54 protein-coding genes and 2 tRNA genes (2 of these 56 cut by a window edge) are annotated in these 57,671 nt (G+C 39.9%); 18 read left to right on the top strand and 38 right to left on the bottom strand.

Annotated elements, in window-relative coordinates; all coding sequences use genetic code 11:
* Positions 1-1,089, top strand: partial view of a hypothetical protein gene (locus FMM05_RS07050; protein ID WP_143372636.1) — the 3' portion only. 384 nt of this gene lie to the left of the window's left edge; the window shows 1,089 of its 1,473 coding nt (coding positions 385-1,473); the start codon falls outside the window, past its left edge; the stop codon is at positions 1,087-1,089.
* Between the two features lie 259 nt (positions 1,090-1,348).
* Here FMM05_RS07050 and FMM05_RS07045 read toward each other — a convergent pair whose 3' ends face one another.
* From FMM05_RS07045 to FMM05_RS07025, 5 genes are all read right to left on the bottom strand, one after another.
* On the bottom strand, positions 1,349-1,906 hold the full coding sequence (locus FMM05_RS07045; RefSeq protein WP_143372635.1) for a hypothetical protein: 558 nt from the start codon (positions 1,904-1,906) through the stop codon (positions 1,349-1,351).
* Positions 1,907-1,927: 21 nt separating this feature from the next.
* Positions 1,928-2,944 carry a relaxase/mobilization nuclease domain-containing protein gene (locus FMM05_RS07040; protein ID WP_143372634.1) on the bottom strand — a complete coding sequence of 339 codons (1,017 nt, stop codon included), beginning with the start codon at positions 2,942-2,944 and terminating at the stop codon, positions 1,928-1,930.
* Positions 2,941-3,321, bottom strand: coding sequence for a plasmid mobilization protein (locus FMM05_RS07035; protein ID WP_143372633.1), 381 nt, complete (start codon positions 3,319-3,321; stop codon positions 2,941-2,943). Before FMM05_RS07035 ends, FMM05_RS07040 begins: the two co-directional genes overlap by 4 nt.
* A 123-nt stretch (positions 3,322-3,444) precedes the next feature.
* Positions 3,445-4,380 carry a toprim domain-containing protein gene (locus tag FMM05_RS07030; protein WP_143372632.1) on the bottom strand — a complete coding sequence of 312 codons (936 nt, stop codon included), beginning with the start codon at positions 4,378-4,380 and terminating at the stop codon, positions 3,445-3,447.
* A gap of 102 nt (positions 4,381-4,482) precedes the next feature.
* Positions 4,483-4,758: a helix-turn-helix domain-containing protein gene (locus FMM05_RS07025; RefSeq protein WP_143372631.1), complete on the bottom strand. Its 276-nt coding sequence runs from the start codon at positions 4,756-4,758 to the stop codon at positions 4,483-4,485.
* Positions 4,759-5,315: 557 nt separating this feature from the next.
* Between FMM05_RS07025 and FMM05_RS07020 the strand changes: the two genes are divergently transcribed.
* Positions 5,316-5,918 (top strand): DUF6088 family protein, encoded by a 603-nt coding sequence (locus tag FMM05_RS07020; protein WP_143372630.1) that lies wholly within the window; start codon positions 5,316-5,318, stop codon positions 5,916-5,918.
* The gene (locus FMM05_RS07015; protein ID WP_235894371.1) at positions 5,876-6,913 is read left to right on the top strand and encodes a nucleotidyl transferase AbiEii/AbiGii toxin family protein; all 1,038 of its coding nucleotides are present in this window, start codon (positions 5,876-5,878) and stop codon (positions 6,911-6,913) included. Before FMM05_RS07020 ends, FMM05_RS07015 begins: the two co-directional genes overlap by 43 nt.
* A 196-nt stretch (positions 6,914-7,109) precedes the next feature.
* Here the strand turns inward: FMM05_RS07015 and FMM05_RS07010 are convergent, their stop codons facing one another.
* From FMM05_RS07010 to FMM05_RS06990, 5 genes are all read right to left on the bottom strand, one after another.
* The gene (locus FMM05_RS07010; RefSeq protein WP_143372628.1) at positions 7,110-7,445 is read right to left on the bottom strand and encodes a DUF6883 domain-containing protein; all 336 of its coding nucleotides are present in this window, start codon (positions 7,443-7,445) and stop codon (positions 7,110-7,112) included.
* A 1-nt stretch (position 7,446) separates the two neighbouring features.
* Positions 7,447-10,170 carry a DUF4926 domain-containing protein gene (locus FMM05_RS07005; RefSeq protein WP_143372627.1) on the bottom strand — a complete coding sequence of 908 codons (2,724 nt, stop codon included), beginning with the start codon at positions 10,168-10,170 and terminating at the stop codon, positions 7,447-7,449.
* Positions 10,163-11,698 carry an Eco57I restriction-modification methylase domain-containing protein gene (locus tag FMM05_RS07000; protein WP_143372626.1) on the bottom strand — a complete coding sequence of 512 codons (1,536 nt, stop codon included), beginning with the start codon at positions 11,696-11,698 and terminating at the stop codon, positions 10,163-10,165. Before FMM05_RS07000 ends, FMM05_RS07005 begins: the two co-directional genes overlap by 8 nt.
* Positions 11,679-12,347 carry a DNA methyltransferase family protein gene (locus tag FMM05_RS06995; protein ID WP_235894370.1) on the bottom strand — a complete coding sequence of 223 codons (669 nt, stop codon included), beginning with the start codon at positions 12,345-12,347 and terminating at the stop codon, positions 11,679-11,681. The genes FMM05_RS07000 and FMM05_RS06995 overlap by 20 nt, the downstream gene beginning before the upstream one ends.
* A 284-nt stretch (positions 12,348-12,631) precedes the next feature.
* Positions 12,632-14,701, bottom strand: a complete 2,070-nt coding sequence (locus tag FMM05_RS06990; RefSeq protein WP_143372625.1) for a DUF262 domain-containing protein — start codon at positions 14,699-14,701, stop codon at positions 12,632-12,634.
* A 547-nt stretch (positions 14,702-15,248) separates the two neighbouring features.
* On the opposite strand from FMM05_RS06990, the gene FMM05_RS06985 reads away from it, so the two are divergent.
* A complete protein-coding gene (locus tag FMM05_RS06985) occupies positions 15,249-15,830 on the top strand; it encodes a sce7726 family protein (protein WP_143372624.1) in 582 nt (193 codons plus the stop codon).
* Here the strand turns inward: FMM05_RS06985 and FMM05_RS06980 are convergent.
* The 8 genes from FMM05_RS06980 to FMM05_RS06945 form a co-directional block, all read right to left on the bottom strand.
* A complete protein-coding gene (locus FMM05_RS06980) occupies positions 15,787-16,881 on the bottom strand; it encodes a beta family protein (RefSeq protein ID WP_143372623.1) in 1,095 nt (364 codons plus the stop codon). The two genes, FMM05_RS06985 and FMM05_RS06980, sit on opposite strands and share 44 nt — an antisense overlap.
* 10 nt (positions 16,882-16,891) lie before the next feature.
* On the bottom strand, positions 16,892-18,145 hold the full coding sequence (locus tag FMM05_RS06975) for a helix-turn-helix domain-containing protein (protein ID WP_143372622.1): 1,254 nt from the start codon (positions 18,143-18,145) through the stop codon (positions 16,892-16,894).
* 12 nt (positions 18,146-18,157) lie between these two features.
* Positions 18,158-18,610, bottom strand: coding sequence for a DUF6932 family protein (locus FMM05_RS06970; RefSeq protein ID WP_143372621.1), 453 nt, complete (start codon positions 18,608-18,610; stop codon positions 18,158-18,160).
* A gap of 162 nt (positions 18,611-18,772) precedes the next feature.
* Positions 18,773-19,537: a hypothetical protein gene (locus tag FMM05_RS06965; RefSeq protein ID WP_143372620.1), complete on the bottom strand. Its 765-nt coding sequence runs from the start codon at positions 19,535-19,537 to the stop codon at positions 18,773-18,775.
* Between the two features lie 194 nt (positions 19,538-19,731).
* A complete protein-coding gene (locus tag FMM05_RS06960; protein WP_143372619.1) occupies positions 19,732-20,976 on the bottom strand; it encodes a site-specific integrase in 1,245 nt (414 codons plus the stop codon).
* Between the two features lie 300 nt (positions 20,977-21,276).
* Positions 21,277-21,351: transfer RNA gene (locus FMM05_RS06955), tRNA-Pro, on the bottom strand.
* An 8-nt stretch (positions 21,352-21,359) separates the two neighbouring features.
* Positions 21,360-21,443 (bottom strand) — tRNA-Ser (locus FMM05_RS06950).
* Positions 21,444-21,600: 157 nt separating this feature from the next.
* Positions 21,601-22,167 (bottom strand): hypothetical protein, encoded by a 567-nt coding sequence (locus FMM05_RS06945; protein WP_143372618.1) that lies wholly within the window; start codon positions 22,165-22,167, stop codon positions 21,601-21,603.
* 160 nt (positions 22,168-22,327) lie between these two features.
* Between FMM05_RS06945 and FMM05_RS06940 the strand changes: the two genes are divergently transcribed.
* The 4 genes from FMM05_RS06940 to FMM05_RS06925 all read left to right on the top strand — a co-directional run bounded on the left by FMM05_RS06940 (position 22,328) and on the right by FMM05_RS06925 (position 25,960).
* A complete protein-coding gene (locus FMM05_RS06940) occupies positions 22,328-22,921 on the top strand; it encodes a TetR/AcrR family transcriptional regulator (RefSeq protein ID WP_143372617.1) in 594 nt (197 codons plus the stop codon).
* A 3-nt stretch (positions 22,922-22,924) separates the two neighbouring features.
* Positions 22,925-23,143, top strand: a complete 219-nt coding sequence (locus tag FMM05_RS06935) for a hypothetical protein (RefSeq protein WP_143372616.1) — start codon at positions 22,925-22,927, stop codon at positions 23,141-23,143.
* 57 nt (positions 23,144-23,200) lie between these two features.
* Complete coding sequence (locus FMM05_RS06930) at positions 23,201-24,448, top strand: MFS transporter (RefSeq protein ID WP_143372615.1); 1,248 nt, start codon at positions 23,201-23,203, stop codon at positions 24,446-24,448.
* A gap of 72 nt (positions 24,449-24,520) precedes the next feature.
* Positions 24,521-25,960 carry a PQQ-dependent sugar dehydrogenase gene (locus tag FMM05_RS06925; protein WP_143372614.1) on the top strand — a complete coding sequence of 480 codons (1,440 nt, stop codon included), beginning with the start codon at positions 24,521-24,523 and terminating at the stop codon, positions 25,958-25,960.
* Between the two features lie 36 nt (positions 25,961-25,996).
* On the opposite strand, the gene FMM05_RS06920 is transcribed toward FMM05_RS06925, so the two are convergent.
* On the bottom strand, positions 25,997-27,169 hold the full coding sequence (locus FMM05_RS06920; protein WP_143372613.1) for a THUMP-like domain-containing protein: 1,173 nt from the start codon (positions 27,167-27,169) through the stop codon (positions 25,997-25,999).
* A 2-nt stretch (positions 27,170-27,171) separates the two neighbouring features.
* Positions 27,172-28,254 (bottom strand): AI-2E family transporter, encoded by a 1,083-nt coding sequence (locus FMM05_RS06915; RefSeq protein ID WP_143372612.1) that lies wholly within the window; start codon positions 28,252-28,254, stop codon positions 27,172-27,174.
* A 186-nt stretch (positions 28,255-28,440) separates the two neighbouring features.
* Between FMM05_RS06915 and FMM05_RS06910 the strand changes: the two genes are divergently transcribed.
* Positions 28,441-30,177: a thiamine pyrophosphate-dependent enzyme gene (locus FMM05_RS06910; RefSeq protein ID WP_143372611.1), complete on the top strand. Its 1,737-nt coding sequence runs from the start codon at positions 28,441-28,443 to the stop codon at positions 30,175-30,177.
* A 439-nt stretch (positions 30,178-30,616) separates the two neighbouring features.
* Here FMM05_RS06910 and FMM05_RS06905 read toward each other — a convergent pair whose 3' ends face one another.
* Complete coding sequence (locus FMM05_RS06905; RefSeq protein ID WP_143372610.1) at positions 30,617-31,255, bottom strand: DUF4159 domain-containing protein; 639 nt, start codon at positions 31,253-31,255, stop codon at positions 30,617-30,619.
* Between the two features lie 163 nt (positions 31,256-31,418).
* Between FMM05_RS06905 and FMM05_RS06900 the strand changes: the two genes are divergently transcribed.
* Positions 31,419-31,961, top strand: a complete 543-nt coding sequence (locus tag FMM05_RS06900; RefSeq protein WP_143372609.1) for a hypothetical protein — start codon at positions 31,419-31,421, stop codon at positions 31,959-31,961.
* Between the two features lie 166 nt (positions 31,962-32,127).
* On the opposite strand, the gene FMM05_RS06895 is transcribed toward FMM05_RS06900, so the two are convergent.
* The 4 genes from FMM05_RS06895 to FMM05_RS06880 form a co-directional block, all read right to left on the bottom strand.
* Positions 32,128-34,311 (bottom strand): bifunctional alpha,alpha-trehalose-phosphate synthase (UDP-forming)/trehalose-phosphatase, encoded by a 2,184-nt coding sequence (locus tag FMM05_RS06895; RefSeq protein ID WP_143372608.1) that lies wholly within the window; start codon positions 34,309-34,311, stop codon positions 32,128-32,130.
* Between the two features lie 251 nt (positions 34,312-34,562).
* Positions 34,563-35,087: a DUF4269 domain-containing protein gene (locus tag FMM05_RS06890; RefSeq protein WP_235894369.1), complete on the bottom strand. Its 525-nt coding sequence runs from the start codon at positions 35,085-35,087 to the stop codon at positions 34,563-34,565.
* Between the two features lie 13 nt (positions 35,088-35,100).
* Positions 35,101-35,559, bottom strand: a complete 459-nt coding sequence (locus tag FMM05_RS06885; RefSeq protein WP_143372607.1) for a DUF1456 family protein — start codon at positions 35,557-35,559, stop codon at positions 35,101-35,103.
* 34 nt (positions 35,560-35,593) lie between these two features.
* Complete coding sequence (locus tag FMM05_RS06880) at positions 35,594-36,412, bottom strand: alpha/beta hydrolase (protein WP_143372606.1); 819 nt, start codon at positions 36,410-36,412, stop codon at positions 35,594-35,596.
* A gap of 56 nt (positions 36,413-36,468) precedes the next feature.
* Here FMM05_RS06880 and FMM05_RS06875 point away from each other — a divergent pair, with 56 nt between their 5' ends.
* Positions 36,469-36,870 (top strand): TerB family tellurite resistance protein, encoded by a 402-nt coding sequence (locus tag FMM05_RS06875; RefSeq protein WP_143372605.1) that lies wholly within the window; start codon positions 36,469-36,471, stop codon positions 36,868-36,870.
* On the opposite strand, the gene FMM05_RS06870 is transcribed toward FMM05_RS06875, so the two are convergent.
* Positions 36,871-37,626 carry an alpha/beta hydrolase gene (locus FMM05_RS06870; RefSeq protein WP_143372604.1) on the bottom strand — a complete coding sequence of 252 codons (756 nt, stop codon included), beginning with the start codon at positions 37,624-37,626 and terminating at the stop codon, positions 36,871-36,873.
* A gap of 147 nt (positions 37,627-37,773) precedes the next feature.
* On the opposite strand from FMM05_RS06870, the gene FMM05_RS06865 reads away from it, so the two are divergent.
* Positions 37,774-38,145, top strand: a complete 372-nt coding sequence (locus FMM05_RS06865) for a hypothetical protein (RefSeq protein WP_143372603.1) — start codon at positions 37,774-37,776, stop codon at positions 38,143-38,145.
* A 147-nt stretch (positions 38,146-38,292) separates the two neighbouring features.
* Entirely contained in the window at positions 38,293-38,847 is a 555-nt protein-coding gene (locus FMM05_RS06860; protein ID WP_143372602.1) for a TlpA family protein disulfide reductase, read from the top strand.
* 111 nt (positions 38,848-38,958) lie between these two features.
* On the opposite strand, the gene FMM05_RS06855 is transcribed toward FMM05_RS06860, so the two are convergent.
* Together FMM05_RS06855 and FMM05_RS06850 are read right to left on the bottom strand one after the other, a co-directional pair.
* Positions 38,959-39,477, bottom strand: a complete 519-nt coding sequence (locus FMM05_RS06855) for a TPM domain-containing protein (protein WP_143372601.1) — start codon at positions 39,475-39,477, stop codon at positions 38,959-38,961.
* Positions 39,478-39,562: 85 nt separating this feature from the next.
* Positions 39,563-39,940, bottom strand: a complete 378-nt coding sequence (locus FMM05_RS06850; protein ID WP_143372600.1) for a VOC family protein — start codon at positions 39,938-39,940, stop codon at positions 39,563-39,565.
* A 137-nt stretch (positions 39,941-40,077) separates the two neighbouring features.
* Here FMM05_RS06850 and FMM05_RS06845 point away from each other — a divergent pair, with 137 nt between their 5' ends.
* Positions 40,078-41,430 (top strand): GAF domain-containing sensor histidine kinase, encoded by a 1,353-nt coding sequence (locus FMM05_RS06845; protein ID WP_143372599.1) that lies wholly within the window; start codon positions 40,078-40,080, stop codon positions 41,428-41,430.
* Positions 41,431-41,438: 8 nt separating this feature from the next.
* Here the strand turns inward: FMM05_RS06845 and FMM05_RS06840 are convergent, their stop codons facing one another.
* The 7 genes from FMM05_RS06840 to FMM05_RS06810 form a co-directional block, all read right to left on the bottom strand.
* Positions 41,439-41,882 carry a hypothetical protein gene (locus FMM05_RS06840; protein ID WP_143372598.1) on the bottom strand — a complete coding sequence of 148 codons (444 nt, stop codon included), beginning with the start codon at positions 41,880-41,882 and terminating at the stop codon, positions 41,439-41,441.
* A 229-nt stretch (positions 41,883-42,111) separates the two neighbouring features.
* Positions 42,112-42,540 carry a DUF6896 domain-containing protein gene (locus FMM05_RS06835; RefSeq protein ID WP_143372597.1) on the bottom strand — a complete coding sequence of 143 codons (429 nt, stop codon included), beginning with the start codon at positions 42,538-42,540 and terminating at the stop codon, positions 42,112-42,114.
* Positions 42,540-44,525, bottom strand: a complete 1,986-nt coding sequence (gene uvrB / locus FMM05_RS06830) for an excinuclease ABC subunit UvrB (protein WP_143372596.1) — start codon at positions 44,523-44,525, stop codon at positions 42,540-42,542. Before uvrB ends, FMM05_RS06835 begins: the two co-directional genes overlap by 1 nt.
* A 571-nt stretch (positions 44,526-45,096) precedes the next feature.
* Complete coding sequence (locus tag FMM05_RS06825; RefSeq protein ID WP_143372595.1) at positions 45,097-46,464, bottom strand: alginate export family protein; 1,368 nt, start codon at positions 46,462-46,464, stop codon at positions 45,097-45,099.
* The gene (locus tag FMM05_RS06820) at positions 46,461-46,901 is read right to left on the bottom strand and encodes a DoxX family protein (protein ID WP_143372594.1); all 441 of its coding nucleotides are present in this window, start codon (positions 46,899-46,901) and stop codon (positions 46,461-46,463) included. The genes FMM05_RS06825 and FMM05_RS06820 overlap by 4 nt, the downstream gene beginning before the upstream one ends.
* A 2-nt stretch (positions 46,902-46,903) precedes the next feature.
* The gene (locus FMM05_RS06815) at positions 46,904-48,721 is read right to left on the bottom strand and encodes an amidohydrolase (RefSeq protein WP_143372593.1); all 1,818 of its coding nucleotides are present in this window, start codon (positions 48,719-48,721) and stop codon (positions 46,904-46,906) included.
* Between the two features lie 107 nt (positions 48,722-48,828).
* A complete protein-coding gene (locus tag FMM05_RS06810) occupies positions 48,829-49,512 on the bottom strand; it encodes a hydrolase (protein ID WP_143372592.1) in 684 nt (227 codons plus the stop codon).
* Between the two features lie 752 nt (positions 49,513-50,264).
* Between FMM05_RS06810 and cobA the strand changes: the two genes are divergently transcribed.
* From cobA to FMM05_RS06790, 4 genes are all read left to right on the top strand, one after another.
* Positions 50,265-51,080 (top strand): uroporphyrinogen-III C-methyltransferase, encoded by an 816-nt coding sequence (gene cobA, locus FMM05_RS06805; RefSeq protein WP_143372591.1) that lies wholly within the window; start codon positions 50,265-50,267, stop codon positions 51,078-51,080.
* On the top strand, positions 51,070-52,767 hold the full coding sequence (locus FMM05_RS06800; protein WP_185965523.1) for a diflavin oxidoreductase: 1,698 nt from the start codon (positions 51,070-51,072) through the stop codon (positions 52,765-52,767). Before cobA ends, FMM05_RS06800 begins: the two co-directional genes overlap by 11 nt.
* 67 nt (positions 52,768-52,834) lie before the next feature.
* On the top strand, positions 52,835-54,484 hold the full coding sequence (locus FMM05_RS06795; protein WP_143372589.1) for an NADPH-dependent assimilatory sulfite reductase hemoprotein subunit: 1,650 nt from the start codon (positions 52,835-52,837) through the stop codon (positions 54,482-54,484).
* A 90-nt stretch (positions 54,485-54,574) separates the two neighbouring features.
* Positions 54,575-55,303, top strand: a complete 729-nt coding sequence (locus FMM05_RS06790; RefSeq protein ID WP_143372588.1) for a precorrin-2 dehydrogenase/sirohydrochlorin ferrochelatase family protein — start codon at positions 54,575-54,577, stop codon at positions 55,301-55,303.
* A gap of 11 nt (positions 55,304-55,314) precedes the next feature.
* Here FMM05_RS06790 and FMM05_RS06785 read toward each other — a convergent pair whose 3' ends face one another.
* The 3 genes in view from FMM05_RS06785 to FMM05_RS06775 are tightly spaced (at most 47 nt apart) and all read right to left on the bottom strand, a layout consistent with a single transcriptional unit that may run on beyond the window.
* Positions 55,315-55,998 (bottom strand): response regulator transcription factor, encoded by a 684-nt coding sequence (locus FMM05_RS06785; protein WP_143372587.1) that lies wholly within the window; start codon positions 55,996-55,998, stop codon positions 55,315-55,317.
* On the bottom strand, positions 55,991-57,400 hold the full coding sequence (locus FMM05_RS06780; protein WP_143372586.1) for a sensor histidine kinase: 1,410 nt from the start codon (positions 57,398-57,400) through the stop codon (positions 55,991-55,993). The genes FMM05_RS06785 and FMM05_RS06780 overlap by 8 nt, the downstream gene beginning before the upstream one ends.
* A 47-nt stretch (positions 57,401-57,447) precedes the next feature.
* Positions 57,448-57,671: the 3' portion of a hypothetical protein gene (locus FMM05_RS06775; protein ID WP_143372585.1), read on the bottom strand. It continues 178 nt past the right edge of the window; the window shows 224 of its 402 coding nt (coding positions 179-402); its start codon lies beyond the right edge, outside the window; it ends in the stop codon at positions 57,448-57,450.

Genomic DNA, 57,671 nt, shown 5'->3' with positions numbered 1-57,671 from the left:
GTTTTATCGAATTTATCTGCCAGTTTTTTAAAAGAAGAAGATAATGAGCAAAAAACTATTGCGACGTTAATTCAATACTATACAGAAGTTTTTTACAATTTTGGGCAGCAAAATATAGAGAGAGTAATTGAATTTAGAAACAAGCTACTTGAGGAGTTACAAAAGGAAGAATATAAATTTTTATATACAAAAAGTATTTATGAAGTTTTATCATATTCGTTAGATAATATAGATGATCTTTATCAAGCTGTTCATACAAAGTTAGATGAAATATTAGAAAGAGCAAGTCAATATCTTGCCTTTAATATTGAACCACATCTAATAGAATTAGATACACATTACAGTCATTTACTAACTGAAATTTCAGCCAATTTTAGTGAAATAAGAAATTTATGTGTTGAATTATATTCTGTTGTTTCAAGTGATGAGATTTTTAGGTCTTTACAAAGAGGTGTCAAAGTACTAACGGAACAAAATCAACTTTTAGCTTATTTGCATAGCTATGGAAAAATGCACCAGGCAAAAATGATAAGTGCAATTCGCCCGATTGAAGAAAAAGATTTACAAGAGGAACTCGAAGTTTATGATTGGGGTTGTGGCCAAGGATTAGCATCAGTTTGTTTTTTAGAACATCTAATTAATCAAGAAACTCATTACTCTATTAAAAATTTTACATTAATTGAGCCTTCTGAAATAGCAATCAAAAGAGCATCATTACATATTAGAAAATTTACAAAAAAAACGCAAATCATTACTATCAATAAGGATTTAGATTCATTAGAGAGTACCGATTTTGAAAGCAAAGAAAATAACACAAAAATTCATCTATTTTCTAATATTCTTGATGTAGACTTATTTTCAATGTCTGATTTAATCAACTTAATTAAAGATAATTTTAAAGGGAAAAATATTTTTATTTGTGTAAGTCCACATGTTTCAAATTTCAAGACAGAACGTATAGATAGTTTTGTAGATTCATTTAGCAATAATCTAAACTTTAAATTAATTGCAGATATTTCAGAAAGGAATGGAGAATGGGTTGGGACTACATGGTCAAGAGTAATACGGGTATTTAAACTTTCTTTTTAAGATTCCCTAATTATCAATTTGAAACTAAATAAATATTTTTAATAAAAAGCAAAACCTTCCGGATTTGTTTTCTAATTGTTTCAAAAGCATGCTCCTTTAGCTTTAAATTATTTCGCTTGATTCTAAAATGATTTAAGGCCTACTACTATTCCTTTAGTTTTTCACTCAAAACGGCTAAAAAGACAACTAAGTTAGCGTGCCTCACAGTGCGCGCGAATAATTAATTTTTAAATATTTGTTCTGTCTCCCTTTTCGCAATTCATTTCTTTGTATCTTTTTCTGAATTGATATATGCTTTGTCCATCACTTTTTTAATGTCCTTTCCATTGTTATAATACATATATACCCAGGCTTTTTTAATCCGGTCATTTTCTATCTGCTGTATTTCAATTTCTTTTTGGTTATCGCTGTAATGAATGCCCCACTCATACACGCGGGCTATAACAAACATTATAACGAGCATTAAGAACCATCTGCCAAATACGATCTTGTAAAATAGTTTATGATTTTGTTCAGGAAATAATAGTATCTGGAATTTCCTGAGAATATTTTTTGGCTGTGTGCCTATCATATATTTAATATCAAGGAAGCCTTTTTGTAATATGGCCTCTACAGGTTTAGTATCAGTCACAGCCGGAACAGCTTTGTGCATTTCCTGCTCTTTTCGAAATTCATCTATTTTATTTCCAACATTAGTAACGGCAATTATTAGCTCTCCAATGTTCTGGTTGGATATTTTCTGTTCCTGGGTAAATTCTTCTAATACTAATTGCAATGCCTCTTTTTCAATTTGGCTGTTTTTTCCATTCGTTTCCATAACAATGCATTTTAAATGTTATTATCTTATCCTTGGCTTTTTATTCTTCTTTTTCCCTTGTTTCAATAGTTCAGGGTCAATGTAGTCTGATACATATTCAGGATTTAATAACTGGCCTATAAGCCCCGAAATTTGGCTTGCAATGGCTTCAGCAGTATTTTCTTTTGCATAGGATTGTTGGTTATTGTTTTGCTGTTGGCTGTTGAAAGAAGTAAATGACGGTCTGCTGTCATTATCCCTTTTCTTGCTTTCGCTTGCCTTTTTAACTGCAAGCTGCTGTTTCAGGCTTAACACTTTTTCAATCTTAGCCAGTGAAAAACCAACTTCGCTACCTTTTATTTTTACCTTTCTATCGTCTATAAAAGAAATCCCCCTGCTTTTAAGCACTTTGTAACCCAGTTCTTTCATTTGCCTTTCAAATGCTGCATAAGAATTAACCTGCTTTAGTGTCTGTTGGATATCCGACTTCAACTTATCTTTCCTACTGTCATGGCGTGGCAATAGCCTATCCTTTGGCGAGAGGAACGCTCGTGGGCTTAATACCTCCTGCAAGCCGTATTTTTTTTCAAGGCTCCGGCAGAGTTCTGCCATGCGCTTATAGCTGTTACTGTCACTTGCCACCTTTCCATTAAATCCTACACGGTTAGCTGCAATATGGATATGCTGCTCTTTGGTGTCTTTATGCAACACGCAGATATACTGATTGTCTGCTATGCCGAATTCTTTAGCGCATGCCCTGCCAACCTCTGTAAGTTGTTCTTTGGTCAGTGTTTCTCCCGGTGCTAACCTGAGTGACAAATGCAACATCGGTTTCTCAACACGCCTGCTTAATTTTCTTACATCATTAAATTGTTCGGTAAGTTCATGCTTGTTGCCGAAGCATTTATTGTACTCTAATACTTCAGCACGCTCCCTGTGCTGCAAGTGGTCGTGCAATCCAAGTTCAATTTTTTCCTGTTCAGACAATTCCTTTTTGTCTTCAAGGCAGTAACTAATACAGTGGTAAAAAGAACTGCCTATGGATACATGGCCTATCATTTCAAAAAGTTTCTGATTTGGGCGGCAAGGTCTTTTACCTGTCCCGATTGCACCTTTAGCTCAGCTCTTTCAAGTGGATTCAATTCATCGTTGCTGTTTCGCTTTTTAGCGATCTGGTTCAGGTTCGCCGCCATGTGGTTCAACACTCCGGTAAAGCTTAAAATCTCTTTGGGCAGTGCTTTATTTCGGTAGTCTATTTTAGTGGTCAATCCAATTTCACGAAGGTATTCGGAAACGGTAAGGTTCGCGCTTTTGGCTTTGGCTTCAATTGTCTTACGCTCAAAAAGCGTACATTTAATTGCTATCAGCTGGTCTCTTTTAATGGCCTTTTTAGGTCGGCCTCCTCTGTTCTTTTTAGTTTCATCATTCGGTTCCATAGTCTTTCATCATTATAATTTTTTGAATGCGTAGCATGAAAAAAATTCCCTCAACGAATGCGTAGCATGAGTTGAGCCAGCGTTTTGGTTTTACCAAAACATAGCTGGCTACTCACTCAGACGTTATATATACCTCCTGAAATTCTGACTGCGCTTAACTTCGTTTTTTTGACTTAGCCAGTCATTCAGGTCTTTCTTATACTCGTATAAAAAGCTTTTATCGGTATACTTATTCGGGTTACTCTCTAAAGCTTCTTTAGTGCATTTTATGCCTGCGGTGTCCCTGTCTAAATAAAGGTTTACCATATCGTGTTTTTCCATCAGCTCCCGCGACCTATTGAAAAAGGCCAGGGAGTTTAGTATCAGGAAATTTGATGGAGGGTCATCTGCTTTTGGGTTCATTACCTTGTAAGAGAGGTAATCAAAAAAGCCCTCAAAAACGGTTACTGACTTTGCGCCGGTATCTATAAAAGTGATGCCTTTTGGTGAGCTGCTACTTTTAAAATTCTCATTTCGCAGTTCATATCCTCCAGCATTATTTTGAAATCCGATAGCAATATAATTCAGTCCATTCAATGAAAAGTCTACTTCCCTGCAAAGCTGCTTTGCAATCTCCGGTGGGATGCTTCGTCTTTTCATGTAATCGAGCAACGTTTTATTTTCCAGTTCCCGAACATCAACGATAGCCGTTTTACTGACAGGATTTTCTTTTTTTTCACCGGCAGAATTTAAACCCAACGTTTGCCGATTTTCATCCTTCTTTGCCAATCCTATGACTGGCGAGACAGGGTTGCCGTCTAAAAGCTGTAAAAATTCTGCCACCGAACATCGAAAATAATTTATCCCAAAATCAATAATAGTACCTCCCTTACCTACACCGTGGTCATACCATACATTTAGTTTCCGGTTGACTTTAAATGAGGGTGTATTCTCATTACGCAATGGCGACAGATACCAAAAATCATCGCCTCGTATCTTTTCGGGTTCGTATCCTATCGATTTGAGATAGTTAATTAAATCGATTTTTTTTGCCTGGGCAATTGTTATTCTTTCCATCATTTATCTCATTTCATGTGACTTCGTTTTCCGCGTGGAGGTAACCAAATATTGAGTTTTATCTGTCTGCCGTTTTGAGATAAGTTTCCGGTCTTGGAAGTTACTTTATATACTGCTTACCCCATCCATAAGTTTTTGTATATCTTCGTAACGGTAGTACATTAGCCCGCCTATTTTGCTATAAGGGAGGGTGCCATTTACTCGTAGGTTTTGCAACGTCCCTGCTGAGATACCCAGCAGTTTGCGAACCTCATAGCTTTTGAGCCATGATCTTTGTTCTTCTCCTCGCTTTAGGGGAAACATTTGAAACCTGCGGATTTCTTCCAATAGTTCTTTTTTAAATCTTTCAAGATCGTCTCTGGTAATCAACTCTACATTCATCTTACTTCATTTTACATTAAACAATAATATTTAGTTCCCATAGTCTTTATGATTTATGGACGTTTTGATTACAAAGTAAAGGCAGAATGTTATTTGAAGATGACCATTGTATGCGTTTGGTCAGGTTTAGAGAAGTTTTGTATTAAGCAACTGTATAATTAAATCTTCTAGTTTTATCATTATAGTATCAAGCTAAAGATGGAAGGTTACAAAGCCAGCAACTTATACAGCACATCCCGTGATGAACTGAAAATTGGATAAACAAATTATGCATGCGACCAACAACCCAGATGTTAAAGTACCCTTAACTAAAAAAGGGGAAAGACATACAGTCAATTATAAAGTTCAGTGCGCTTATAATAAAAAGAATAGACTAATGCTCTGCTTAGAACGCCTTAAGGCGTTCTAAGCAGAGCATTAGTCTAACGAGGGGTCACGCGCTGCGGTCGCGTGACCCAAAGGTAGCTTTTTTTTAATCAAAAATCAAGGCTAAATATTACATGCAATTTGTCCCATTTTTTTTCTAAATTTGGGACAAAGTAAAACGCTGTTATATCATGGAATCCATTCATAACCAAATAGAGAATAAGATAAAAATGTTGCAAAAAGGCAAAATTATATTTATCTCAGATTTTATAGAATATGGTACGGCAGAAAATGTTAAGAAAGTCTTATTGAGACTTGAAAAACAAAAACTTCTGATAAGATTAGCCCATGGTATATACTTATACCCAAAAATAGACAAAACATTAGGGGTTCTCTATCCCTCTATCGAAGAAATTGCAAAAGCTATAGCTAAACGCGATAAAGCAAGAATTGTATCTACAGGCATTTATGCGTTGCAACAATTAGGTTTATCAACACAAATTCCATTAAATGTAGTTTATCTTACTGATGGTGCTGCCCGTAAAATAAAGGTAGGTAAAAGGACTATCAACCTTAAGAAAACGTCTCCAAAAAATTTAATTATTAAAGATAAAGTCATGAATAATGTGATTCAGGCATTTAAAGAGCTCGGGCAAAATGGGGTTGATAGTATGGCACGTGTAAAAATAAAACGAGCACTATCTAAAGTTCCGGAGGTTACAATACGGGAAGCTATCACAATTGTTCCCACATGGATTCGAAAAGAAATCAACCAAATTATCGAATCAAAATGAACCAGTGGCTACAACTAACAGAAAAACGCAGGCTGGAGATTTTAAACCTTGCGAGTAATCGCACAGGACTTCCGGCACAAGCCATTGAAAAAGATTGGTGGGTTACAATTGTACTCCATGCAATATTTAGTTCTGAATATGCTCCTTACCTCATATTTAAAGGAGGAACTTCCTTAAGTAAAGCTTATAATCTAATTCAGCGTTTTTCCGAAGATATTGATTTGGCGATCGATCGTGATTTTCTAAATTTTAAAGGAGAACTTTCTAAGTCCCAAATTAAAAAGTTACGTAAAGCATCGGGTCAATTTATTGTAGGTCCCTTTAGAAATGCACTAGACCAAAGGTTGCAAGAAATGCAAATACCAAAAGAGCTATATACTCTTAAAACTGACGAGCATGTTGACGACACAAGTGATCCTCATACAATTGAGCTTGAATACAATACTATTGTCGAGCAAGGAGACTACCTTCCTCAAAGGGTATTAATAGAAATTGGGGCTCGCTCTTTAACTGAACCTGCTGAGAATAAAACGATACAATCAATACTGGATGAAACTTTTCCTGAACAACCCTTTACAGAGCAAGTTTTTGACGTTACAGTAGTTGTACCTACAAAAACTTTTTTGGAAAAAGTTTTCTTGCTGCATGAAGAATTCTCCAAGCCTTTTGATAAAATACGTTTTGTACGGCTTAGCCGCCATCTATATGATCTTGAGAAACTAATGGATCATGAATTTGGAATTGAGGCTCTTAATGATATCGAATTATTTGCAACTATTGTAGCACACCGGAGTACATATAATATTGTTAGAGGTATATCATACGAACGACATACACATCAATTATTGAATTTTATTCCTCCTAATGAAGTAATAGAACTTTGGAGGCAAGATTATCAAGAAATGAGAGAAAATATGTTTTATGGGGAAACATTGGAATTTGATCAAATTATTCTACGTCTACGAGAGTTAAACAAACGCTTTAATGATAAATGATGGTTTAAATACAAACCTATACTTGCAAGATTCGTAAGTTAAATTAAGATATGAACAATAATGAACTCATCAAAATATTCTGATTAATATGTAGGGATTGTTAATAACTAATTGATAGATATCTTTGCTAAACTTCGATTGTAAGGTTGTCGGCTTAGCAATATGTATGGCTTTGCATCGTTGCAATTTTAATAAATCATTTGGCAGGATATGCAGTTACTAATTTTGGTTCATCTTGACCATCCTCCACAATCCAAACTGTCACTATACATGGATTTCTTTCATCAGGAGTTGTGATTTCACATTTCAGTTCATATTTAGTACCGAAGTCTGACTTTTTTGTTTTTTCAATATCTCGATCTATGGAATGCTGAATGAGTGAACCTTTGAAAGTGCCTATGTCCGCTAGGTCGAAACCGAAACGTTTAAAAAAGTCTGCTTTATGTTTCCCAATTTCGTGAATTTCATTCAATAGGTATTCAGTAATTTTACTCTCTGCTACAAAAGATTGATTATTGTTAGGGATCTTCATATTACTGCTTTTCTTCTATTTGTTTACTAGATACCGTTTCGACTATACTAGAATCGTTTACTATAAATTCTACTTCATAAGTGTTGCCATTGTCGTAAACATGAACTATTGTACCCACAGAACCTTTTGGTACTCTGGAAATTATAGAGTTTGCAACCACAAGACTATATTCATTTATTGATTTGGGGATGTTTTCAAAACTCTCTTTATAGTCTGTACTGCTTAACACAGTGTCAAACAATCCTATGTCTTCGCCTTCATGCTTACTTATTCCAATATATTCCAGACTGGCATCTTCATAACGCTTAAATTTGTAAACCGCATCGTTCATTAATGCAGAATTGAATACCCCAAGACTCACCAATAATTCAAAGTCTTTTACAGCTAAGCCTGTTACTTTTTTGAAAAGCCCTGGTTCTAATTGTGTGATTACATCCTTAAGACTTCTTTCTCGGTAATCAGTTAGATACATAAAAATAGGTACACGAGTAGCAAACTTGATAAGTTTGTCTTGTATTTGCTTTCTTAAGCTTTTATATTCTTTTTCTTCTGCTGAAAGTTCTTGTTTTTGCTTATTAGTAAGTTCTTTGTCGTTAGCTTCCCTTTTTGCTTTCTTAACTGCCTCAGATTTGTTAATAATAGTTTCAATGTCCTGATTCAAATTTCTAAAACCTTCAATGCTCAACAGAGCTCTCATTGCTTCTTCGTTTGCCATCAACCGGGCAAGAGTGTTATTATCTACGTTTACAAGCAAAGCACTTTCCCAACGTCTGGCTAAAAGGGTTGCTGTGGTGCCACTCATTGCCATATCTAAAATACCTGCGGCATCTACTTGCTTCATTGAACTACCATCATAGGCTAATACAGGCAAGAAATTGATAAATTCAGCGACTTTTACTTCGGGATTCGTTTCGTTTACATTCAGTCTGCAACTGTAATCGGCAATTTGTCGCAATGCTCGGTCAGGGGCAAAGTCAAAAACATAACACTCTTCTTTTAGAATTTCTTCTTTGTTAGGTGATTTGCTGTCGGGGTTTTTAATGACCCAAGGCGTTTGAACTCGGAAAGCTGCTTGAAAATAGGTTTCAGGACTGGAAGAATTACGCAACATAAAAATTCCCGTCCAAGGTTTTACCGATACACCCGTAGTAAGTTTTCCACACGATAGAGTAATAGTTTTTGATTCCAATGGATTGTCGGTCATTGCATCCAAAACGGGTAATAATGCTTCTACACCAATGCCTGCTTTTGTACCTGCGGCCACCACCACTTTATAATCTTTATAAAAAATATTTTGTCTTTTTTCAAGCAGTAACGCCATTGCATAACATGCTGCAACATTTGGCAAAAACCAAAATGTATGGTTTAATACTCTAAGTAATGGGGCATGTGAAAATGGCAAAGGTGGTTTTTTTGCTCCCATTTTTAAATAGTCAACGGTGGTTTCGCTAAATGAACCGCGGATCAAATCCAACCATTTTTGTACTTCATCTTCGTACTTGAAATGGGCTTTTCGTCCTTCGCCTTCGGCTGAAAAGAATATGTTTAAATCAAAACCATCAAATTCACCTTGTAGAGCAATTTGTCGGATAGAATCAGGCAATTGATAAGTGAGCATTACCATTCGGGGTAAGGCTGCATACGGATTATTTTTACCTATCCAATTCTCTTTAGCTCTTTGTTCGTCCAAATAAGTCCAGTTGAAAATCTGTTCTTCTATAAATTCACCCGAACTAATTGCCCGAAATGGAGTGCCTGATAAATATAAATAGTGATGAGTGCTAATTGGAATAATTTTCTCTAAATGTTCTACCTTATCTTCTTCAGAAAAACCTTCTTTTTCAATTTTTTTGTATTCTTCAATTTCTTTTTCCGCTTCTAGATCTTTACCAAATAGGTCTTTGGCATTCTCACGCCAAGCCCCAAAATGGTACTCATCAAAAATGATACAATCCCAAACAGTAGCATGTACCCATTCATTTTTAGCTTTAATACCACCTGTATTAGTATTCTTACCTAAATAATCTTGAAACGAACCAAAACAGACTAAGGGCTTGCTTAAATCTATATCTTGGGCAGATAGTTCATCTGCATGTTTGGAAATAAACTGCCAACCCTCAAAATCTATATGAGATAATAAATCTTCTTTCCAAGCATCTTCTACAGCAGGTTTAAACGTGAGTACTAATACTTTTTTCCACTCCATTTTTTTTGCTAATTGATAACTGGCAAATGTTTTCCCGAAACGCATTTTAGCGTTCCATAAAAAATGTGGAGCTCGATCTTTATTCTCTTTTTTGAAACTCTTGAAATAAGCGATTGATTTATTCACGGCTTCCTCCTGTTCGGGTCGCATACCGAAAGTAAGTACTCGGTTTTCTTCTGTTCTTTGTCCAGTTTTGATTTGGTGAATTGCCCTACGCAAATCATTCAAGGTACATTTATACCATTCACCGCTTTCATTTACTACTTTCCACTCTCTTAATAACCGGTGAACCTCGTGGTCGGTAAAAGAGCTACCATCTCGCTTCATTGCCGATTCTTCAAACACAATTTTATATTGTATAGCAGCCGTTCCTAACTGCTCTTTTACACGCATTTGTACATTACGGTCTGTAAAGCCAATTTTAAGCAATCCCTTGTGCGTAGCGACTCCAACCAGTTCATAAGCATAAATAGTGGGATTGATAAATGGTCGGGGTGGGAAAAATTCCTTTTTACTCATCTAGTTCAATATTTTCATTTGTGCCGATGTTTTTTATTTTTGAATCAATAAAATTCCATTCTTCATCATTTATTCCCCATCTTTTAATCAGCATTTTATCAGTGTATTCGCCTTCATATTTTCCAAGGTCAGGTATAAATTGAAATTTATCTTTTGTTACGTGTTGTGATACAACTGTTTGAAGCAGAAGAAACCTCACAATTTTTGTAAAAAGATATGATTTGAATGAAAGAACTTCCTTTTCCGTTGAAAAGGCACCTGCAACAATAAATGATTCGGTGCAACACTCACCCGGCTTAGCTATCCGTGTATTTCCATCATAATAAAAACCAACAGGTTTAGAAAAATCTGTTTGTCCAGCAATTGGAGCGGGTGGAAGCAATAATTTCCATTTATCTAACACGTTATTATCATCAGAAACATCATTTTTATTTGCGTACTTTAACCCAATCTTTTGAATGAACCAACACGGAATACCGCTATTTTGTGGTATGTAATTAGTTGGCAAACCAAAAGGTTTTCTTGAAGAAACAATACTACTCAATCTTTTTCCCTCATTTTCTTTTTTTTCTGATACTTTACGTATTATAGGTATTGCTTGACTATGTCGAATAAAAATGGAAAATTCGTCCAAGGCTCTTTCAGACTTTACTTGCTTGCCATCGATAAGATTCACTACTTCGCATAGCCCTTTATTGTCTCTATCCCAAAGAAAATAGCAAATGCCACCAGCTACATCAACGCCAGGGAAAACATCATTTGAATTTTCAAAATCAATCAACTTTCTAATTCTGTTGTCAGCTAGCATCTCAGCTCTAAATTCGTCTAAACCCTTACCGCCTGCATACCATCTGGCAGGAATTATCATTGTTAAATACTTTGGATTTAATTTTTTTGCCTGCTCAATAAATTTATGATAAATAGGGCTTGCACTTCTTCCGTGTCCTGCATCACTTAATTGATAAGGTGGATTTCCCACAATAACGTCAAATTTCATGTTGAATATTTTTTCAGGGTTGTTCGTATGAATAAAATTGTAGGCATAACTTTCAAGAGCATCTTCTCGATCATACACTTCTTGGCTTGCTCCGCAATATGTACATCTACCACTTGCCCAAGTGTGTTTTATTAGTTTATAGAGGATATTCCCTTGATCATCCGTAAACGAGTCACAAATAGAATATTTTCCATTCGCAGTTTTAGAGCAATATACGCTTCTGCGTGAGAGTAGTGCTGTTAAGTCCGTAATGGCAATGCCATAAAGCTGTTTGCTAAAAATATGGTTAATGCGCATTTGTCTGTCGGGGATTTGTCTTTCCAAACCTATCATTAGTCGCTTCGCCATTTCACGTAAGAAAACCCCACTTTTAGAAACAGGATCTAAAAATTTGGCTTTTTGATCACTCCATAGTTGGGCAGGGAGTAAGTCTAAAATGTTGTTGACCAAAGAAGGTGGTGTAAATACTTCATCATTGCTCAAATTGGCAAGGCATGAGAGAACATCTGGGTTATAATTTGTTTGTATCACCTTCGCCAAGTTTTAAAAAATGAATAAGTGGAAAATCCTTTACAGGTTCATCAATTGCTGCTGCATTGCCTTCGTCATTGAACATTGAAAACTGGTGTGTCTTCTCCACCAAAAATTTAAACATATAGTCTCGGCGTTTCAGCATAGAGCCATTTACTGCACTCCACTCTGAAAATATAATTGGTTGTTTTGTTTCAGGATTTGTAAAGTCTAAAGCGTCACCCCAAAGTATATTTCTATTCAGTAAAAATTGAACTGAACGAATACAGTCATTATTTACTTTTTTGAATGTTTTAGAATACCATTCTATATAAATTCCAAGCAACCTATCTCGGCATTCCATTGCATTATCTTCCAAAATATCTACGCCGTAAATACTTGAGACCGCAATCACTGAATAGCGTTCCCACTCAATTTGGCTTTTACTATATCTGCTATCAACTATTGTTAATTTGCGTTTCAACACTTCTGTTAAAAAGTTACCATTTCCACAAGCAGGTTCAAGAAAACGTGAATCAATGCGTTCAGCTTCGTGTTTTACCAAATCGAGCATCGCATTTACTTCACTGTCATTCGTAAAAACTTCACCGTGGTCAGTAACTCGCTTTTTTGATTTTACTTGTTTGTCTATATTTATATCTTCTGTCAATTTGATTCAATATTTATTAAAAATTTCAGTCGTCTAAGTTACTTTTTTCCGTCCGATCGTGTGTCAATACGCTGACAAAAGATGACTTTTTGTTTTCAGTTTTGACTCTGTGGTTGTAAACCAATGTGCCACTTGTTGCCGGCTGTATTTGTTACAACGTAGCAGATAGTCTTATAAAGTCCACATGGGAAATATATAAAGCTGTATTTCAGAAGGATTATTACTTCATTTTATAGAGTTTATAGATGAATGTAAGTCACGGTTTGTTAGCTGTTGCTATTTTCTTAGTCAGCATATTTAATGGATAGCTCGTCTTCAAATCCAAAAATTGTCAAGGCTTGTTTTATCCTGTCGAATTTGCCCATATTATCAATATTAGCTTCTATGAAGTACGTCTCACTAATTGGTATTGCTTGTCTTAATGCATTCGTTTCAGGTGTTTTAGTTAAGCTAAGCCTATCGCCAATTTCTGTCGTAAAAAAGGTTTCAGGCTGTAAGTCAAACAGTTGCCTAAATACTTCAGTGTATAATTTTGCTACTTGCGTAACTTCAAGTTTTTGATTGAAGAAAATAGCATATTCTAATTTTTTATGTTTGGGATCATCTGCATCAAATATATTGATCTCATCATTTTTGGATTCAAGCTCCATATCAATTTCAGGGATTTCCCAAATTTTAATAAAGCGTGTGGAAATTGTATTCCCTCGTTCTTCAATTTCAAATTTGTCCCATTTTGTTTTTTCTTTCAAATCTCTATTTAGCCAAAGTCTGCTAAAATTATAACCTTGTTCTTTCTTATCAAAATTCATAACCTTCTTGTCAAGGAAAGGTTTGTTACCTAATCTCCCATTATTACCCGATAGCGTTAGATTTCCTATCGTATTAAGATAGTTTTCTTTGATCAAATTATATTCATCTGCACCTAACATAATTTTCCATTTTGGGTCAGGGTTTTGAGGAAAAATATGTTCAATTGTTATATCAGAATTACCCTCAATAATTACTGGTTCGTTATTTTGAAAATTTTCAAGTCTTTCTAATAAATATGTTCTGTTTTTAGGTTTAATATTATAAACGTCCTTTTCTTTAAGGGCATTTATAATCTCTGTATTCCGGGGGAATCGTTGGACTCCTGACCTTTGTAATAATGATTTTTGGATTGAAAATAGATAGTTGCTTAGTTCAACCTTATCATACAAACCCATAAAGATTTTATTGAGCGCATTTGTCGGCAATCCCAAAATAAATCGTCTGAATGTAAACGACTGAACAGTTGATAAAACTGAAATAAAAATAGTTTTATCAATTATTTTATTAGAAAAGTCTTCATATACTTTCATTAAGAACGGAAATGCAACATTTATTTCTAACCTATTTATGTATTCCAGTTGAGTTCTAATTTGCCGGTCTGATTCCTTCTTCGGGTTTATTAGTTTATTGTAATATTTAACTAACGATTTTAACTCTGTAAGAACAATCTCTAATTCATCTATCGTTGAAGTTGGATATTTCTCTTTAAATTTTGTATAAACGTCTCCCTTATTAGGAATTTCTTTGTTTTTCAGTGTCAAATAATCACGAATAAATTCAGAAATCCGAGTTTTATTTAAGGTTTCGTCTTTTGCGTTTTTTTCGATTACTTCCCAGTAGCTTTTGTAAATTCTATCTTGATTGGTTCTCGAAAGTCCCATTAAAATATAATTTCTAATAAGATCCGCTTGGGATAATTCAAGTCCTGTTGAATTTAGACTTTCAAAAATTCTTTGCGGATTATCCTTTTGTCTGTCAAGTGCAATATCTATGAAAATTAATTTGGAAAGTCCACGCTGAATTACTTCAAGATTTTCAGCCTTTATTGCGGACCTGAAATAATCGAAATTTTCAATAATATTTGAATATCCCATAAACTCTTCATTGTCTATTGAATTAATGATATGATGAAGTGCTTCCTTATTATTTTCAGTAGGTTTTAATTTTAGCTTTTCTTCTTCTGGTGCAAATTCATTTATCAAATAGGTTTTCTGAATTCGATTTACTAACATTTGATTCTCAAGTTCTTTGGCAAGCCGAAATAGTGCTATATAAATTAATGTAATAGTAGTGAGTCTTTGCTGTCCGTCAATTATAGTTAACTCCGTCAGCCCAGATGCTGTATATACATCGTCGTGAACATAAACTATGCTTCCAATAAAGTGGGCATTTGCTTTATCGTTTTTACCCGCTTCGATTATATCATGAAGTAGCTGCTTACATTGAAAAATTGTCCAGTCATAATTTCTCTGATAAACAGGAATAGCAAATGTTGTTTCATTTGTTGCTAAAAATTTATCTACTTTGGTTTCGTTTGCTTTCATGTTATTTCTAGCTTTCAGTTTGTTTAGGATTGTTCATTTGAATGACAGCGAAGGCCTTTGCTGACACCTGAGGAAATTGGAACTGAGTTCTCTCGGCTATAAAAAACGAAGTTATGAAAAAGATGCGTATTTTGTAACTAACAGAAACAGCAATTGACTCAAAACACTATAATAGCTGGGTAATTGATGGAATACTTATTTGTGTCCCTCATTTTACTAAAAACTAATCATTTCAGTGCTACGGATAAAACTTTCTTAGTGTATTTATCACAAAAGCTGCAACAGTTTTTTAAATTCTTAATTATGATTCTAACAAATTCAAGTCTTCTCCTTTTATATATTAATTAAGTCAGTTTATTGGATTGGCGTTAATTAGGAAAGCATAACTACCTAATTAGCCTGATTAATCACAATGTAATATAGTACTGTGCTCCAATTTATTATTATTTCGCCTTAGCTAATAGTAATTATCATCAATATATACGGTAATTTTATCGTTCTTTGCAAGTATTTTTTTGAGTTATACTTGATAAAAAATTACATTATTATGACAGACCCAATTATAAGAACTGCATTTCACAAAGATATTTTAAAAAGCGCACACCAAGATGTTGACACAATTGTTGTGGATGAACTAGGGTTAAAAAACGGACAAGTTAGGGCAGATATAGCTGTGCTTAATGGTAAATTAGTTGGATATGAAATTAAGGGAGAACGTGATAGCCTTGTGAGGCTTTTGCCACAGGTTGATGCATATAGTGAAGTCTTTGAAAAGGCGTATATTATAACTGCTGAAAAACACTTAGATAAAGTCATGAAATATATACCCGAGTGGTGGGGTATTTATGTTATTAAACTGAACTCAGATAATAAAATTTTATTCCAATATGAACGCAAAGCAATGCTTAATGAAAGTAGAGATGTCTATAGGATAGCCCAATTGTTATGGAAGTCCGAGGCTGCCGAAATTTTATCTCATCATTTTGGTTATAAAATTAAAAGTGTTTACACTAGACAACAATTGTATTCTTTGTTGGCGGAAGCTTGCAATCCAAATTTAATGTCAGAGCTTGTATTAAAATATCTTAAAAATCGCGAGGGTTGGAGAATAGGTCAGCCACAACTTTAGTAAAGTGATGATTATTTCCAGCCCAATTCCATACAGTAGGACTTCCTGGTTTAACTTTACCTGTGCAACAATCTGTTAATTGTTGATCACCCTTAGAAAAAGTTTGTCCTGCAAAAAATGATTCTTCAGTAATTTTAGTCGCCTGTGTGACATATTGTTTGTAATCATCAGATGTTTTTAGTGCAGTACCTTTTAATACATACCATTCATCATTAATCGTATAACGAATATTTGCGCTCCGAGACATTTTAAGTGGGTCAAAAGTAAAATACCCGGGTGATACTATTCCATAGTCTCCAAAGTTAATAACTCGATTATAAGATTCACCGGATAATTTCGCGCTTACTTTTTTAAAACATTTCCAGTCATTTCTGGGAATATAGTTATCTCCTTTCATTATCAAATTGGTCTGGGGAAAAGCTCCTCCACAAATTGAAAATGATTTCCATTCCTTGAATTTTGGGAATACTTCCAAAATATTGATGATAGCATCTGAAAAATCTTCTAAATAGGAAAAATCTGAGTTAGATAAGTCCAAAATTAAGTGACTATTAGTCACCTTAAGTGATAATCCGTCTAATAATGAAAACAAGTTATTACTTAAATTTGTTGAAATATCATTAATTGTTACACGTATGCCTAATTCCTGTATTTGATAAAGTGAGATTATCTTTTGAAGTGCCCCAATTTCAAATGTTGATGGCTTTACCCTAGCTATAGGTACAGGTATAATGGGTATTAATATTTGCTGAGCAAGTTGGCTATAAATATATTCTAAGCAACTAACACCATTAATTAATTGCTCATTCAATAGATGAGTATCTATAAAGCACTGATTATTAGCCCACTTTTTTAAAAATTTTTTATGGCAGAAATTGTGAATATGCTCTTCTAAAGTTTTCGGCTTTTTACCAGTTTGATTGTCAAACTCAAGAGGTGTAATGTCGAAAAGTGGACAAGTATGCCTCCTAGTAAAGACATCTAACTTTGAAAGGGCAGTAAATTCCCCTTCTTTCGACTTTAACACAGCTAAATAAAATGAACTATCCATGACTAATGCTTTATTTCTCAAAATGTTTTCTCACTTCGCCTTGACCAATCAAATCTGTAAATAAGTAATACTTACCAGTTTCCCTTCTAATTCTTCCCGCCAGTAATGCTGGATGTATATTCATCATTTCAGACTGATTTATAATCGTTTCGTACGATGGATTGAATCTAACAAGAGATTTACGCCACAATTCATCTGGTATTAAGGCATTTAAGGCATAAACATCTGCTTCATGCTCTATTCCATCTATTTTCACATCTAAATCATCAAAAATAGCATTCAAATTCTCATTTAAATGTAGAACAATATGAGCTATTTCATGAAACAATACGAACCAAAAATTATCTAATCTATCATGACGGAGGGTCATTGCTATTACCGGCGATAAATCATCTAATAACAATGCCGCGCCATCCAAAAAAGTCCCTTCTAAAACCGGCTCAATTATAAACCTAATACCGCTCTGATCAAGATATTTGGCAACTTTGAGAGGGGCATCTTCTTCAATACTTATTTCAGCCAATGATTTCAGCCATGATGAATTAATTACATCTTTGTGAAATACATTATCAGGTTCCTTATTTTTTGCTTGAAGTAATACTCGTGCATACCAGGCCTTAAGTGCAAACTCATTTAAATTACTGCCTGTCCGAATTGATTTTTTTGTTAGGGAATATTTAAAATTGTTAATTCCCGCCGCAGAAAATAACTCAGCTAAAAGTTTGGGAGACTGTTTTACCGCATCATTATACGATCCTAAGAATGTTCCAAACCAATTACGTTGAAACATCTGTTTGAATGGATAATTTTTTATGTCTAATATTTCAGGTGCCTCTGTCGATTTAAGTTGAACATCTGCGTTTAATTTTAATTTTAGTTGATCAGCAATCCGTATTAGTGTTTTCAAACTTGCTGACGAGTATTTCTCTGATTCATAACGCTGTATCTGTTGCATTTTCATACCTAATCTTTCAGCAAGTTCAGATTGTGTTAGCTGGTTTGCAATTCTGGATCTGATGAGTGCTAGCGGTAATTGATCAATATTATCGATTTCAGAAATAATAATCTTACCATCTTTTAAATCTTCATACTCATTTACTTCATCTAATAGTTCATTAAGTTTCGAATAAATAGCATTACGGTGAGCTTCAACTAATTTAGGATGAACATTTGCAGGGAGCGTAAAAGATAGACCCTCCAGTGCATTTTTAAAATCATCAACTTGTGATTTCACTATTTTGTACTGTCTGTCGTTCGTAATCATTTTTCTTTACTTTTATCTTAAATAGTTAGCAATTCTTATGATACCTTTTTTCTCACCACTTTCCTTATCCTGCTGGAAAAAGTCTAAGAAAGGCTTCCCACTTGATTGCTCAATCCAGAAAGCTGGAAAATATTCCCCTTTATATTTTTTCTTTTGAGCTTCTCTGCCTTTATCAAAAACCATAAATACAGGATCTAACAAATCTGGATTTACAAAAGTTGCATCCCAACAAATTTCATAGTCATTTGGAATAGGTTTTCCGGTTACGTAGCTACCGTCTAAAAAAAGTTGTGGACAACCGGCTCTAAACATAATCTCAACTCCCCGTTTCATTCCTTCAAATAAATCAAGTCGATGGGGATTATTAGCTAAACGGCTATAGACCTCATCTATATCTGAATTCCATATCCCTGCAGGCAGCAAAGGCCAAAGTGCATTTTCAACAATTATAAATTCTGGAATCATAGACACAATTATTTTGTTGTGTCATCAAATGTACAACTTATTATCGAATAATAAGTATTACTGAAGATCAAATTAAAGTTTTATTCGTGTTTACTTTAAACTATTAAACTGTCCCACAGTAGCTTCTAAGATTGCTATTGTCTATAGCAACAATGTAACACACTATTTACTCTTATTACTTGACACTATCCTGTAGAGTTTATATTTCTCTTGAATGATACGATATTTAATTCCTGGTACATCTTTGTTGGCTGGGAAGTAACTTCTGAGAGTTTGTGAGCTGATTTCCTCGTCACCATGCTGAAAATACTTGCATATCATCTTTACCCATACCATCTCAGTGGAAGGGCGCAACAGACGCATTCCTGAGTCTTCAGGAAGTTTGAGTTCTGGTAATTGCTGGATTAAGTCAACAAGAGTGTAAAGATAGCCTTTGGTAATCCTGATTTTCTGATCAGTCTCAAAAGCTTTCATTTTTTGTATAAGTTTTTCTTTTTGGGCGAGTTCCCTTTTAAGGGAAGAAATTTCGCTGTCATAACGAGTAATAGTGATATCTACCGGGTCACGATATCCAAAAATATTGATGGAGACAAGGTAGTCCCTGAAGGTGCGCAAGCATTTTAGGTTAGCTCTGTGGATGGCATGATTAGTAGAGAAGGGAGATTCTTTCCGAAGTGCTTCGATATGGTCGGCTACAATTTCCCGGACATGGCTATAAAATTCTGCCTCATTGCATTTACCTGTGCTCGTAGCATAATGCATGTGATAATGATAATATGCTTCCTGTTCATTAATACCTATCTTATATAGCCTGGCAAGGAAATGATTGTCATCATATAGGTTCCACAACCCGACAGGACTGCCAATCTCATATCGGTGCTGTCTCTTTTTAAAGGGGCGGCGTGTCTTGAAGTAAGTATCTTTCATAATAATACTTTTTTAGGAATTCGCAGTAATACGTGGGAGGCAGCCTAAAAGCCTGCCTCTTACAAAGATAAGATATACAAAGTTTTGATTGGTATGCCTTACAAAATAAACTCAACAGAAAAAGGTCAGACACTGTCTGACCTTTTCTAATTGCGCAGACACTGTCTGCGTTTTTCAATAATTGTGGAATACTATCAAGCCTCCTTTACCGAAGCCTGGGCTAAACGTTGCCGTAATTTGCCCATATCTTCACTGAGCTTGCTTTCTACGACCTTTGCATAGATTTGTGTTGTTCTAATGCTGGTGTGGCCTAGCATCTTTGATACGCTTTCTATAGGCACACCATTGCTTAGTGTAACAGTGGTTGCAAAAGTGTGTCGGGCAATGTGAAAGGTCAAAGCCTTGGTTATACCACAAAGGTCTGCAATCTCCTTTAGGTAACCGTTCATTCGTTGGTTTGAGATTACAGGGAATACCGTACCGCTGTTCTGTGCCCTAGGGTTATCCCAATATTTCTCCATCACCTCCCTTGCCTGTGGTAATATTGGTACACGTACAACTGTGTCTGTCTTTGCCCTGCTTGTTGATATCCAAAGACCTCCATCAATCCCTGTAGTAATATTATCTGGCGTAAGCTCAGCAAGATCGATGTAGGCTAGCCCTGTATAGCAGCTAAAAATGAACATATCCCGGACATGATTCAGGCGATCGATAGCGAACTGTTTATTTTCCAACCCTGCAAGTTCTTTACTGGTCAGACACTGTCGTTCTACTCTGTCAAAATGCTTCTTAAAACTAGCAAAAGGGTCTTTAGGGAGCCAGTCAAGCGTTATGGCCATGTTTATCATTTTGCGCAGGCGTTCAATATGCTTCATGATACCATTGTTGTTTAAAGGCTTTTGATGGTCTTTGGGAGTGTAGTGGAACAAATAGCTCTCAAAGTCCAAGATGAACCTGTAATTCAGCTCTGAAAGCAAGATATCGTTCCTATAGTACTTCTCCCTGAGAAATTTATTAATATACCGCTGTGTGGTCTTGTAATTCTTCATAGTGCCTAGAGCCAGTTTATGCGCCGATTCCTGATTATGATATTCTATCAGTTTCCCTAAAGTCATCATCTCTTCATCACTACCTACAAATAGTAGCTTTACTGCGTCTACTGTGACCGTCTTACGTTGCTGCACCAGATTATGGTATCCATCGGCAATTAATGTCCGTATCCTTTCTATATGGCTGTTAAGCTTAATGATTTCGTTATTTTTTCCCTTTGCACGACCTCTTACATCATCCCAATCTTTTGCTGCAATTTTTTTCTTAAGAGAAATTTCTGTCCGGCGGCTATTTACTGTAATACGGGCATATACAGTAGCTAAACCATTTTTGTCTTGTCTTGGAATCCTGATAATGAATTGGATACCAAAGGTGTTCTTGCTTTTCATACAAATACATTTTGTGTTAAACTGATACATCTTGTCCGCGTATGCTGAAAATGACTCACAGAAAGCAGTTCAAAAAGGTATCAAAAGACCACAAAAAGCACTAAATATAATCACTATAAAATACTGTATAACAATATGTTAAGTGCTTTCTGGTGAGTCAAATTTAAAACATTAATTTTACTCACCGAATAACTCACATTTAGACTGATATTCTTTGGCATTTTATGATATGAAATAAAACAAAAAACCCGCAAATACATAGTATTTGCGGGTTTATGACAGCTTTTGGAAGCTTGTCAGTCGGGGTGGCAGGATTCGAACCTGCGACCTCCTGGTCCCAAACCAGGCGCGATGACCGGGCTACGCTACACCCCGAAAAGAAGCGGAGAGACAGGGACTCGAACCCTGGCGACGTTTGCACGTCGACAGATTAGCAATCTGCTCCGTTACCACTCCGGCACCTCTCCTCTTTTACTCTAAAGACATTAAGCCTTTTTTGCGGTTGCAAATGTAGCTTTTTTATTTAATTATGTGCAACTATTTTTAAAGGTTTTTTAAAATATTTTACGCAATAATTTCAAAGTATTTAACAGTCAGGCTTATGCATTATTAAATTTGTGTAAATTATTTTATGCATTTAAGCGCGTTCATAAAATAGCTCTCAGGGTTATATTTCCTGGCCATAGTCTCGCTTTGCAGCTCATTTTTAATGGTATAGTCCACAGTTTCAGTAGCATATTTTACCCTTATAAACGATATGGGCGATTTTTCAAGCTCCTCAAGCGTGCCTTTTGTAAAAAGGAACACGCCCGTTAATATACGGATGTTGTTTTTCTCTTTTTCATCATAAATCAAGCCGGAGCATTGCTCTTCGGTAGCGCTAATCAGGGTAATAATTTTGCCGTTTAAAAGCTGTATATATATTTTTGAAGCACTGTCTAGACAGGTGGCGCGGGTAAAATCGGTACTTTTAGATAGCAGCTGAAAATTAAGCAAGGGTACACCCTGGCTGTTGCTAAGGGAAAAGAAAACAAACTGCGAGGTGCCTCCAAATACTTTTTCGTGCATAAGGTATTCTCTTGTCGTTTTTAATTCCTGCCCGGCTGTAGCATCGTTAACACTGTAGTCGCAATCCTGTGCATTAGCGGTTAACGAATAGGCAAATAATAATCCGAATAATAATTTCTTCATTATAGTGAGTTCAAAAAAAGGTCGTTTTACAATTTATTTAGGGCAGTTATACCGCCGCCAAATATAAATAAATTAAACGATTAAGATTGTAAGAGTAAATTTTTGTTGATAAATGAATGAACATTCATTTATATTTATACCTTTGTTGAAAAATTAGAATATGCGTACAAGAGATACCGATAAAGAAAAGCTGGTTACTCAAAAAGCAATAGAGCAGATTGTGCAGGACGGCTTTCAGGGGTTTAGCATGAACAAGCTTGCAAAGGCCTGTAATATATCGGTAGCAACGCTGTATATCTATTATAAAGATAAAGACGACCTGATAGAAAAGATAGGGTTTGAGATAGGTAGCAGGTTTTTTTCGTCTACCGTTAAAGATTTTTCTCCTGATATGCCGTTTGAAGAAGGGCTATGGAAGCAATGGCAAAACAGGGCTGCATTTGCTATGGCAAACCCTTTAGAAGTTGCCTGTTTAGAAGTTATAAAGCATTCGCCGCACAGGGACAGGATAATGGCATCAGACAAATTATCCGACTTTAAAGAAATTATGAAACGTTTTATTACCAATGCTTTAAATAATAATGAACTCGTACCTATGAGTTTTGAAGTTTTTTGGAGTGTTGCTTATGGCCCCTTATATACATTACTCAACTTTCATCGTGAAGGTAAAAGCATGGGCGGTAAGCCTTTTAGCCTTACTGCCGCGATGATGGAAGAGGCTTTTAAAGCCTCAGTTAAAGCCCTAAAACCATAGATTATGGAAACTACCCAGCTATACATTTTTAAAACCGATATTGGCAAGCTATGCGCTAATTGCGAAGTGCATAAAGCCCTTGATAACCACACAGGCATACAACAATGGAGTATAGATAGTGAGGATGTTGATTGTGTACTTCGTGTAAGCACTACCAGCCTTACTGCGGGTGCCATAATAATTCTTATCAATAGCTTAGGGCACAAATGTCAGGAACTGTAAACGGAGTTCTATCATCAATCAAATCAATTTATTACCCATCATCAATCATTAAAACGAATGGAAACTACCATACCGCAGGCACCTGCGTTTACATCACATCAAAAATTTATAATTGCCATACTGGCGCTCCTTCAATTTACTGTAATACTCGATTTTTTGGTTATGTCGCCCTTAGGTGACATCCTTATGAAAAGCCTTGATATGAGCACATCTAAATTTGGCTATGCCGTATCGGCCTACGCATTTAGCGCAGGAACATCAGGACTATTAGCAGCCGGTTTTGCCGATAAATTCGACCGTAAAAAACTATTGGTGTTCTTTTATACCGGTTTTATACTGGGTACCTTGTTTTGCGCCCTGTCTACCAATTACTGGATGTTACTTTCGGCACGTATTGTAACCGGGCTTTTTGGCGGGGTAATCGGTTCAGTGTCACTTGCCATAGTAACCGATTTATTTGTTATCCATCAGCGTGGGCGTGTAATGGGCTTTATACAAATGGCTTTTGCTACAAGCCAGATATTGGGCATTCCGTTAGGGCTTTACTTTGCAAACCACTGGGGCTGGCATTCGGCATTTTTAATGATCGTGGCTTTGGCTGTAGTTATACTTATTGCCGTAATCTTTAAAATGCAGCCGGTTAACAAGCATTTAGAACTTCAGTCCCATAAAAATGCATTCCTGCACCTTTGGCATACGCTTGGCAACAAAAACTACCAGATTGGGTTTGCTGCCATCGCGTTACTATCGGTAGGAGGTTTTATGCTACAGCCATTTGGCAGCGCTTACCTGGTAAACAACATACACATAAGTCACGAACAGCTGCCCATGGTATTTTTCTTTACAGGATTGTCTGTGCTTATAATTATGCCTTTAGTTGGCAAGTTAAGCGACAGAGTTAGCAAGTTCTGGCTCTTTGCAGCGGGATCTGCCATATCAATCGTTATGATATTAATTTATACCAATCTTACACCCATACCGCTATGGCAAATTGTGGCGCTTAACATGGTGCTTTTTATGGGCATTATGAGCCGAATGATACCCGCTACTACCTTAAACACGGGCGTTCCTGACATGAAAGACCGTGGAGCTTATATGGCCATCACATCATCATTACAGCAAATTGCAGGTGGTATAGCAGCTGTTTGCGCAGGGTATATAGTACATCAGGAAACCCAAACGAGTCCGCTCGAAAATTACAACATATTGGGCTATGTAATTGCTGCGGTAACACTATGCTCAGTATGGTTTATTTACAGGGTAGACAGGCTTGTAAAACCTAAAGACGAACCCACTAAAGTTTAATTTGGGCAACTACACGGTTATAGTAAGAATTTTAGTAGATTTGAGTTCCAAAACTAACTAAAATTCAACTATATGTCTAAATATTTAGTCATGTCGGTCGTGGCGTGCAGTGCGCTTACATTAAGCTTTGCCTTTAAAAGCAATAATAATGGTTACGGACCTGTAAAAGCTACTAATTACGTTACATCGGCTGCCACACCGGCCGAAAACTACGCCAACTATTGCAGTGGATGCCACGGCGAAAAGATGGACGCTTTTACCGACAGGCAGTGGAAGCACGGCAACAACTTAAACGACCTAATTAAAGCTATTAAAAACGGCTATGCCAATGAGGGTATGCCCGCTTTTGGGCAAACGTTTACCGATACCGAGATTAAAGAACTATCTGAATATATCCTGAAAGGCATTAAAAATGTTGAGGCTTATAATTTTGATGCCGAGCCGGTTACCAGCACTTTTACTAGTGAGAAACTTACCGTAAAATTAGATACTATTGCCACAGGGCTTGATGTGCCTTGGGGCATTGGCTTTTTGCCCGATGGCCGTATATTGGTAACCGAAAGGGCAGGCAGGCTGTACGCCATTAAAAACAAAAAGAAGCAGGAAATTAGCGGCGTGCCGGAGGTGCTTAACCAGGGGCAGGGCGGCCTGCTTGATGTTTTGGTACACCCGGATTTTGCTAACAACAGCTTCATTTATTTTTCCTATTCTAAACCTAAAAAAACAAGCGAAGGTACATTGGCAACTACAGCTGTTATGCGCGCCAAACTTGTTGGTAATAAGCTAACTGACAGTAAAATAATCTTTGAAGCCTTACCGTATGCACCAACACGCCACCACTATGGCAGCCGTATGGTTTTTGATAAAGACGGTTACATTTTCCTTTCGGTGGGCGAACGTGGTAACGAAAAGCAGAATCCGCAAAGCCTTGAAAATAACCAGTTGGGTAAAATTCATCGCATAAAAGATGATGGCAGTATACCTGCCGATAACCCTTTTAAAGATAAAGCCGGCAAGCCTACTACGTTGTATTGCTATGGTAACCGTAACCCGCAGGGACTGGCTATTAACCCGTTTACAGGCGCACTTTGGGAAAATGAGCACGGCCCACGCGGTGGTGATGAGATAAACATCATACAGCCCGGTAAAAATTACGGCTGGCCGCTTACAAGCTACGGTATTAACTATGATGGTAAGACGATTACCGATAAAACCACGGCGCCAGGCATAACCAACCCGGAGCTGTACTGGATACCTTCAATAGCACCATCGGGCATGGCATTCATAATCGGCGATGTTTACAAACCGTGGAAGGGCGCAGTACTTGTAGGCTCTATGCGTTTTAAATACTTAAACCTGTGCTACCTTGACGGTAATAAAATTGTGAAGGAGGAAAAACTCCTTAAGAATATTGGCCGCCTCAGGGACGTTCGCGTTGGCCCGGATGGTTTTATATATGTAGCTGTAGAAAAGCCCGCAGCAGCCGTTTACAGGCTTGTGCCGGTAGAATAGGTTAAAATGATAGGCAGTTAGCCTTAACTATAGTATTTAAATTTTGGAACAAACCAACACCACCTTTTCACTATTGCTGTTCGTAGTAAAAAAAGCATAGGTATCGCCGCCGTCCTTAATCTGCCATTTCTTTAATAATTCCGGTACGGGTAGGGGGAAGTTACGTACCGTAACGTTCATTTTCATGCCTTCAAAAGGCTTCATTTCAGCTTTTTGGTAGGGCAGTATTTGATTAATCTCAAAGCGCCTTCCGGGGAAATCAATAAGTTCGTCAGATGTATATAACTGCGAGTGCTTGTGCAGCTTATCTAGCTTATAATGGGCACTCACGGCATCAAAAGCACCTGATTTCATTATGGCGCTGTTGGGTTCATACAGATACTTTTTAGGCAGGCTGTACGTCGCTTCGGTGCTGTCGCCCAAGGTGGTTTCAAAAACCTCTTCGCCATCTTTGGTAATGCAAACGGCCTGTATCATGGGGCTACCGGTAAAGCCTTTCTGTAATACCCAAAGCAGTTCCTTAACCTCGTTGTACAGCGCGAGTATATGCACCGCCTTAACCGAATGCAGTTCGCTCAATCCGGCTGTAATATCCAGCAGGGGGGCCGTTTTTATCAGCAGGTTATCAGTGTATTTAAAGTAGGTATCAAGCAGGTTGGGTATGCTGGGCAGGCAATCCTTCAGCATAAAAACTTTGCCTTTAGTGTCGCTTCTGCGCGATGGGTCGGCATAGATCCAGTCCCATTTACGGTTGGTAAGCGTCAGTACATCAAGACTGTCGCCGGGAAGGCACTCAATATTGTCTGCGCCCAAAGTCTTAAAATTGTGCGCCGCAATAGCCGAAAGCTCCAGGTTCATTTCGCAATGCGTAACCTGCAGCATTACCTTGCTAAAGTAGTAATCGTCAATGCCAAAGCCACCGGTAAGGTCTATCAGGCTTTCGCCCGACACTAGTCCTGATTTATACTTTGCCGCAATTTCTGATGAGGTTTGTTCTACTGAAATTTTGGAAGGGTAGATGATGTTTTCGGCTTTAAACCACGTAGGTAGCTTATCCTTAGCCTTTTGGCGTGCGGCTATCTGTGCAATAATATCAGTAAAAGGCACCTCCGGGAAGGGATTCTTTTGCAATGCAAGTTTGGTAACATCATCCTGTGTATGATTGCGGATGTACTGTTGGATTTCGGGCTGTAATAACGTAGAGAGCAAGGCTATATATCTTTAGTAAGTACTTTAACAACAGGGTTTTTAGGGAAAAATTCTTTAGCAACAACCTTAATACAGGTGTACAACGGTATGGCCACAATCATGCCCAATACGCCAAACACAAAACCGCTTGCAAGTATTACAATAAATATTTCCAGCGGGTGCGAATTAACGCTGTTGCTAAAAATAAGCGGCGAGCTAATATTGTTGTCTATAAATTGTGCAACGCTGTAACCTATAACTACATACAAAGTTGTAGAGAGCATTTCGCCCTGGGTTTCAGGCCCTATATTGCCCAGCAAAGTTAATACAATTACTAAAACTGTAGCTATAACAGGCCCTATGTAAGGTATAATGTTTAACAGTGCCGTTATAAAGGCAATTATAAAAGCATTCTTTACGCCAAAAATTAGCAACGTAATCAGGTATAAGGTAAACAACACCGTCATTTGTATGATAAGCCCAATAAAATAGCGGCTTAGCAGGTAATTTATCTTTCTAAAAGAAATAAGTATTTTATCTTCGTGCGCATCAGGCAATATTTTTTTAGCGTTGATAGCGAATAACTTACGGTCTTTTAAAAAGAAGAAGCTGATGAACATTACCGATGCTAATCCCATACCAAAACCGCTCAGTATTCCTAATATGGAATTAAGAACTACAGGTATAAAATTAAAGTTTAGCTTAGAAGTAAGGTTTGCATCTTTTATAAGCTTCTGTGCATCAATGCCAAAGTAGTCATTTACTTGAGTTATCAGTTGGTTTACATCGGCTTCAAGTTTGGCCGTATCTAATAAGGATAGGTTTTCACTTTGGGTTACTATAAGCGGAACGAACATCATAATAAATCCCGCCAGCAGGCTGATGAAAAACACAAGGGTTACAATAACTGCCAGCACATGCGGAAAACGCAGCTTTCGCTTTAAAAAATATACTACCGGGCTGGCTATCATGCTTAATATCAGGGCAACAAATAAGTATATTAATACGGTTTGTATTTGATATATAAAAAGCAACCCTACAAAAATAGCGGCCAGTATAAGCACTGCCCTTACTATTCCGTTAGCAATGGTTTTAGAAGTTATCATGGTATAGTTTGGTGTTTTGAAGTATCGAATGTATGAAAAAAATTACTAATGTTTCAGGCTTTAATACAACATTATGATATGGCCCATAAACGTTATTAAAGCGTTAATTATGCCATAACCAGTGCTTTTGTTGCCTAAATTTATAGCTGATTTTAACTGTTTTACCAATATAAACTACCACAGATTATGGGAAAGAAAGTTGCCGACCAGATTGTTGAAATGCTGGTACAAAACAACGTAAAAAGAATATATGCCGTTACCGGCGACAGCCTTAACGAACTTAACGATGCTGTGCGCCGCAGCGGAAAGATAAAATGGATACACGTGCGCCACGAAGAGGTTGGTGCCTACGCTGCTGCCGCTGAGGCGGAGCTTGACGGACTCGCCTGTTGTGCAGGGAGTTGCGGCCCCGGCCACGTACACCTTATAAATGGTTTGTATGATGCCCACAGAAGCGGCGTTCCGCTAATTGCCATAGCCTCAACCATCAATACACCGGAATTTGGAACTGATTACTTTCAGAGTACCAATACCACCCGCCTTTTCGACGATTGCAGCTGCTATAACGAGATCGCCACCACAGCCGAACAGGCCCCGCGAATGCTGCAAACGGCCATTCAGCATGCGCTGCACCAAAAGGGGGTAGCGGTGTTCGGGCTGCCTGGAGATGTGAGCGAACTGCCTGCTGTTGAAAGCATTACCGCTATGCAAAACTACCGCAATAACCCGGTTGTGAGGCCTAACGATAACGAACTCGGCCAGCTTGCTATGATATTGAATGCCAGTCCTAAAGTCACTATATTTAGCGGTACGGGAGCCGATGAAGCCCATGATGAGATAATTGCCCTTGCAGGCCTGCTTAAAGCGCCTATTGGTTACTCGTTTAGGGGTAAAATGGGTATGCAATACGACAACCCATATGAGGTGGGTATGACAGGATTACTGGGGCTGCCATCTGCGTATCATGCTATGCATGAGGCAGATGTGGTATTGTTGCTGGGAACCGATTTTCCGTATGCCGCGTTCATGCCTACCGATAAAAAAATCATACAGATAGACCTGAAACCCGAGCGCTTGGGCCGCCGTGCCAAGCTGGAGCTGGGCCTTTGCGGAAACATTAAGCATACTGTGCAGGCGTTGCTGCCGTTAATTGCTGAAAAGCAGGATGATAGCTTCCTGATGGCGCAGTTGGCATTGTATGAAAAAGTGAAGGAAAACCTTAATATTTATGTGAACGACCAGGGTGAAAAGAACAGGATATCGCCTGAGTATGTGGCACATACAATAGACAGGCTTGCCGCCGATGATGCCATTTTTACGGTAGATACCGGCATGTGCTGCGTGTGGGGTTCCCGCTACCTTCACGGTACGGGCAAGCGCAAACTGCTGGGCTCGTTTAACCACGGCTCTATGGCAAATGCCATGCCTATGGCTATTGGTGCGGCACTTAGCCACCCTGAACAACAGGTAGTTGCGCTTTGTGGCGATGGCGGACTCTCTATGTTGTTGGGCGATTTAGCTACCATCCACCAATACAAGCTGCCTATTAAGCTTATCGTGTTTAATAACAGGTCGTTAGGGATGGTAAAATTGGAGATGGAGGTTGCCGGACTACCTGATAATGAGACTGATATGGTTAACCCTGATTTTGCCTTAGTGGCCGCTGCTATGGGCTTTAGGGGCATCACAGTTGATGAACCTAAAGAACTTGAGCCTGCGCTAAGAGAGGCTTTTGCATCGCATGGGCCTGTGCTTTTGAATGTTATGACGAACCCTGACTCGCTTGCCATGCCTCCTAAAATTGAGTGGAAACAAATGGCGGGCTATGCCACAACCATGAGCAAGCTTATTTTAGGCGGTAAAATGGATGAAGTTTTAGATACCGTTAAGGCAAATTATAAACACCTTAAAGAAGTTTTATAACATAGTACATTGCTTACAATGTATACGTATTTAGCAGTAAAAATTAATCATGAAAACTGAGTGAAAGGCAATATTAAAATATGCTGATTTAGAGAATATTAATTTTTAATATTTCACTTTCGGATTTTGGAATGTGCCTTTTTTTTGCAAGATCGCATAAAACATAAAAAACAGCCGTGTATATACTTTACAGGGCTGTTTTTTGTTTTGTAAATTGTATGAAATGATGTAAAGTTTGTTTTACTGAAAGAACGGCTTCAGTACTGCGGGTTGTTTGATATTGTTGCGAGCGGAATGCAATGGAGCGTGGCAATCTTATCGTTGTGTTTCAAAATTATGAGATTGCCACATTCCGCTACGCTTCATTCGCAATGACAGTGCGTGAAGTAATCGTTGATTTAGTAATACGTAATACGTAATACGTAATTCGTAATTAAAATTATTCCTTAAACGCGTAGTTCACAATATTGGCACCCATGCGTAGTGCTTTTGTGCGCACTTCAACAGGGTCGTTGTGCACCTCCTGGTCTTCCCAGCCATCACCAAGGTCGGTTTCCAGGGTGTAAAGCAGTACAAGGCGGTCTTCTATAAAAATACCCCACGCTTGCGGCGGTTTGTTATCATGTTCATGAATTTTTGGCATGCCCTGTGGGAAAGCAAATGGTCCCTTATAAATTTCGTGGTTTATGGGTACCTGTGTCAGTTCTTTATCGGGGAAGATCTTTTTGATCTCTTTACGGATAAATTTATCCATACCGTAGTTATCATCAATATGTAAAAACCCGCCCGATGTAAGGTAGTTGCGCAGGTTAATCACGTCATTATCGCTAAATACCACGTTGCCATGGCCCGTCATGTGTACAAAGGCATACGAGAAGAGGTCGGGGCTACCGGCCTCAACCACGCTGGTTTTGGGCTTTAGCTTAGTGTTAATATTCTGGTTGCAAAACTTAGCCAAATTAGGTAGTGAGGTAGGGTTGCCGTACCAGTCGCCGCCGCCGGAATATTTTAGCACGGCGATTTCCTGGGCAGTAAGCAGGGCAGGCAGGAGAGCAATTATATATAAGAGTTTTTTCATTTAAGGTTAATGTTTATCGGATTGTAAATATATAAAAACCACCGTCAATAATTAAAACATAAACAGGGGCAGCCATATTTTTAGTGTAGGTTTATCAATTTATTTCATAACTACTGTATTTTTGTATAGCAGGCTGCTCATCCTGCAAATAATATCCAATCTTATGACAAAATATTTCAAAACGATACTGTTTTTACTATTTGCTTTTACTACTATTACTATTAAGGCGCAAACAAAAATGATAGTAGGTGAAAAGCACACCATATCTGTCGATGTGCCAAAAAACTGGCTACTTGCGGTAGATAATAAGGTTCCGTTTTTTATTAAGACCAATGTAATAAACGACCATGAACTTAATTACATGTATGTGTACGGGATTGATTATGAGGATAACCCTAATATGGACCAGTGGATTGATGGAAACAATGATTATATGAAGCAGAACTTTCCGGGCATAAAAATAGATACCCTTAAACTCAGCTTCCCCAACATCAAAAAAGACGATTTCGCAACAGGGCGTTATAATGTTGTAACCTATTTGTACCCCGACGGTAAAAAGGAGGCACTCTTAATAATTGAATGCACCCACACTATTGCCACAGTAGTGATGAGTTCGGCCAACGCATCGGAATTTGAAAAGTATCTGCCATCGTTTAAAGAGATAGGCAGTAGCGTAAAAATTTTAGGCACAAATTTAAAAGAGTAATTTAGTTTACAGTCTTAGTTACAGCATACATTCATACCCGCCTTGTAAATAAGCTGGCTCATGACAATCTGAAATCACAATCCAATCTTTACAATCTTTACGATTAGGTTGTAATATTTTTATCTTAGCGAAACTTTGTGGCTTCTTTGCGGTACTTTGTGTAACCTTACTTTACTACAGAACGCTCTTCTAACTGATTCAAAAACTCCAATACCTCTTCTACAGTGCTAACCCTGTATTTTGCGGCAGTATTGCCGGGGCCTACTTTAACCGAAAATTCAGTGTTGCCGGTTAGTTGTTCAAATAAATCCTCATCGGTTTTATCATCGCCAAAGGCCAATACGAAATCGTGCGGATTGCATAAAATCTTATCACGGCAGGTAGAGCCCTTATGCGCCATAAAGTGTTTAACCTCAATAACTTTATTGCCGTCTATAATTTGGGTAGGGGTGTTGTACAGGTGGTTTTTAAGCAGGGTAAGCAACTCACGAGATGTTAAGAAACCCTGTTTCTCATCTACATTGCGGTAATGCCACGCCACACCAAACTCTTTAACCTCAATAAAACTCTCGGCATTGGTGTTTACGTACTCCTGCATCACATCAATAACGCGGTCTTTCCACTCCGGTACACCCTGGATAATAGGTTCCCAGCCACCGCGCTTAATATAACCGCCGTGTTCGGCCACAAGGCCCACAGGTAAATGTCCCAGGTATTTTTCTAAGAAATTCTTATCGCGCCCGCTAATTATCCACACCTCATTTTTAGGATTGGATGCAAGGCTGGTAAGCAGGTTAATAAGCATATCATCGGGCACGGCCAACTCAGGTTTCGATTTTAGGTTAACAAGTGTACCGTCAAAATCCAATAAAAGCAATCGCTTATGTGCCTGTTCAAATTTCTCAAACAATTCTGCCTTAAGCTTTCCTTTTAACGGCTGTGCCTGGTTATCGTGGCTGTGCATTTCTTCGGTTTCGCTTAAAAAGCGGCTTGCCCACCTAAACACGTCGTGCGTGCGCAGGTAATTTTGCATGCGCTGCATACGGCGTTCCTGCTCGCTTTCGTCCATTAGCAGGGCAAGGTTTATTTTTTCGGCAATAAGCTCAGTATCAAACGGATTGATGGTAATGGCTTCCTGCAATTCTTTCGCAGCACCCGCCAATACGCTTAAAAGCAGCACGCCACGCAGGTCTTTACGGGCGGCAACATACTCTTTTGCCACAAGGTTCATACCGTCGCGCACAGGCGATATTAACGCCACATGAGCACTACTATAAAGTGCAATAAGCTTATCAAAATCAACCGACTGGTATTGGTACACCACGGGTGTCCACTTATAGTTACCCAATGCACCGTTAATGCGGCTAATGTTGTTCTCTATCATGCGCTTACGCTCGCCATATTTGCCAATTTCTTCACGCGACGGAACGATAACAAGCAGGAACACTACTTTTTCTTTCCACTCAGGGAATTTTTCTAAAAAGCTTTCAAATGCATTAAGGCGGTTATTGATGCCTTTGCTGTAATCCAGCCGGTCTACCGAAAATATGACTTTTTTGTCGTGGTACAGTTCGGCAATCTCGTTGCGCAGGGCAATAACATTGGGTTTATCGTAAGCATCGTAAAACTTATCAAAATCGATACTGATAGGAAAGGAGCCCACCTTGGTGCGGTGGCTGTCCTGGCTAAACACAAAGCCGCGCTGGTTAAGGCCCAGTATCTTTTCTACACACTCGGTAAAATGTATGGCATTATCCCAGGTATGAAACCCCACGAGGTTGGCGCCCAGCATACCCTCCAGTAAGTAACGCTTAACTTTGTTGGGCATGATCCTGAAGATCTCGAAATTAGGGAAGGGTATGTGCAAAAAGAACCCAATTTTAGCATCGGGGTGTTGCTGGCGGATTAAATTAGCAAGCCCTAAAAAATGGTAATCGTGTATCCATACAATATCGCCGGGTTCGTAAATTTCGTTTACTTTGTCGGCAACGATCTGGTTGGCAGTTTTGTAGGCTTCAAACGCTTCGTCGTTATATTCCATATATGACGGAAAGTAATGAAACAGCGCCCAGAGCACCGAATTGCTGAATACATTATAAAAATTCTTGTTGAGTTTTTTATCAAGGAAAACGGGTTCTATTTCAAAATTTTTGCTGAAGCCGTCTTTATGGTTTTCCCACGTACTTTTCTCAAAATCGGCTACGCCCACCCATGTTAAGTTGGCATTGCTTTTCTCAGAATACGAGAGTACTGCTGTGGCCAGGCCACCCGCGGTTTGGGTAATTGTAGTTTTTCGGTTTTGCTTTTTTATAGACAGGGGCAACCTGTAAGAAATGGTAATAATTTTCATGTATGGCTTTTTCGCCTGCGGGGTGTAGCCCGTACAGGCTATTTATGTAAAGTTACAAAAGCCTTATTTTAAAGGGGGTTTATAAAATGTTACTTAACATTTTATTAGGGCTGTTTTATGGGTATCGTAACTATTGTTATAAAATATTACCGATTTTTATTCTTGGAATTTTACTTGCAGATAAGGAACGCGGATGCAGGCAATCGCGCCTGCCCGAATGGCACAGGCGGGGATTTAACGCATTTTAATTGTTACAGCACATATTCTAAAAGCGCGAGATAAGGATTGCCATTAAGGCCTAATAATTGAGCAAAAGCGGGTTCGGTTTTTAGGCCGGATTGCTTAAGGGCAATGATTTTGTTTTTAAAATCATCGCCTTTTTGCTGTAAGATCTTGTATTCTATAACCATGTGGCTGTAGCCCAATTGCTCCTTTACCGGAATATTTTGCCCAAAAATTTCGACTTCCAAACCATCGGCAAAAAAATTGGCAATGATGCTTTTTTGATTGTTGATGATGGCTTCCCTAAGCGTGAAGCCATTAAAACCCGAAAAATGTCGGGTTACATCCTGCTTAAAAACTTCAGCATCCTGCCAGTAGCATAAAATATCAAGGTCGCTGCCCTTAACCGCAATATCAAGCGGAAACGTACCGGCAAGCATAGGTGTATAGCCACCAAGCAGCGGCATAATGTTATGGCGGGTCAGCACCGTAAATGCTTCGCGCTGCATGGTGCTGCCTTTTGCAAGGTAGTGTAGGGTTGTAAACGTATCCACAAAAAAGAAGGGGTTATCCTTTTTTATTCTTGCCGTTGTTAAACTTAACCTGCTCTACAACAGGTGCCGGTTTTTTAGTTTTGTCGAATTTTTTGTTTTGAGAGGGGCCTTTTTTAGCGGCAGGCTTGTTAGCAGCCTTTGGCCTTGGGGCAGGTGCGCCTTTAGATGACGCTGATTTTTCTGTGCTGATAAACGGCTGATTTTTAACGGCTTCTTTGTTTTTCTCAATAACATCCATGGCATTGGTAGGGTTATCTTTAGTGCCACGAAGGTGAATTACAAGCCCGTTTAAAAAATTACGCAATACCTGGTCGCCACACTCCATATAGTTAGGGTGGTCTGCATTGCGAAAGAAAGCGCCCAGCTCTGCCTTAGAGATCCTAAAATCTACAAGTTCTAATATTTGTACGATCTGGTCGTCGCGAAGCTGCAATGCTACACGTAATTTTTTAAAAACGTCGTTGTTATTCATAAATAATATTTTGGCAAAGATAGTGTTTTATCAATCACTTACCTATTTGCTTTTCTTCGGCCATGAGCCATGTAATGGCCTCGGCAAATTCGCGTGACCAAAGCGCCTCGTTATGATTGCCGCCGGGCACGATTTTTTTCTTTAACCGGTTAGGCTTGCGGTCTTTTTTACGCACCAGCTGGTACATACGGTTCAGGTCGGGTACCATATCCTTACTCTCCTTATCGCCCGCCATAAAGTATATTTTAGCATCAATATGGTCTACATACTCGGTAAGCTCAAAAATATCTTTGGTAAACCAAAAGGAAGGGGAAAACACTCCTGCTTTGCCAAAGGTATCGGGGTAATTGATAAGCGCGTAATACGAAACCAGCCCACCCAATGAACTGCCAAAGAGCGCCGTGTTTTCGCGGTCTTTTTTAGTGCGGTAACGTTTATCAATATCCGGTTTAAGGGTATTCATTATAAAGTCGAGGTACACATCAGCGCCGCCGCCGCCATATTGCTCATTCTTGTAAGGAGTAAGCTCTTTGGTACGTTCATCGCCGCCGTGCTCTATCCCAACCACAATAACCTCGACCTTAAGGCTGTCCAACGTTTCATCTACGCGCCATTCGCCTGCAAAAGAAGTGGTTTTATCAAACAGGTTTTGCCCGTCGTGCATGTACACAACCGGGTAGCTTTTAGATGTTTTATTGTAATTATACGGCAGGTACACCCATATTTTTTTAGATGTGTTAAGCTCATGAGCCAAAAGGCTATAGGAGCTAACATTAGGCGATACCGTTTTTTGCTGAGCCTTTCCACCCGCCACTGTTAGCACCGCAAAAAATAAAAACAAGTAAGGTTTCATAAAATGGTTTGTTTTTTTAGGCCAAATAAGATATTTTAGCGAAAAATAGTGCCGATATGAATACATACGAAGAAAAGCTGAGTTTATTGTCTGAAATGATCGCTTTTGCAAAAATAGATGGCGAGGTACACGAACGCGAATACCGTTTTTTGAGTATCGTGGCAGAGCAGCTTCGTGTGGAAACCACTGCCTTTAAAGAACTATTTAAACATCCTGCGCCTAAAAAGGTACTAAAAACCGAACATGAGCGCATACTGCAATTTTACAGGCTGGCACTGCTAATGCAGGCCGACGGCGTTTTACACAGCAATGAGCAAAAGGCCATACGCGAAATGGGTATTAATATGGGCCTGAGCCCTTTTGCCATGAAAAGCGTACTTGTAGAGATGCAACGATCGCCTACAGGGCTTATCGACCCGGAGGTGCTATTGGCTTTGTTCAGGGCACAGCAGAATTAATTAATCCATTAGCCAGCTGTAGGCATCGCTAAATTCCTTTCGCCACAGCTTTTCGTTGTGGTGGCCGTTATGCACTATTTTTTTATGCACCTGTTCTTTGGTAGTTACGCGCTCTAAAACCAATTGCTCCATCTGCTCTAAATCGGGCAGCATGGCCTGGCTTTCATGGTCGCCCGCCATAAAGTATATGCGGCCTTCTATGTGCTTTACGGTTTCCATCAGGGTGAAGATCTCTTCGCTAAACCAAAACGACGGCGAAAACACCCCGGCATTGCCAAACACGTTGGGGAACTTTAACAGCGCATAAAACGATATTAACCCGCCAACCGAACTGCCAAATATCGTGGTGTTTTTTGTATCCGATAGCGTCCTATAGTTCTCATCTACATACGGCTTAAGTGTATTTACAATAAAATCAAGGTAATCATCGGCATGGCCGCCACCATATTTTTCGTTTTTATAAGGCGTCATCTCATCTATACGGCGATTAATGCCGCCGTGTTCTATCCCTATTATTATAGCCTCCGAATGCAGGTCGTTAAGTTTGTCCTCCACAAACCATTCACGCTTAGGCGATTCGGTATGGTTAAAAACATTTTGCCCGTCGTGCATGTAAATTACAGGGAAGCTTTGTGCAGTATCGTTATAATTATAAGGCAGGTACACCCAAATGGTTTTGTCGCGGCCCAGTTGCGGGGCGTTAATTGTAAATTCGGTTACGGTGCCTAAGGTCTTATCTTCAGAGGTGGTTTTCATGTGTTGAAAATACTATTTCGGCAGCAAATAGCGCAGTGTTTTGTGTAATTTTTAACCTGTGCGTAATTTATATTTAATCACAATCTTAACCCAATATGAGGTTGGCCACCCGCCAATTACAGTACCTTTAAGAAAATAACAAAATATATGTCAGGGAAAAAACAATTTGGTGTATGGATGGATTCGCACCATGCAACCGTAGTGGGCAGGGAAGATGTAACTGAAGGAAAATTTATTGTACTGGGCCATGCCACTAATGAGGGTGCTGAAGGTAACAGCAGCGAAAATGCCGCTAACAACCATGAAATTACGCTTAGGCAAAAATTTTTTAAAGAAATTACTGCCTTTATGCAAAACGTAGATGCCATACACATAACCGGTACGGGCGATGCCCAGGAGCAGTTTATTAAATACCTGTCGGAAACGCCGCAGTATAAAAATGCCGTCGCTAAAGAAAGCACATCGAACAAAATGAGCGATGAAAAATTTGTAGAAATGATTGAGGCTAATTTTAATTAACACCTCTTATTTTATACCATATTCCGGACTGCCTTAGTGATAAGGCAGTTTTTTTATGGTTATTTTTATGGGGTGGCCTTATGATTTTTAACATAGGCGTGCAACCATTGTGTAATTTTAAGCGTCTATATAATAAAACCAATAACCATGAAACGATTTTTACTACTATTTGCCTTTGTATGTTCTATATACGTAAATGCGCAGCAAACAAAAACCGAACCTAAAAATGTAAATATTACCACTGTTGATAGTAACGATATTTACAAACTGGCGCAAAAGTCGGGTAAAAAAAACACCCTGTTTTACACCTTTGGCATTTGGTGCGAACCGTGCCGCCTGCATTTGCCTACTGCCATTAAACTGTCTAAAGACTATGATATGGAGTTTTATGTGCTGCTGGTTGATCCGCAAACCAGCGAGAAGATTACCGGAGCTGTTGATTATTTACAAAAACTGGATGAAAACATTAAGATCGCGGTCTTAAAAGATGCGGTATATGGCGATAAAACCAATAAACGCAACAAAAAGTTTGTTACCGAAATTACCCCGCCACAGTTTGAAAACATAGATGATTTTTCTAAGTATATTGTGCTGAATGCAGAAGGTAAAGTGATTATGGTTACCAACTATAAAGATAACCCCGGTGACTGGAAAGACGACAGTGATATGGTTAAAAGCAGGATTGAGCCGCTGTTAAAGTAATTAAGCTCTTATTAGTAATCCAACGCAGTGAAGTGGGGAAATCTCAATGTTAAATAAGAGATATTCCTCCCTGCGGTCGAAAGGGAACAGCTATTCTAAAACGTCTTTCAACTACTTATCAGTAACCGGTTTTTCCAAATGCTTTAGCTGTTTGCTGATTGCCATAATACCGTTAGACGTAGCCTCATAATAGTTGTTTTTTTGAAACTCCGGTACAAAAACATTGTTAATTATGTCCTTAGTTTCGGCATCGCTAATGGTTTCTTTTATTTTGTTGCCGTTTTGTATGCGCATGCGGTGCATCCCTTTAGATATGGCTATAAGTATAGAATTATCAACCACTTTTTTTGGTGCAAGCCATTGTGTGGCAATGTCAACTGTGATTTGATCAAGTCCTTTAGGCGAATTTAATGTTACGATGATAATGCTTACCCCGGTCTTTTTTTCATAAGCTGTAACCATTTCTATAAGCGCCAGTTCCTGGTTATCGGTAAAAATATCCTCGTAATCGGTTACCCATTTATCCGGCTTGGGGAACGCTTCCCAAAAAGGTTTTTCGGTTGATTGTGCAAAAATGGTAAGAGTAAAAAAGAACAATAGTAAGGACAGCAGTTGCTTGTGTAGTTTCATGTAGTTTAAATAGATTGCAAAAGTAATGAAATGATAAACTACATTTTACGGTTATTATTGTAAATCAGGCGTAGCGATTGCCAACTTACCTTGCATCGGCATCTACCTCAAAGATACCGAATACATTATTGTCAACATCTAAAAAATAACCCTGCCAGCACCTGCCCGGTACGGCAAATTTAGGCATGGCTACTTGTCCGCCATTATCCATTATAATCTGTGCTGTGGCATCAAAATTTTCTACTTGTATAGAGCAGGTAAAGGCGTTGGTACCCGTACCCATAGGGGGAGGCGGCACAGGGCGCTTTAATACACCGCCATACATGCCCGGCGTTTCTATGCGATAATATTCTATGGGAAAGTATTCCTCCTTTACAAAATCCCAGTTAAAGGCGGCGCGGTAAAAAGCTACGGCTTTAGGTACATCAGTAGCCTGAATTTCAAAGTAAGCAACAGTATTCATGATCGGATATTTGTAGTATTAAATATAATAAATTTTAATAAAATAGGTGTTAAGTTATAAGCCAAGTTAACATTTAGTTGGTAATTATAATTTAAATAAACACCTATATTTAGCCAAAATTTAATGATCACATAAGAATGGTTACAGCTAATTTAACTGAAGAAAGGGAACGGTTATTAAATTTAAGGAGTTTCGGTATACTGGATACCTTTTCGGAAACTGATTATGACGATATAACAAAGATGGCTTCGATAATTTGTGAGGCTCCCATTGCACTAATAAGTTTTGTAGACCAGGACAGGCAATGGTTCAAGTCGGCGCGCGGACTGTCCGTTAGCGAAACCGCCCGTGAGCATTCATTTTGCTCGCACGCCATACAAACAAAACATCAGCCGTTTATTGTAGAAGATTCGAGAATTGATATACGTTTTAAAGATAACCCGCTTGTAACGGGCGACCCCAACATTGTTTTTTATGCGGGTATACCGCTGGTTAGCGATGACGGCTTTGGGCTGGGCACCGTTTGTATTATTGATACTAAACCACGTGTGCTTACTAGCGATCAGCTTGACGCACTGCAAATACTATCGCGCCAGACTATTACGTTGCTTAACCTAAGGAAAACCAACAAGCGGCTTGCACAGGCTACAAAAGAGCTGGAGCATAAAAATTTTGAGCTTGATGTATATGGTAAAGGCCTTGAAAAACAGCTTGAAGAGCATATGTATGACAGGCTTAACGAAATTGAAGCCCAGAATGCCGAACTGGAACGCATGAATGAGGAGCTGCGCTCGTTTAGCTATATATCCAGTCATGATTTACAGGAGCCGCTGCGTAAAATACAGATATTTTGCTCTTTGATACTGGAAAAAGAATTCGGCAGCCTGTCTGGCCAGGGAAAGGAATATTTTACCAAGATACAAAAGAGTACATCGCGCATGAGCGCCCTTATACGCGACCTGCTGGCCTATTCCCGCACTACAAGTACCGACAGGGTTTTTGAAAGCATTTCGCTGCAAAAAGTGGTGCATGAAGTGGTAGCCGACCTAAATGAGGAAATCCAGCAAAAAGGTGCTGTGGTGGTTTGCAACTGCGAGGCAGAGATTAGTGTGATACCGTTTCAGTTTACGCAGTTACTTTATAACTTGTTCTCTAATGCCTTAAAATTTAGCAGGGAAGATGTTTCGCCGGTTATAAACATTACTACCGGCTACAATACCGGCCGTGAATTTGGCATTGCAGAATTACAAAAAAATATGGGTTACACGCGCATTAGCGTATCCGACAACGGGATGGGGTTTAATAACAAGTATAGCGAAAAGATTTTCAACCTTTTTCAGCGCCTGCATAGTACTGATGTGCAAATGGGTACCGGTATAGGCCTTACCATCGTTAAAAAGATCGTAAGCAACCACAACGGCTATATAAAAGCCAACGGTGCCGAGTTTAGCGGCGCGAACTTTAATATTTACTTGCCGGATAATTTATAACCGCGCGTTTACTTTAAATCTACAATTTTGCCAACCTTTTCCTTACTGATGTCAAACGTTACAGGTTCGCACTTGTTAAGAGGGGTGTTGCAGCCTTTTATAATGTTGCTTATAAACGATTGTACATCGAGCACGTTAAAGACCTTATTGTAAATTTTCATTTCGAGTTTGGCAACATCTATAATGGCAAGCTGTTGCACGGTGCCTACAAAAATTTTGCGTTTCCATAGGGGCAGGGCAACCTTTTTACCATCAGGTTCCCAAACGGGAGGGCCGCCACACCAGCCGCCAAGCTTAATGCTTTTACCGTTAGGAAAATGTAAAAAACACTGTCCGTTTAGCGGAGCGCCAATGGCCATTTCTTCAAGGTCATTGTAGGTTATGGTATGTGTATGATCTGGGGAGGGGTATGCCGCCTCAAAATTCCACGGATTAATATTTGTATTGCTCATAATGTTAAACCTTCTGCCTGAAGTGCTTAAATTTATTTTCTCAATTTCACAGCCCGTAAAAATACATCTTTTAGGCTTTTCATCATCATTTGGAGCCCCGAAATTATCGACAGTCGAAAATTTTCGGAATATTTTCCAACCAAACCACGTAAAGATAACGTTGTATCTGGTTGAAGTTTTGGTTATTCAAGTATAGCAAAAATGTAGCCAAACTTAGCTATAAATATTCTTAAATAGTATCTTTAAAAAAATACAAATGCGTTGAATCTAACAATGATTTAGCAATAATTCCATTGTTAATGAGCTCTTTAAATTCTGCTTCAAGCTTATTGTTATCTAAATATTCAGGATATTTATTGCGTTGGTTGCTAATAAAGATAGATAGCCGCCAAAGGTCGAAACCATCATGTCTCGGCTCCGGAAAGAATGCAAAATCAAAATCTATTACTTTATCTTTAAAATGAACTTCTAAGCCACTACCGTGAAAAGCATAGCGGTAAATGCCATTTTCAATCAATTTACCTACTCGTGGATAATTTTTTTGGCGTCGGCCGTGTAAAATATCACCAGTACCAAACTTTTCTTTAAATATGGTTACCGCCGTATCGGCTCCCGCTTGGTATTCCTTAATAATATCAACTAATGTATATTCTGCCATTAAACCTTCTCCTGCAACGCTTTAATCTCGTCCCTTAGTTTCGCAGCCTGTAAAAAGTCCAGCTCTTTGGCGGCTTTTTCCATGTTTTTGCGCTTATCGCGGATGATCTTTTCTATATCGCCTTTGGCCATGTAGGTAACATCGGGTTCGGCGGCAATTTTAGGGGCATGCTCCAGCTTGTAGGCGTTGCTTTTGCCAAGGGTGTTTTTCTCAATTTTTTTGTTAAGCGCCATAGGCACCTTGCCATGCTCTATGTTGTAGTTGTGCTGCTTTTCGCGTTTATAAATAGTTTCATCTATAGTGCGTTGCATGCTGTCGGTTATTTTATCGGCATACATAATGGCCTTGCCGTTAACGTTACGTGCCGCACGCCCCACGGTTTGGGTAAGCGAACGGTTGCTGCGCAAAAAGCCCTCTTTATCGGCATCTAAAATGGCAACTAAGGATACCTCGGGTAAATCGAGCCCTTCCCTAAGCAGGTTCACGCCAATAAGCACGTCAAACAGCCCTTTACGCAAATCCTGCATGATCTCTACACGCTCCAGCGTATCTACCTCACTGTGAATGTAACGGCAACGTATGGATACCTTGGTAAGGTATTTGGCAAGTTCCTCGGCCATACGTTTGGTAAGGGTGGTAACAAGGGTACGCTCATCCAGCTCTACACGCTGCTGGATTTCCTCTATTAGGTCGTCTATCTGGTTAAGGCTTGGGCGAATTTCTATAACAGGATCTAACAGGCCGGTAGGGCGAATAATTTGCTCTACATAAATACCGCCGCTTTTTTGCAGCTCGTAATCAGCCGGTGTCGCGCTAACATACACCACCTGGTTTTGCATGGCCTCAAACTCTTCAAACTTAAGCGGGCGGTTATCCATTGCTGCCGGCAGCCTGAAACCGTATTCCACAAGGTTTTCCTTACGGGATCGGTCGCCGCCATACATGGCATGCACCTGGCTCACGGTAACGTGGCTTTCATCTATCACCATTAAAAAGTCTTTTGGGAAATAATCCAGCAAACAGAACGGGCGCGTGCCCGGCAGCCTGCGGTCTAAATACCTCGAATAGTTCTCGATGCCCGAACAATAGCCCAGTTCGCGAATCATTTCCAGGTCAAAATTGGTACGCTCTTCAAGGCGTTTGGCCTCCAGGTGCTTACCAATTTCTTTAAAATAATCTACCTGCTTTACAAGGTCCTGCTGAATATCCCAAATGGCGCTTTGCAGCACATCGGGGCTTGTTACGAACATATTAGCCGGGTAAATATTTAGCCGGTTATACTTTTCTATAACTTTAGATGTAGCCTTATCAAAAGCCTCAATATCTTCTATCTCATCGCCAAAAAAGTGAATGCGGAACGGCTCATCGCCATAGCTTGGGAAAACCTCTACTGTATCGCCCTTAATGCGGAAGGTACCGGGGGTAAAGTCGGCCTCGGTGCGCGAATAAAGGCTTTGCACCAGTTGGTGCAGCAACTTGGTACGGCTTATAACCTGGTCTTTGTGAATAGACACCACGTTTTTTTGAAACTCTACCGGGTTACCGATACCGTACAAACATGAAACCGATGCCACCACAATGATATCCCTTCGCCCCGATAGGAGGGAGGAGGTGGTACTAAGGCGCATTTTTTCCAACTCCTCGTTGATGGAAAGGTCTTTTTCTATATAGGTTCCGCTAACGGGTATATAGGCTTCGGGCTGGTAGTAGTCGTAGTACGACACAAAATATTCTACCGCGTTATTGGGGAAGAACTGCTTGAACTCGCTGTACAGCTGTGCTGCTAGCGTTTTGTTGTGCGCCAGTACCAGTGTGGGTTTTTCTACCTGCTCTATAACATTGGCCATGGTAAATGTTTTACCCGACCCCGTAACACCCAACAGCGTTTGGAACGGTTCGCCCGACTGTATGCCTGCAACCAGTTGTTTTATAGCCTGCGGCTGATCGCCCGTAGGTTTATAATCCGATACTACGTTAAATTTCATTCTCTTAAGCTTTTATACAAAGATAGTAATAAGTAGTTAGTGTTCGGTCACAGTTAACAGTCAGTTAAGTGCTAATGTATTTACCTTTTTACCGATGCATAATTAAGCAACAACTATGCCCAATTGTATATTTTTAAGGAGCGTGAGGTATGGGTATTTGCATGAGGCCATATTCCCTGCTATCGCCTTTATCTCTTCGCTGCGCTAAGAGGATATTGGCTCTATCAGGGCTGGGAGTTATTCGTTTTCTTTTGTCTTGAAACAAAAGAAACAAAAATTCAAGGCTCTAACTTCTTATGCTACAAAATAGAAGTCTTGGCTAAATCATTTGAACTCGCTTGCGCTCAGACAGCAAATGATTTTTAACGCCTCAACTTCTATTTTGTTTAACGCAACGAAGTTTAATGCCTTAGCTTCACTCATACCGTCACTTCCATACAATTGGATATATCAACAGTGTAGTCAAATGAGTGTAGCTTCTCCCTCTCCTTCGGAGAGGGCTGGGGATTATAGAGTCTGCACACGATAGCCTTTGGAGAGGGGCCGGGGGTGAGGCCTGTTTTAATTATACCTAAAACTTTAATTGTGCCGTAAAAGCGGCATACAGGTAATCCTTGCCAGTACCTGCTTCTTTAAGGAAAGCACCTGCATCAAACCACGAACCTTCCAACACAAAAGAAAGGTAGGGGTTAGGATCATACTCAATGTTAGAACCCAACTGCGTGCCTATAAAACTTTTATTAGTACCCTGCCCGGAGTATAGCAGCTGCATGTTAGGCGCGTACAGGCCATCGTTAATGCTCCAACGCCAAAACATATCGTAGTCTATACCAAAGTTCAGGTTTTTGGTAAGTGCAAGGTCTAAAGACGGGTGAATGTCGTACAGGTTAGACGGGCCAATGAGCGCTACCAACCCAAAGTAAGCGCCACGTGGGTATAGTGGATTAAAAGTTTGTATACGGTTATCATCGGCATGTTTATCTCCCGAAATAAGCTCTGTCTTTAGCCCCAGCGTGGGCTGTAATTTTACATCCTGAAACGTATAACTGCTGTTAGACGAAAGGGTATATGCCCTTAAACTTGTACCGGCATGTTTACCGAACTGAAAAACAGCTTCAAAATCATAGTTCCAGCTGCCTTTGTTCTTCCATATTCGGGTGCCTATAGAGTGCCGTAACTCTCTTCCTTCGGTACCATCAAAATCCGAATTGCGTTTCCATAACCCTAAATAGTACAAGTCGACATTCTGAATGAACGGAACGTCATTAAACACGTTATAGCTGCCCCAAAGCTTGGCATTCTCGTTAAATTTATCATTAAAAGCACCAGGTACATTGGCTACAGGATGGGTGTAAAAAACATCGCTCTTAAAATTATCCTTATTTAAAAATACTTTAGCGCCATCAAACGCTAACCTGCTGTTAGGGCCTTCGCGAACGCCTATTAAACGCTGCGACCCGTACAGCATTTCCTGCCTGCCCACACGAACTGTAAGTTTGGTTTTCTGCTTGCCTAAAAGGTTTACATCTGCAAATACCTGGTGTATGTCGGCCGTATTTTCGTCTACCGGACTTGGATCGGGCAGGCTGTTGGCAAGGCTGCTCTGAAATTGAGCAAAAACCCTGAATCTATCCAGGTGAATATCGGTATGAAACAGATAGCGTGAGAGCAGGTAGCCATCTGCCGTGTCCGATTCATCGCCCCATTTGTTGTTTTTGGTTACAATGTACTGGTACCTTATATCGCCACCCACAGATGCATAATACGCGCTGTCTTGCCCCAGCGGTATGTATTTTATCTTGTTATAAGTGTTTCGGGTAGAGTCCGGCTCCAGGTAAAAAACATCATCATACCGCATCTTTTTAAAATCGGGCGTTTGCTGTGCCGATGCCGATATGCCTAATACGATAACGAGTAGCAGTATGACTGAGTTTTTCATGCGTCTTTGTTTAACTTATTGTAGATTAAATTATCTAAAGAATAGCGGCCTCCACCAAGCAGTACTATTAATAACAGCGATGTGGCATACATAAACGGCATGTCCCTAACCATAGGGTCGTCGTTAAAATGCATTAAAAAGTAACCTGTTGCTGTAACCGCTAATGCAGGAAGCGCCGCCACGCGGGTAAACAGCCCTATGATGATAAGGAAAGGCAGGTATACATTTGCAGCAATGGCAACAAAGTTATTAAGCGCATCGGGCAGGCCAATAGGGTTGGGAATAACCTCTGGCTGGGCGACGCCTATGCCTATTTTTTTGAGGCCGTGCACGTAAATAAGTTCTGATGCTATGGCTACCCTAAAAAAAAGTATCCCAAAGTTGTAAAGCCCCGACTTTAAGTCGGACTTTATTAAGTCTATGAAGATTCTTTTCATGGTTAGTTTTTTTGATAGCCGCCAAAGTAGTTAACAGGGCTCCATTCCGGCAGGGCCTTTGGTGTTGGTTTAGCAAAAGCACGGTACTCATCATCGGCATATACCACCTTGCCGTTAACTACTGTAAGTTTCGATTCTATCTTTAGGATGTTCTCTTCGGCAGTGGAAAAGTAATCGTCTGACAGGATAATAAAATCAGCCAGATAATCCGGTTTAAGCATCCCCCTGTCTTTTTCCAGGTTAATAAGCTGTGCACTGCCGTAAGTAAAGAGCTTAAGGGCAGTAGTACGATCGGCAATATTCTCGTCATTCATATATTTTAAGCCTCCCAAAGTTTTACCGGTAGTAAGCCAGTACAGGCCCACCCATGGGTTGTAGCTTGCCACACGTGTACCATCGGTACCCATGCCCACACGTATGCCCATATCCATGATCTTTTTAAGCGGAACCGTATTTGCAGCCGCCGTTTTACCGTAGCGTTTTATAAAAGCTTCGCCCTGGTAGGCCATCCTGTGTTGTATGGCAATACCGCCGTTAAGGGCTTTTATCCGTTGAAGATTTTCAACAGAAACTGTTTCGGAATGGTCAAAAAACCAAAGCAGGCCGTTAAGCGGGGTTTCTTTATTTATATCTTCAATCACATTTAAAAAGCGGCTAACGCTTTCATTATACGTGGCGTGTATCCTAAAAGGCCACCTGTTTTTTATTAGTAACGATAATACCTGTTTAAGCTGACCTTCCATAGCGGGGCTAAGTTCCGGCCTTGGCTCATCAAAATTTTCAAAGTCACCGGCACTCATCACAAGGTTTTCGCCGCCGCCCTGTACGTGGTATTCCATTTTAGGCATCTTGCCGAATTTCTTAGTACCATCCTGAGGTACATCGCAACCCGCGCCAACTTCTACACTGCTTATCCAGCGGGTGTAATCGGCCAGTTCACTGCCTGCCTTCTGGGCAAAAAGATAGTAAGGCATGCGTATGGTAAGCTCGTTGTTTTGGCACAGGTTATTGGTAACGCCGTAATCATCAGGGAAATTTTGGAAACCACCACCGGCATCCATAATGGCGGTAACACCCAGGCGGTTCATTTCTGTCATGAACTGTTTTGTAGAGTTTACTTTCTCTTCAAGGGTAAGCTCCGGCAGTTTAGAGAGGGTAGAGTACAATATAAAAGCGTTAGGCTCTGCCACCAGTAGCCCGGTAGGGTTGCCGTTTATGTCCCTCTCTACAAGGCCGCCTGCAGGGTTAGGGGTATTGGCATCTATATTAAGTGCTTTAATACCTGCTTTGTTAAGGTAAGCATGGCCGTAAAGGTGTAAAACAAAAGCAGGTACATCGCCTGTGGCCTCGTTGATCTCCTCCAGTGTTGGGAGCCTCTTTTCTTCAAACTGGTAGGCGTTCCAGCCGCCTACAACGCGCACCCACTGGCCTTTTGGGGTTCTTTGTGCCTGCTCCTTTAGCATGGCCAGCGCCCTTTTTAGTGAGCGCACGCCATCCCACCTGAGTTCGGTATTAAAAAAACGCCCACCACGGATGATGTGCATGTGCGAATCAAACAATCCCGGTACCACCACTTTGCCTTTGGCATCTATTACCTGGGTGTTTTTTGCCTTTAGTTTAAGGATATCGCTGCTCTTGCCTGTTTTTATCACTTTGCCATTGGCAACTGCCATGGCTTCGGTTACGGTGTTATTTTCATCGAGCGTATGGATTTTTGCATTGTGAACAATCAGGGTAGGTGCAACTTTAGATTGCGCAAAACTACCGGTACACAATAAAAGCAAAAATGTAAGTATTGAGTTGTGAATTGGAATTTTCATAATTGAGGGGATTTTGTTGGTAAACTCAAAGTCCGAAAGTGAAAAGTTGGCTGTTTTTTGCCAACCTTTCACCGGACTAAAAACTAAATTAACATGGCTAACGAATATTAATGTTTAACCATTTCCCTTGCGTACTGAACACCAATACCATAAGCGCCGCCGTATTTTACAACAAGGTCGTTTACAGGCTTGTAGGTTTCTTTACGAGCCCAGTCGCGTTGTAGCTCCAAAAGGTACTGTAAAGAGGTCATTGGGTGTGCACCGGCCTGTATCATACGGGCTATAGCCATTTCATGGGCTTCTTTGCTAACATCACCACAAGCATCGCTAATAAAGTATACATCATACCCTTCACTAATTGCCGATAGTGCCGGTCCAACAATGCAAACGCCTGTCCATAAACCACCTAACACAATTTTTTTCTTGCCTTCGGCAACAATAGCTTTGTAGGCAGCGGCATCTTCCCAGGTATTCATAGTAGTCCTGTCTATGTAGGTAGAGGTTGGGTAAAGCTCCTGAACCTCAGGGAATACCGGGCCACTGAAGGATTTCTCGGCTACAGTAGTTACAATAGTTGCTACGTTAAAGATTTTAGAAGCACCTGCTACAAGAGCCGTGTTGTTACGCAGCTGATCTATTGGTATGCTGGCAGTTGGGAATGTCATTTGCCCTTCGTAATCGATAAGGATCAGGGTGTGGTTGGTAGGTGTTAAAAGTGATGGCGATGGTTTTTGAGCAAATGCCGTTACTGTTGTAAGTAGTAGTGTTGCTGTTAAGAAAAGATTTTTCATGATAACTAAATTTTGTGATTAATAATGATTATTTGATTTTTATTTGATACTTGTAATTTCTTTTGTCTAATTTTTATAGTACAAAGTTGTGATATCCTAAAACTCTATACATTGAACTGGAACAAGAAAGCACAACCGCTTGTTTTTCCCGGTTCATGTAATAACCAAAATAAAGCCTGTTTTGTAACTGTTTGATTTTTAACATTTTAAATAATTTAGTTTTTAAATTTTTCACGATATATCGTTGTTTTTAAATTTGTAGACTAAATCAAGTTGGTAACATGCGGGTGCGGGAGAGATTTACCCTTTTTTAAGTTTATCTATAATTTTTTTAGGTAGAATGTATATCCAATTAAAAAACTCACTATGTTTGCAGTATCTCAACAGATAAAAACATGCAATTTCAATCTACATCATGTACCGTATGCTGCTGCCCAACCAAGGGGAGTACATTTGCTGTGGTATAAATTGTAGATATTATAATATATATTTTAAGCGAAGACTCCCCGGTAACCCCCGGGGAGTTTTTTGTTTTACAACGTTTCTAAAAAATTAACAATGAACACAGTAACAAACATATTTACAATAACATCGGCAGCATTATGCATGTGCATGGCTTGTTGTTTGCAAAATTTTGCAAGAGGACGCCCTGTATGCTGCTGTTACTAACTAACTCACTTATACATGCCTAAAGCCCTCTTGTTAACTCAAGGGGGCTTTTTTTATTCAACAAAATTTAAAATACACACAAAATGAATATAGATTTTAAAGGAAAAGTAATACTTGCCGGCGCCGGGCCCGGCGACCCCGACCTGATAAGCGTTAAAGCGCTGAGGTACATACAAACTGCCGATGTTATCCTGACCGACAGGCTCGTATCGCCCGTGCTGATTAGTGATAATGCCCGCCCTGATGCTCAGGTAATTTATGTAGGCAAGCAATGCTCGCGCGGCATACATACCCCCCAGGAAGACATCAATGCTTTAATGACAGAGCTGGCCGTGCAGGGTAAGCTGGTGCTGCGGTTAAAGGGTGGCGATGCATCATTGTTCTCTAATGTTTTAGATGAGCTGGAAGTGCTAAAAGCCGGCAACATACCTTATGAAATTATACCGGGAATATCGGCGGCATTTGGGGCTGCGGCCTATGCTGCGATACCATTAACCGCCCGCGAGCATTCGCGCGGGGTACGGTTTTTAACCTTGTTCGACCTCAAATCGGTTAGCGTAAACCAGTGGCGCGACTGGGCAGAAACCGATGATACGCTTGTTTACTACATGAGCGGGCAAAAGCTGGTTACCCTGGCGCAAAAGCTGGTGGCTTTTGGTATAGACGATAGTAAGGGCATTGCGGTAATACAACAGGCTACAACGCCCAACCAAAAATCGAGTGTATTTACCTTCAGGGAGTTGCGAGATAAAGGCCTGCCGGGGTTTGAGTACGTGCCCACCCTTATAATTATAGGCAATGTGGTAAACCTGCACAAGCAGTATGCCTGGTTTAAGGAGGGCGATACTACGGCTTCTTATTTTGATAACCATAAATCTACCTACCAAAATGCTATCTGAAAACAAACTACAACTGTTGCAGCAACTGGTGCACAATGCCTCTAAAGAAGAGATAATATGGGCCAAAGGCTACCTTGCAGGCTATCTTGATGCTGCTAATGTACCTATAAACATATCGGTTACGCCTGCTGCCATCGCAGTAAAGCCAACCATATTGTATGGTACCGAGACTGGTAATTCTAAAAAAGTAGCATCGCAGTTGCTGGCAAACTTTAAAAAGAACAAGGTACAGGCTAAGGCTGCCGATGTTTTTCAGTACGATATTGCTAAGCTTGAGAAAGAAACCCATGCCCTGTTTGTAATGAGCACGCAGGGCGAGGGGGAGTTCCCTCAAAATGCCGTAGCCTTTTATGAGAAGTTACAGGCATCTAAGCCCAGCCTAAGCCACCTTAAGTATGCTGTATTAGGCCTGGGCGATACCTCATACCCCTTGTTTTGCTATGCCGGTGAGTTGCTTGATGAAGCCCTTGCCCAACTGGGCGCACAACGCATTTTGCCCTTGGTTAAAGCCGATGTTGATTATGCCGAACCCGTAAATCATTGGGAAAAAAGCCTGCACGATCATTTGGCAAACGCTGTAAATCCATCAACTGGAGTAGCTGTTGCAAAGCCTTCGGCACCGGCTTCAAATAAGAAAAATTACAGCGGGGTCATAACCCATAAGGTAGTATTGAACGACAGGGGTTCTAACAAGGAAACCTACCATATTGAAATTACTGCCGATGATACGGTAGATTACGAACCCGGAGATGCACTTGGCATTTTTGCAAGGAACGATGCACATACTGTAAACCAGGTGCTGGCTTACTTTAAGGAAGAGGGCAGCAGGCATATCTCAATTAAAGATAAATCGCAGTCGGTATCCAATTGGCTGGCAGAACGCAATATAAAAGGACTAAGCAAACGCAGCATTGGCCAGGTTGCAGAATTGTTACTGGTTACTTATGAGGCAGAAAAGGCCGACCTGCTTGACATCCTTGCCGTAGCCGTAATTCCTGCACAGGTTTCTATCGATGACCTTATTGGGGTATTACTGCCTATTGCACCGCGCCTGTACTCCATTTCGTCTTCTGCGGAAGCGCACGACGGGCAGGTGCACCTAACCGTTACGTTAGACACGTTTACAGCGAATAATACCCAAAAAACCGGCCTCGCATCGCACTTTTTGGCACATTACCCCATTGGTACGGCTATCAACTTCTACATTCATAAAAACACGCATTTCCGCCTCCCGACAAATGATACCGATATTATAATGATAGGCCCCGGTACAGGTATAGCGCCCTTTAGGAGTTTCCTGTCGTACCGCGACGCCACCGGGGCAGGGGGCAGGAACTGGCTGTTTTTTGGCGAACAGTATTTTGTGCTCGACTTTTATTACCAAACCGAGATTCAGGAATGGATAACTACTGCGGTGCTTACTAAGTTAGATGTTGCGTTCTCGCGCGACCAACAGGATAAAATTTACGTTCAGGACCGTATTAGGGAGAATGCCGGCCAGTTTAACGAGTGGCTACAAAACGGTGCAAGCCTTTACATCTGCGGGCAAAGACACCCTATGGGCACCGATGTAGAGAATACCATAATAGAGGTAATTGCCGCAGCCCGTGGCCTTAGCCCTGATGCCGCCCGGGAGGTGCTGAATGAACTTGAGGAGCAGGGCAGGTACCAAAAGGATGTGTATTAGGGATTTAAGATTGAAAAATTTAAGATTGAAAGATTGAAAAAAGCATTAAGATTTAAAAATTGAAACAATGAGTGAGAAATTATCGCACGTAGAAACTATAAAAACCAACAGCGATGGCCTTCGTGGTACGCTAAAAGAGAGCCTTAACGATAACCATACCGGCGGCCTGCGTGCCGATGATGAGGTGTTGGTTAAATTTCACGGTATGTACGTTCAGGATGATCGCGACCGCCGTGCTGAGCGTGCCGAAAAAAAGCTGGATAAGCTGTACAGTTTTATGCTTAGGCTTCGCATTCCCGGTGGTACTATTACCGCACCGCAATGGCTGGCAGCCCACAGCATATCAGAGCAATATGGTACAGGTACCCTAAAAATTACTACCCGCCAAACACTGCAGCTGCACGGCCTGTTAAAGCACCAGTTGCGCCCTACCATACAGGCATTTAACCTTGCCGAACTGGACTCTATAGCCGCCTGTGGCGATGTTAACCGTAACGTGATTACAAGTGCGCACCCGCAGGTATCGCCGCTGCACCAGCAGGTGTATGGGTATGCCGATAAGATATCGGCACTGTTGCTGCCTAAAACGCAGTCGTATTACGAAATTTGGATTGATGGCGAAAAGATATATGAACGCTCGCAGGAGGCCGACCCGCTGTATGAAGACCGCTACCTGCCACGCAAGTTTAAGATAGCCGTTGCCATACCGCCCAGTAATGACGTTGATGTTTTTGCTAACGACCTGGGCCTTATTGCCATAATAAAAAACAATGAACTTAAGGGTTTTAACATCGTAGTGGGTGGGGGCATGGCTACCACGCATGGCAACCCCGATACCTATTCGCGCCTGGGTACCATATTAGGCTTTACCGATACCGAGGAGAAAACCTTAAAGGCTGTTTATGAAGTAGCTACCATACAGCGGGATTTTGGCAACAGGAGCGACAGGAAATTTTCGCGCCTAAAGTACACCATTGATAAGATGACGGTTGAAGGCTTTAGAGATGAGCTGGAACGCCGCATTGGCTTTACACTGTTGCCTGAACAGCCTTATGAATTTACAGAGCGCACCGACCGTTACGGCTGGCAGCAAAACTATGAGGGCAAGTGGTATTACACCCTGTTTGTAGAAAATGGCGTGATAAAGCCTTACCAAAAGCAACTGCTGTATGAGGTTGCAAAGCTAAATGCTTCTAACTTTATATTTACAGGCAACCAAAACCTTATTTTAGGGGAGATAAACGCTGAAAATAAGCCTGTTATACAATCACTTATTTCCAAATACAGCATTGAGGATAAGGATAGTGCCCTGCGTAAAAACTCGATGGCCTGTGTGGCGTTGCCTACGTGTCCGCTTGCTTTGGCAGAGGCGCAACGCTACCTGCCGGAACTGGTTACCAAAATTGAGCCGTATTTAGAGAAATACAACCTTGAAAATGAGGAGATCGTAATACGCATGACGGGCTGCCCCAACGGTTGTGGCCGCCCTTATGTAGCCGAGCTTGGTTTTGTGGGTACTGCGCCCGGCCAGTATAATTTTATGTTAGGTGGCGATCGTTTTGGCGAAAGGCTTAACAAGGTTTATAAGGAAAAATTAAATGAAGAAGAAATTTTATCGGAAGTAGATAACCTCCTTAACTTATATGTAAACGAACGTACCCCCGGCGAAACACTGGGCGACTTTGGTAACCGTAAATTTTTTGTACAGAACAACTAAAATATACCGGTTGGTATATTTTAAACAAGCATTTTAAGCAAAAATATATTTTATACCGACCGGTATATTTTTTTACCTAAAAATACAGCCATGAATAACACATTATTCCCCGTTTTTTTAAAAACTGAGACCGCCAGATTCTTAATTGTGGGTGGTGGTAACGTTGGGCTCGAAAAAACGCAGACACTTTTGCGGCAAAATCCGGATGTGAGTATCACAATCGTGTCGATTTCTATTTTACCGGAGCTAAAAAAGGTGGTAACTCAACATCCAAAAGTGAAATATCAGGCAAAAAACTTTGAAGAAAGTGATGTGATCAATGCCGATTTTGTAATTGCCGCCACTAACGATAAAGAGCTTAATACAGCCATAAAAACCTGCGCAAACAGCCGTAACATCCTTGTAAATGCCGCCGACCAGCCCCAATTGTGCGATTTTTACCTGGGTTCTATTGTAAACAAAGGCAGTTTAAAGATAGCCATATCAACCAATGGTAAGTCGCCCGTACTGGCGCGGCGCATGCGAGAGCATCTGGAAGAGGCTATACCTGAGGATATTAACGATAGTATTGACAGCCTTAATGCGTTTAGGAACAGCCATAAAGGCAGCTTTCAGGAAAAGCTGGCCGATCTTAACCGCATTACCCAAAACCTTTCGGCAACGTCTCCAGCTTATATAAATAAGCTCAATTACAGGTATTTAGGTTTAGAAGTGTTGGTAATGCTTATTGTGTTCGTGGCAGGATACGGGCTTTCTACTGTACTGTCTTTTACTGCTTTATTGGGTTATGTGCAAAATATTCCTATTGGTTTTAAATAGTTGTATATCAATCACCTAACTGTCATTTTATAGCCTTTGCCACGTATGTTTAATATGGCAATGGAGTCGTCATCTGCAAAATGTTTCCTCAGCTTGGTTATAAAAACATCCATGCTTCGGGCGTTAAAAAAGGTATCATCACCCCACAGCTCTATAAGTACCTTTTGACGTTCTACGAGTGCGTTCTTATTGGTTATCAGGCGATAAAGCACCTCATTTTCAAGATTAGTAAGCGTAATTTTTTTACTCTCGCTGCTTAGTTCCATCAGCGGGTAGTTAAAAGTGTATTTGCCAATGGTAAAGACAGGGATGGCCTCAGGGGCTTTAGGCGCGCGGTTAAGCAAGGCGTTTATCCTAACGATAAGTTCCTCAATACTAAAGGGTTTCTTAAGGTAATCGTTGCCGCCAATCTCAAAACCTTTAATAACATCCTGAGTTAATGACCTTGCTGTTAAGAAGATAACCGGTATTGATTGATCTTTTTTCCTTACCTCGTTTACAAACGTGTAGCCGTCTATACCGGGCGTCATGATATCAACCACGCAAATGCTGTAACTATTGTTGTTAAAGGCATCCAGCGCTTTGCGGCCGTCCTGCTGCCAGTCTACTGTAAAACCGCTCTTTACAAGTGAATCGCGGGTTATGGTGCCTATGGTACCTTCGTCTTCCAGGTAAAGTACTTTTACGTTATTCATTGGTAAGGGGTATGGTTATTTCAAATGTTGTCCCAATTTTTTCTCGTGTATTTACAAGGCTTATCCTGCCCTTGTGCAGGCGGATAACCTCATGTATGTAGCTAAGCCCCAGGCCGTAGCCTTTAACGGTGTACACATCATTTTCTACCACCCTAAAGTAGGGCTTAAAGATCTCAGCCCCATATTTATTGGGTATGCCAATGCCTTTATCGCTAAAAATAATACGGGCAAAACTTCCCTGACGCATTAAATGTATCAAAATTACTGCATCGTCCTTAGAATATTTTATTGAGTTGTCTATCAGGTTTCTAAACACGTTACCCAGGTGCTCTTTGTCGGCATTTATAAAGATATCATTTACAGTAGATTCCACCGAAAGTGATACATTCCGGCTATCCAGAACCGTTTTCAGGCTCTTGGTAACCTCAGTCACAAAGCCCGGTAAATTAGTGTTTTCGAGGTTGAGGTGCATTTTACCGTCGCTCATTTTAGCATTATATAGTATAGAGTCGGTCATTTTAATGAGGCGGTTCAGGTCGGTTTTCATCATGCCCAGGTAGGAGAGCGTCATTTCCCTGTCGTCCAGGAAACCAAAATTCGTTAACGCCTCTATACCAGCTGATATACCCGCCATAGGCGTTTTAAATTCGTGTGTAAGATTATTAGTAAAATTATCTTTTTGCTGCATTAACCGCCTGCTTTTGTTTACGTTAACCATAAGAAAGATAACGGCGCTGATACAGATTATGAGGTACACCAGTGACAAAACAATTGATAGTATCATCTCCCTGATAACCACTACCGAAAGGCTGTTAAACTGCAATTGGTAATACTCGCGGCTGTTTGCTGCAGAATATACGGGAGCTGTCTCAGCATCAGGAAGAGCTGACCGTAAAGGATAATACTCTTTTGCTCCGTTAATAAAATGTAACACACTGAAGTTTAACCGTTGCATTGCCGTTTGCAAAGGGCTCTTCATGCTCTTGTAAACCCTTATCGCTTTATTTTCAGCGGGTTTGCTATTAGTGCTTTTTTGGGTTTGACTGACAGTATCTGCAATGCGCTTTGTAATTTCCTGAGATATTGAATCTTCGTCTTCCATACTAACCTGTATCTTAAGGGCTTTATTTTTCCTTAGCATCCGTATGAGCTCTAACGGTACGTTGCCAAGCGCAGGGTTATTTTCGGCATTAAGATCCATAAGCTGGTTTACAGCATCCCTGCGTTCCTGCTCGTACACCGTTTTTTCGAGTATGTTTTGTGCCTCGCCAATGATAATATCCTTTTTTTCCTGGTAAACACTGCACAGCCAATACATTTGGAAAACAGTAATAACAACTACCGCCAGGGTGACATAAATGCGAATTGCCTTACGGTTTTTCCAGAGGTTAATGCTTCTCATATAACAAAAATATAGAAATTCTTAGCTGCTTAGTGTTTAATGCAGCGTTATTTACCGCTTGTGGCGTCTATTTTAGCATCGTTCATAATGTTAAGCTCCAGTATTTTACCGTCGCCTGCTATTAAAAAGTCTACATTTTTGGGTTTGCCGTCAGCGTAATAAAATAATGCTTTAACCCGTGTGCCCATTTCTTCTTTGGCCTCGCTTTTTATCTCATACTTTATTGGAGCAGGAACTTGCTGTAATATCTGTGGTATAGCCAAAGCCTCTA

It is taken from the genome of Flavobacterium zepuense (assembly GCF_007097145.1).
In the GTDB taxonomy this organism is placed as follows: Bacteria; Bacteroidota; Bacteroidia; order Flavobacteriales; family Flavobacteriaceae; genus Flavobacterium; species Flavobacterium zepuense.
The sequence above is the reverse complement of the archived record's forward strand: the minus strand, read 5'-3'. Positions and strand labels throughout refer to the sequence as shown.

Coding starts and splice junctions, on each gene's coding strand:
- FMM05_RS07045 (WP_143372635.1), bottom strand. CDS start 1,906: ATGGAAACGAATGGAAAAAACAGCCAAATTGAAAAAGAGGCATTGCAA.
- FMM05_RS07040 (WP_143372634.1), bottom strand. CDS start 2,944: ATGATAGGCCATGTATCCATAGGCAGTTCTTTTTACCACTGTATTAGT.
- FMM05_RS07035 (WP_143372633.1), bottom strand. CDS start 3,321: ATGGAACCGAATGATGAAACTAAAAAGAACAGAGGAGGCCGACCTAAA.
- FMM05_RS07030 (WP_143372632.1), bottom strand. CDS start 4,380: ATGATGGAAAGAATAACAATTGCCCAGGCAAAAAAAATCGATTTAATT.
- FMM05_RS07025 (WP_143372631.1), bottom strand. CDS start 4,758: ATGAATGTAGAGTTGATTACCAGAGACGATCTTGAAAGATTTAAAAAA.
- FMM05_RS07020 (WP_143372630.1), top strand. CDS start 5,316: ATGGAATCCATTCATAACCAAATAGAGAATAAGATAAAAATGTTGCAA.
- FMM05_RS07015 (WP_235894371.1), top strand. CDS start 5,876: ATGGATTCGAAAAGAAATCAACCAAATTATCGAATCAAAATGAACCAG.
- FMM05_RS07010 (WP_143372628.1), bottom strand. CDS start 7,445: ATGAAGATCCCTAACAATAATCAATCTTTTGTAGCAGAGAGTAAAATT.
- FMM05_RS07005 (WP_143372627.1), bottom strand. CDS start 10,170: ATGAGTAAAAAGGAATTTTTCCCACCCCGACCATTTATCAATCCCACT.
- FMM05_RS06990 (WP_143372625.1), bottom strand. CDS start 14,701: ATGAAAGCAAACGAAACCAAAGTAGATAAATTTTTAGCAACAAATGAA.
- FMM05_RS06985 (WP_143372624.1), top strand. CDS start 15,249: ATGACAGACCCAATTATAAGAACTGCATTTCACAAAGATATTTTAAAA.
- FMM05_RS06980 (WP_143372623.1), bottom strand. CDS start 16,881: ATGGATAGTTCATTTTATTTAGCTGTGTTAAAGTCGAAAGAAGGGGAA.
- FMM05_RS06975 (WP_143372622.1), bottom strand. CDS start 18,145: ATGATTACGAACGACAGACAGTACAAAATAGTGAAATCACAAGTTGAT.
- FMM05_RS06970 (WP_143372621.1), bottom strand. CDS start 18,610: ATGATTCCAGAATTTATAATTGTTGAAAATGCACTTTGGCCTTTGCTG.
- FMM05_RS06965 (WP_143372620.1), bottom strand. CDS start 19,537: ATGAAAGATACTTACTTCAAGACACGCCGCCCCTTTAAAAAGAGACAG.
- FMM05_RS06960 (WP_143372619.1), bottom strand. CDS start 20,976: ATGAAAAGCAAGAACACCTTTGGTATCCAATTCATTATCAGGATTCCA.
- FMM05_RS06945 (WP_143372618.1), bottom strand. CDS start 22,167: ATGAAGAAATTATTATTCGGATTATTATTTGCCTATTCGTTAACCGCT.
- FMM05_RS06940 (WP_143372617.1), top strand. CDS start 22,328: ATGCGTACAAGAGATACCGATAAAGAAAAGCTGGTTACTCAAAAAGCA.
- FMM05_RS06935 (WP_143372616.1), top strand. CDS start 22,925: ATGGAAACTACCCAGCTATACATTTTTAAAACCGATATTGGCAAGCTA.
- FMM05_RS06930 (WP_143372615.1), top strand. CDS start 23,201: ATGGAAACTACCATACCGCAGGCACCTGCGTTTACATCACATCAAAAA.
- FMM05_RS06925 (WP_143372614.1), top strand. CDS start 24,521: ATGTCTAAATATTTAGTCATGTCGGTCGTGGCGTGCAGTGCGCTTACA.
- FMM05_RS06915 (WP_143372612.1), bottom strand. CDS start 28,254: ATGATAACTTCTAAAACCATTGCTAACGGAATAGTAAGGGCAGTGCTT.
- FMM05_RS06910 (WP_143372611.1), top strand. CDS start 28,441: ATGGGAAAGAAAGTTGCCGACCAGATTGTTGAAATGCTGGTACAAAAC.
- FMM05_RS06905 (WP_143372610.1), bottom strand. CDS start 31,255: ATGAAAAAACTCTTATATATAATTGCTCTCCTGCCTGCCCTGCTTACT.
- FMM05_RS06900 (WP_143372609.1), top strand. CDS start 31,419: ATGACAAAATATTTCAAAACGATACTGTTTTTACTATTTGCTTTTACT.
- FMM05_RS06895 (WP_143372608.1), bottom strand. CDS start 34,311: ATGAAAATTATTACCATTTCTTACAGGTTGCCCCTGTCTATAAAAAAG.
- FMM05_RS06885 (WP_143372607.1), bottom strand. CDS start 35,559: ATGAATAACAACGACGTTTTTAAAAAATTACGTGTAGCATTGCAGCTT.
- FMM05_RS06880 (WP_143372606.1), bottom strand. CDS start 36,412: ATGAAACCTTACTTGTTTTTATTTTTTGCGGTGCTAACAGTGGCGGGT.
- FMM05_RS06875 (WP_143372605.1), top strand. CDS start 36,469: ATGAATACATACGAAGAAAAGCTGAGTTTATTGTCTGAAATGATCGCT.
- FMM05_RS06870 (WP_143372604.1), bottom strand. CDS start 37,626: ATGAAAACCACCTCTGAAGATAAGACCTTAGGCACCGTAACCGAATTT.
- FMM05_RS06865 (WP_143372603.1), top strand. CDS start 37,774: ATGTCAGGGAAAAAACAATTTGGTGTATGGATGGATTCGCACCATGCA.
- FMM05_RS06860 (WP_143372602.1), top strand. CDS start 38,293: ATGAAACGATTTTTACTACTATTTGCCTTTGTATGTTCTATATACGTA.
- FMM05_RS06855 (WP_143372601.1), bottom strand. CDS start 39,477: ATGAAACTACACAAGCAACTGCTGTCCTTACTATTGTTCTTTTTTACT.
- FMM05_RS06850 (WP_143372600.1), bottom strand. CDS start 39,940: ATGAATACTGTTGCTTACTTTGAAATTCAGGCTACTGATGTACCTAAA.
- FMM05_RS06845 (WP_143372599.1), top strand. CDS start 40,078: ATGGTTACAGCTAATTTAACTGAAGAAAGGGAACGGTTATTAAATTTA.
- FMM05_RS06840 (WP_143372598.1), bottom strand. CDS start 41,882: ATGAGCAATACAAATATTAATCCGTGGAATTTTGAGGCGGCATACCCC.
- FMM05_RS06835 (WP_143372597.1), bottom strand. CDS start 42,540: ATGGCAGAATATACATTAGTTGATATTATTAAGGAATACCAAGCGGGA.
- uvrB (WP_143372596.1), bottom strand. CDS start 44,525: ATGAAATTTAACGTAGTATCGGATTATAAACCTACGGGCGATCAGCCG.
- FMM05_RS06825 (WP_143372595.1), bottom strand. CDS start 46,464: ATGAAAAACTCAGTCATACTGCTACTCGTTATCGTATTAGGCATATCG.
- FMM05_RS06820 (WP_143372594.1), bottom strand. CDS start 46,901: ATGAAAAGAATCTTCATAGACTTAATAAAGTCCGACTTAAAGTCGGGG.
- FMM05_RS06815 (WP_143372593.1), bottom strand. CDS start 48,721: ATGAAAATTCCAATTCACAACTCAATACTTACATTTTTGCTTTTATTG.
- FMM05_RS06810 (WP_143372592.1), bottom strand. CDS start 49,512: ATGAAAAATCTTTTCTTAACAGCAACACTACTACTTACAACAGTAACG.
- cobA (WP_143372591.1), top strand. CDS start 50,265: ATGAATATAGATTTTAAAGGAAAAGTAATACTTGCCGGCGCCGGGCCC.
- FMM05_RS06800 (WP_185965523.1), top strand. CDS start 51,070: ATGCTATCTGAAAACAAACTACAACTGTTGCAGCAACTGGTGCACAAT.
- FMM05_RS06795 (WP_143372589.1), top strand. CDS start 52,835: ATGAGTGAGAAATTATCGCACGTAGAAACTATAAAAACCAACAGCGAT.
- FMM05_RS06790 (WP_143372588.1), top strand. CDS start 54,575: ATGAATAACACATTATTCCCCGTTTTTTTAAAAACTGAGACCGCCAGA.
- FMM05_RS06785 (WP_143372587.1), bottom strand. CDS start 55,998: ATGAATAACGTAAAAGTACTTTACCTGGAAGACGAAGGTACCATAGGC.
- FMM05_RS06780 (WP_143372586.1), bottom strand. CDS start 57,400: ATGAGAAGCATTAACCTCTGGAAAAACCGTAAGGCAATTCGCATTTAT.